Origin of the sequence: Parabacteroides sp. CAG:2 (assembly GCF_000436315.1) — a bacterium.
Lineage (GTDB): Bacteria > Bacteroidota > Bacteroidia > Bacteroidales > Tannerellaceae > Parabacteroides > Parabacteroides distasonis.
The window spans coordinates 22,214-79,884 of sequence record NZ_FR885328.1; the positions used below are offsets into that span (position 1 = coordinate 22,214).

Annotated in this window: 48 protein-coding genes and 2 pseudogenes (1 of these 50 cut by a window edge); 30 read left to right on the forward strand and 20 right to left on the reverse strand. The window is 43.5% G+C overall.

The window, feature by feature from the left end; all coding sequences use genetic code 11:
* Window positions 1–157: 157 nt before the first annotated feature.
* Genes QVP94_RS16225 through QVP94_RS16245 form a run of 5 tightly spaced genes read right to left on the reverse strand, consistent with a single transcriptional unit; the run spans window position 158 to window position 4,030 of the window.
* A complete protein-coding gene (locus QVP94_RS16225) occupies window positions 158–988 on the reverse strand; it encodes an MBL fold metallo-hydrolase (protein ID WP_022192995.1) in 831 nt (276 codons plus the stop codon).
* Between the two features lie 21 nt (window positions 989–1,009).
* Window positions 1,010–1,612 carry an LOG family protein gene (locus QVP94_RS16230; protein WP_008773231.1) on the reverse strand — a complete coding sequence of 201 codons (603 nt, stop codon included), beginning with the start codon at window positions 1,610–1,612 and terminating at the stop codon, window positions 1,010–1,012.
* A gap of 6 nt (window positions 1,613–1,618) precedes the next feature.
* The gene (locus QVP94_RS16235) at window positions 1,619–2,365 is read right to left on the reverse strand and encodes a TIGR02757 family protein (RefSeq protein WP_022192996.1); all 747 of its coding nucleotides are present in this window, start codon (window positions 2,363–2,365) and stop codon (window positions 1,619–1,621) included.
* A 1-nt stretch (window position 2,366) separates the two neighbouring features.
* On the reverse strand, window positions 2,367–3,074 hold the full coding sequence (locus QVP94_RS16240) for a DNA alkylation repair protein (protein ID WP_005860462.1): 708 nt from the start codon (window positions 3,072–3,074) through the stop codon (window positions 2,367–2,369).
* Entirely contained in the window at window positions 3,071–4,030 is a 960-nt protein-coding gene (locus tag QVP94_RS16245; RefSeq protein ID WP_022192997.1) for a 2-hydroxyacid dehydrogenase family protein, read from the reverse strand. Before QVP94_RS16245 ends, QVP94_RS16240 begins: the two co-directional genes overlap by 4 nt.
* Window positions 4,031–4,114: 84 nt before the next feature.
* Here QVP94_RS16245 and QVP94_RS16250 point away from each other — a divergent pair, with 84 nt between their 5' ends.
* From QVP94_RS16250 to QVP94_RS16265, 4 genes are all read left to right on the forward strand, one after another.
* Entirely contained in the window at window positions 4,115–5,344 is a 1,230-nt protein-coding gene (locus tag QVP94_RS16250) for a spore maturation protein (RefSeq protein WP_005860458.1), read from the forward strand.
* Window positions 5,345–5,434: 90 nt separating this feature from the next.
* On the forward strand, window positions 5,435–5,863 hold the full coding sequence (gene ybeY, locus QVP94_RS16255) for an rRNA maturation RNase YbeY (protein WP_005860456.1): 429 nt from the start codon (window positions 5,435–5,437) through the stop codon (window positions 5,861–5,863).
* 53 nt (window positions 5,864–5,916) lie between these two features.
* Complete coding sequence (locus tag QVP94_RS16260) at window positions 5,917–6,723, forward strand: KilA-N domain-containing protein (protein ID WP_005860454.1); 807 nt, start codon at window positions 5,917–5,919, stop codon at window positions 6,721–6,723.
* Window positions 6,724–6,743: 20 nt separating this feature from the next.
* Window positions 6,744–6,917: a hypothetical protein gene (locus tag QVP94_RS16265; RefSeq protein WP_009275490.1), complete on the forward strand. Its 174-nt coding sequence runs from the start codon at window positions 6,744–6,746 to the stop codon at window positions 6,915–6,917.
* On the opposite strand, the pseudogene QVP94_RS16270 reads toward QVP94_RS16265, so the two are convergent.
* Both QVP94_RS16270 and QVP94_RS16280 read right to left on the reverse strand, forming a co-directional pair.
* Window positions 6,890–7,529: pseudogene (locus QVP94_RS16270) on the reverse strand (porin family protein). The gene QVP94_RS16265 and the pseudogene QVP94_RS16270 sit on opposite strands and share 28 nt — an antisense overlap.
* A gap of 145 nt (window positions 7,530–7,674) precedes the next feature.
* A complete protein-coding gene (locus QVP94_RS16280; RefSeq protein WP_022193000.1) occupies window positions 7,675–8,823 on the reverse strand; it encodes a metallophosphoesterase in 1,149 nt (382 codons plus the stop codon).
* A gap of 118 nt (window positions 8,824–8,941) precedes the next feature.
* Between QVP94_RS16280 and mnmG the strand changes: the two genes are divergently transcribed.
* From mnmG to deoC, 6 genes are read left to right on the forward strand one after another with little or no spacing between them, the layout of a single operon-like run.
* Window positions 8,942–10,819 (forward strand): tRNA uridine-5-carboxymethylaminomethyl(34) synthesis enzyme MnmG, encoded by a 1,878-nt coding sequence (mnmG, locus tag QVP94_RS16285; RefSeq protein ID WP_005863809.1) that lies wholly within the window; start codon window positions 8,942–8,944, stop codon window positions 10,817–10,819.
* Between the two features lie 44 nt (window positions 10,820–10,863).
* Window positions 10,864–12,501: an adenine deaminase gene (gene ade / locus QVP94_RS16290; RefSeq protein WP_022193001.1), complete on the forward strand. Its 1,638-nt coding sequence runs from the start codon at window positions 10,864–10,866 to the stop codon at window positions 12,499–12,501.
* Entirely contained in the window at window positions 12,498–14,333 is a 1,836-nt protein-coding gene (gene uvrC / locus QVP94_RS16295; RefSeq protein ID WP_005860442.1) for an excinuclease ABC subunit UvrC, read from the forward strand. Before ade ends, uvrC begins: the two co-directional genes overlap by 4 nt.
* A 16-nt stretch (window positions 14,334–14,349) precedes the next feature.
* The gene (gene dtd / locus QVP94_RS16300) at window positions 14,350–14,802 is read left to right on the forward strand and encodes a D-aminoacyl-tRNA deacylase (RefSeq protein ID WP_005860440.1); all 453 of its coding nucleotides are present in this window, start codon (window positions 14,350–14,352) and stop codon (window positions 14,800–14,802) included.
* A 2-nt stretch (window positions 14,803–14,804) separates the two neighbouring features.
* The gene (locus QVP94_RS16305) at window positions 14,805–15,137 is read left to right on the forward strand and encodes a nucleotide pyrophosphohydrolase (protein ID WP_008778912.1); all 333 of its coding nucleotides are present in this window, start codon (window positions 14,805–14,807) and stop codon (window positions 15,135–15,137) included.
* A gap of 4 nt (window positions 15,138–15,141) precedes the next feature.
* Window positions 15,142–16,080: a deoxyribose-phosphate aldolase gene (deoC, locus tag QVP94_RS16310; RefSeq protein ID WP_022193002.1), complete on the forward strand. Its 939-nt coding sequence runs from the start codon at window positions 15,142–15,144 to the stop codon at window positions 16,078–16,080.
* 191 nt (window positions 16,081–16,271) lie between these two features.
* On the opposite strand, the gene QVP94_RS16315 is transcribed toward deoC, so the two are convergent.
* Window positions 16,272–17,246: a polyprenyl synthetase family protein gene (locus QVP94_RS16315; protein ID WP_008778914.1), complete on the reverse strand. Its 975-nt coding sequence runs from the start codon at window positions 17,244–17,246 to the stop codon at window positions 16,272–16,274.
* A 101-nt stretch (window positions 17,247–17,347) separates the two neighbouring features.
* Here QVP94_RS16315 and polA point away from each other — a divergent pair, with 101 nt between their 5' ends.
* The 4 genes from polA (at window position 17,348) to QVP94_RS16335 (ending at window position 23,791) form a co-directional block, all read left to right on the forward strand.
* Window positions 17,348–20,113 carry a DNA polymerase I gene (gene polA / locus QVP94_RS16320; RefSeq protein ID WP_022193004.1) on the forward strand — a complete coding sequence of 922 codons (2,766 nt, stop codon included), beginning with the start codon at window positions 17,348–17,350 and terminating at the stop codon, window positions 20,111–20,113.
* Between the two features lie 209 nt (window positions 20,114–20,322).
* Window positions 20,323–21,471 (forward strand): MFS transporter AraJ, encoded by a 1,149-nt coding sequence (araJ, locus tag QVP94_RS16325; RefSeq protein ID WP_005860430.1) that lies wholly within the window; start codon window positions 20,323–20,325, stop codon window positions 21,469–21,471.
* A gap of 206 nt (window positions 21,472–21,677) precedes the next feature.
* Window positions 21,678–22,781: a redox-regulated ATPase YchF gene (ychF, locus tag QVP94_RS16330; protein ID WP_005860429.1), complete on the forward strand. Its 1,104-nt coding sequence runs from the start codon at window positions 21,678–21,680 to the stop codon at window positions 22,779–22,781.
* A 95-nt stretch (window positions 22,782–22,876) separates the two neighbouring features.
* A complete protein-coding gene (locus QVP94_RS16335) occupies window positions 22,877–23,791 on the forward strand; it encodes a TolB family protein (protein WP_022193005.1) in 915 nt (304 codons plus the stop codon).
* On the opposite strand, the gene QVP94_RS16340 is transcribed toward QVP94_RS16335, so the two are convergent.
* Window positions 23,783–24,928, reverse strand: a complete 1,146-nt coding sequence (locus QVP94_RS16340; protein WP_005860425.1) for an AraC family transcriptional regulator — start codon at window positions 24,926–24,928, stop codon at window positions 23,783–23,785. The genes QVP94_RS16335 and QVP94_RS16340 overlap by 9 nt on opposite strands.
* Window positions 24,929–25,132: 204 nt before the next feature.
* Between QVP94_RS16340 and QVP94_RS16345 the strand changes: the two genes are divergently transcribed.
* The 7 genes from QVP94_RS16345 to QVP94_RS16375 all read left to right on the forward strand — a co-directional run bounded on the left by QVP94_RS16345 (window position 25,133) and on the right by QVP94_RS16375 (window position 30,838).
* Entirely contained in the window at window positions 25,133–26,101 is a 969-nt protein-coding gene (locus tag QVP94_RS16345) for a fimbrillin family protein (RefSeq protein WP_005860423.1), read from the forward strand.
* 502 nt (window positions 26,102–26,603) lie between these two features.
* Entirely contained in the window at window positions 26,604–27,551 is a 948-nt protein-coding gene (locus QVP94_RS16350) for a fimbrillin family protein (protein WP_011967097.1), read from the forward strand.
* A 211-nt stretch (window positions 27,552–27,762) separates the two neighbouring features.
* Window positions 27,763–28,218 (forward strand): DUF4252 domain-containing protein, encoded by a 456-nt coding sequence (locus QVP94_RS16355; protein ID WP_057317289.1) that lies wholly within the window; start codon window positions 27,763–27,765, stop codon window positions 28,216–28,218.
* A gap of 11 nt (window positions 28,219–28,229) precedes the next feature.
* Complete coding sequence (locus QVP94_RS16360; RefSeq protein WP_005860415.1) at window positions 28,230–28,742, forward strand: GFO_1088 family ECF-type sigma factor; 513 nt, start codon at window positions 28,230–28,232, stop codon at window positions 28,740–28,742.
* Window positions 28,735–29,127: a diguanylate cyclase family protein gene (locus tag QVP94_RS16365; protein ID WP_005860413.1), complete on the forward strand. Its 393-nt coding sequence runs from the start codon at window positions 28,735–28,737 to the stop codon at window positions 29,125–29,127. The genes QVP94_RS16360 and QVP94_RS16365 overlap by 8 nt, the downstream gene beginning before the upstream one ends.
* Window positions 29,128–29,131: 4 nt before the next feature.
* The gene (locus QVP94_RS16370) at window positions 29,132–29,596 is read left to right on the forward strand and encodes a DUF4252 domain-containing protein (RefSeq protein ID WP_005860412.1); all 465 of its coding nucleotides are present in this window, start codon (window positions 29,132–29,134) and stop codon (window positions 29,594–29,596) included.
* Window positions 29,597–29,671: 75 nt separating this feature from the next.
* Complete coding sequence (locus QVP94_RS16375; protein WP_008778922.1) at window positions 29,672–30,838, forward strand: DUF4934 domain-containing protein; 1,167 nt, start codon at window positions 29,672–29,674, stop codon at window positions 30,836–30,838.
* Window positions 30,839–30,873: 35 nt separating this feature from the next.
* Here the strand turns inward: QVP94_RS16375 and mutS are convergent, their stop codons facing one another.
* The 8 genes from mutS to QVP94_RS16415 form a co-directional block, all read right to left on the reverse strand.
* A complete protein-coding gene (gene mutS, locus QVP94_RS16380) occupies window positions 30,874–33,459 on the reverse strand; it encodes a DNA mismatch repair protein MutS (protein WP_154395244.1) in 2,586 nt (861 codons plus the stop codon).
* A gap of 85 nt (window positions 33,460–33,544) precedes the next feature.
* Window positions 33,545–34,201, reverse strand: coding sequence for a fructose-6-phosphate aldolase (fsa, locus tag QVP94_RS16385; RefSeq protein WP_005860406.1), 657 nt, complete (start codon window positions 34,199–34,201; stop codon window positions 33,545–33,547).
* Between the two features lie 203 nt (window positions 34,202–34,404).
* Entirely contained in the window at window positions 34,405–35,556 is a 1,152-nt protein-coding gene (locus tag QVP94_RS16390; protein ID WP_005860404.1) for a hypothetical protein, read from the reverse strand.
* 1 nt (window position 35,557) lies between these two features.
* Window positions 35,558–36,829 carry a DNA cytosine methyltransferase gene (locus tag QVP94_RS16395; protein ID WP_009275478.1) on the reverse strand — a complete coding sequence of 424 codons (1,272 nt, stop codon included), beginning with the start codon at window positions 36,827–36,829 and terminating at the stop codon, window positions 35,558–35,560.
* Between the two features lie 336 nt (window positions 36,830–37,165).
* Window positions 37,166–37,792 carry a hypothetical protein gene (locus tag QVP94_RS16400; protein ID WP_005860400.1) on the reverse strand — a complete coding sequence of 209 codons (627 nt, stop codon included), beginning with the start codon at window positions 37,790–37,792 and terminating at the stop codon, window positions 37,166–37,168.
* A gap of 6 nt (window positions 37,793–37,798) precedes the next feature.
* Window positions 37,799–38,872, reverse strand: a complete 1,074-nt coding sequence (locus QVP94_RS16405; RefSeq protein ID WP_005860398.1) for a DUF4848 domain-containing protein — start codon at window positions 38,870–38,872, stop codon at window positions 37,799–37,801.
* A gap of 20 nt (window positions 38,873–38,892) precedes the next feature.
* Window positions 38,893–39,255 (reverse strand): DUF3244 domain-containing protein, encoded by a 363-nt coding sequence (locus tag QVP94_RS16410; protein WP_005860396.1) that lies wholly within the window; start codon window positions 39,253–39,255, stop codon window positions 38,893–38,895.
* A gap of 182 nt (window positions 39,256–39,437) precedes the next feature.
* Window positions 39,438–41,147 carry a tetratricopeptide repeat protein gene (locus tag QVP94_RS16415; RefSeq protein ID WP_005860394.1) on the reverse strand — a complete coding sequence of 570 codons (1,710 nt, stop codon included), beginning with the start codon at window positions 41,145–41,147 and terminating at the stop codon, window positions 39,438–39,440.
* Window positions 41,148–41,553: 406 nt separating this feature from the next.
* Between QVP94_RS16415 and QVP94_RS16420 the strand changes: the two genes are divergently transcribed.
* The 6 genes from QVP94_RS16420 (at window position 41,554) to QVP94_RS16445 (ending at window position 49,995) form a co-directional block, all read left to right on the forward strand.
* Window positions 41,554–42,111: an ORF6N domain-containing protein gene (locus QVP94_RS16420; RefSeq protein WP_022193008.1), complete on the forward strand. Its 558-nt coding sequence runs from the start codon at window positions 41,554–41,556 to the stop codon at window positions 42,109–42,111.
* 89 nt (window positions 42,112–42,200) lie between these two features.
* A complete protein-coding gene (gene leuS / locus QVP94_RS16425) occupies window positions 42,201–45,041 on the forward strand; it encodes a leucine--tRNA ligase (protein WP_005860388.1) in 2,841 nt (946 codons plus the stop codon).
* Window positions 45,038–45,916, forward strand: a complete 879-nt coding sequence (locus QVP94_RS16430; RefSeq protein ID WP_005860386.1) for a YitT family protein — start codon at window positions 45,038–45,040, stop codon at window positions 45,914–45,916. The genes leuS and QVP94_RS16430 overlap by 4 nt, the downstream gene beginning before the upstream one ends.
* An 87-nt stretch (window positions 45,917–46,003) precedes the next feature.
* Window positions 46,004–46,585, forward strand: a complete 582-nt coding sequence (locus QVP94_RS16435) for a non-canonical purine NTP diphosphatase (protein WP_022193009.1) — start codon at window positions 46,004–46,006, stop codon at window positions 46,583–46,585.
* A 1-nt stretch (window position 46,586) separates the two neighbouring features.
* Complete coding sequence (gene porZ, locus QVP94_RS16440) at window positions 46,587–48,917, forward strand: type IX secretion system anionic LPS delivery protein PorZ (RefSeq protein ID WP_022193010.1); 2,331 nt, start codon at window positions 46,587–46,589, stop codon at window positions 48,915–48,917.
* A 4-nt stretch (window positions 48,918–48,921) separates the two neighbouring features.
* Entirely contained in the window at window positions 48,922–49,995 is a 1,074-nt protein-coding gene (locus QVP94_RS16445) for an acyltransferase family protein (protein WP_022193011.1), read from the forward strand.
* A 153-nt stretch (window positions 49,996–50,148) separates the two neighbouring features.
* Here QVP94_RS16445 and QVP94_RS16450 read toward each other — a convergent pair whose 3' ends face one another.
* Together QVP94_RS16450 and nadA are read right to left on the reverse strand one after the other, a co-directional pair.
* Window positions 50,149–52,569, reverse strand: a complete 2,421-nt coding sequence (locus QVP94_RS16450; protein WP_022193012.1) for a TonB-dependent receptor — start codon at window positions 52,567–52,569, stop codon at window positions 50,149–50,151.
* Window positions 52,570–53,150: 581 nt separating this feature from the next.
* Window positions 53,151–54,166, reverse strand: a pseudogene (gene nadA / locus QVP94_RS16455) (quinolinate synthase NadA).
* 696 nt (window positions 54,167–54,862) lie between these two features.
* On the opposite strand from nadA, the gene QVP94_RS16460 reads away from it, so the two are divergent.
* Entirely contained in the window at window positions 54,863–55,393 is a 531-nt protein-coding gene (locus QVP94_RS16460) for an RNA methyltransferase (RefSeq protein WP_005863736.1), read from the forward strand.
* On the opposite strand, the gene QVP94_RS16465 is transcribed toward QVP94_RS16460, so the two are convergent.
* A complete protein-coding gene (locus tag QVP94_RS16465; protein WP_008773191.1) occupies window positions 55,385–55,990 on the reverse strand; it encodes a DUF4294 domain-containing protein in 606 nt (201 codons plus the stop codon). The two genes, QVP94_RS16460 and QVP94_RS16465, sit on opposite strands and share 9 nt — an antisense overlap.
* A 119-nt stretch (window positions 55,991–56,109) precedes the next feature.
* On the opposite strand from QVP94_RS16465, the gene dinD reads away from it, so the two are divergent.
* Window positions 56,110–56,937 carry a DNA damage-inducible protein D gene (gene dinD, locus QVP94_RS16470; RefSeq protein WP_022193016.1) on the forward strand — a complete coding sequence of 276 codons (828 nt, stop codon included), beginning with the start codon at window positions 56,110–56,112 and terminating at the stop codon, window positions 56,935–56,937.
* Between the two features lie 21 nt (window positions 56,938–56,958).
* Window positions 56,959–57,671 carry the 5' portion of a PorV/PorQ family protein gene (locus tag QVP94_RS16475; RefSeq protein WP_022193017.1) on the forward strand. 97 nt of this gene lie beyond the right edge of the window, so the window shows 713 of its 810 coding nt (coding positions 1–713); it begins with the start codon at window positions 56,959–56,961; its stop codon lies off the right edge, out of view.

Genomic DNA, 57,671 nt, shown 5'->3' on the forward strand with positions numbered 1-57,671 from the left:
ATGATCAATAAGGGAAAGAATTCAATGTCAGCGGCTTCCGTGTATATAAGTTAGCACACGGAAAAACCGCTCACTCTCATATGGATAGATTAATATTGGAGAAATTGCTTGAATTGAAGATTATCAGTGAAATCGGGTTCAGAATCTAAAGGTCCCCTCATTTCATACTTTCTTCTTTATAATTTATACGGACACCATACTTCGTGTATATTCGGTCTAACCCCATCAGGCCGCTGGGGTTAGGCTCGCTTTGCGCTTTACCGGATAAGATCTCCTCGCTCATCGTGATTAGATCCTTTACCCGTTGAGGGGTTTCCTTGTTCATTCCGAAATAATGTCCGGGGTAGAGGTATTTGATATCATATTTCTCGATCACCGCACTCATCTTCTTACAAGTGGATATGAGCGTAGAGAGGTCAACTCCCAGCAATAGATTACCGGAGCCGAACGAATCGCCGCTAAAACCATAAGCGGCATCCTTATCCACAAAAGTGGTTGAGCCGGGAGTATGCCCGGGAGTAAAGACTATCTCTAGGATACGCCCACCTAAATCTAGGATTTCACCATCTTCAAGGAAACAAACTTTGCCTTTATAATTCGGCATAAATTCCGGTATACCTACCGTATCCGCCGGATTGATATAGATCTCGGGGAAATAATCGATAGCCGAGCCTGTATGGTCCGGATGCACATGCGTGGCGACCAGCGTAACCGGCTTATCCGTGATGGAAGCCACTAGCTTATCCAAGTCCTTGATCTTCGTCCCCGCATCAATCAGGATCGCTTTCGTATCGCCCTCGACCAGATACAGGCTCTCGTTCGCCATTAAATGACCTGTTCCAAACCATGTATGCTCATCAATCTGATGGAAAATCACATCTTCATTCCTAAGCACTTCCTTCTCCTCGATACCCGCCGTCTGTGCCTGGCAGAACAAAGCGATCCTTGACAGGAGCAACAACATCATTAATAAACCTAGTTTTTTCATTATCATATTCATTTTTAAGATTTAAATCGCCGCGATCTTCCGAAGGCTTGCGTCCCATTTCGGCTCGGCGTGGATGAGACGGATAGCTTCTTCCGGCGTGTCGGCTACCGCCCACATCTTGGCGTGCTGGGGACGCATGAAATTCTCGTTCATGGCGTTCCTCAAGAGTTCCAACAAGGGATCATAGTAATGATTAATATTGAGGATTACGATCGGATTGAGGTAGAGACCGAGTTGTTTCCAAGTGATGATCTCCAGAAGTTCCTCTAATGTACCGCATCCACCGGGAAGGGCGATCACCGCATCCGAGAGGTTTGCCATGAGCTGTTTACGCTCGTGCATCGTCTCGACCTCAATCAACTCGGTCAAGCCTTTATGATACCAATCCTGCTCCACCATAAAATGGGGGATAACGCCCGTTACCGTTCCACCAGCCGCTAACGCAGCGTCGGAGACAGCGCACATCAAACCGATATTCCCGGCACCATTGACTACCCGTAGTTTTCGCTCTCCCAAAAGACGCCCCAATTCCTTGGCGGCGTCAAAATAAACCGAGGGAATCTTCGTGCTGGACGCGCAATACACGCAAACAGACGAGATGTTATTTATCTTCTTTTCTTCCATATCTTTTTATTCTTGATTTATATCGTAGCCAAATAAGGCGAAATCCCCCAGACAAGGATCATCGGGGAAGACTTTCGCCAATGCGTCCGTTATCTCACGGGCCGTACGAAGGGTAGCGGTTTTTTGGCCTGTCAAGCCCAAGCGCAAGGAGATCTGGTGCACATGCGTATCCAACGGGATGATTAATTGGCGGGGATGCACGGCCGTTCTCCAGATACCGAGATCGACGATACCATCCGTACGCACCATCCAACGCAAGAACATCGCCAGACGCTTACAAGCGGAAGTCCCGTGCAAGACCGGAATGCCATTGAGATCAGCAAAAAGTTGTCGCAACCGCAAGATAGGATCTTCGCAAGGACCGGCGGCGGCCATAGCGTCTTCCATACAGTCGTAGGTATCGTATATATCCTTTAGGCGACAACAAAGGAGATGCAGATCATGATAGGTATAAAAACGGTAAAAGGTATCTCGCCCGCAAACCGGGCGATTCCGTAGGGGAGCGAAAGAAGTCTCTCCGGCACGGATAAACTCGTAAGGACTTTCGCCCATCAGCCGGTGTAGCTCTTCCGCTTTTTGGAGAATATGCGCCCTGCGACCGTAAGAGATCCACGCCGTCAGGAAAGCCGATATCTCAATATCCCGTTTCTCCGTAAACCGATGGGGGAATCGCACCGGATCATCCTTGATAAACGATTCCGTATTGTACGTTTTCGCCCATTCACGAAGTAAAGAGATGGTCTTTGTATCCATGTTATTTCTTCTTTAGAAAATATTGCCGCTCGGGTTCCGGATAATGCTCGATAGCGTAACGAAGCGCCGTACGAGGAAGACGAGTAGCGTTGCGTTCCAAGAAATCGGTAAGCGTCTGCCGCTCCTTTTTGCCGACCTCACGCAGCATCCACCCAACCGCCTTATGCATCAAATCGTGTTTATGACCGATCAACCGTTCGGATAACTCCAAGGTATCCCCAAAATCATTCCGACGGATAAATGCCCACGTAGAGACGATCGAGATCCGTTGTTCCCATAAATTCTCGCTTTCCGCCAAACGGTAGAGGAGGGAACGATCTTTGTCCACCAAATACTCGCCGACGATATCCCGACAGGTTAAGTCTACCAAATCCCAGTTATTGCAACGCCGCATATTCTTCAGATAGAATCGGAAGATGGCTTCCCGCTCTTCCGGCATCGCTTTCCGATCCTGGAAACGATAGACCAAAATCAGCAAGGCACATAGACGTGCCTCATGCCACGGACTATCCAGCAACAGCTGCAGCTCATCGAAAGGAGTCGCCTTATTAGCCTTCGCTATGCTGCGGGTTTGCGGGACAACCACTCCGAGAAACTGATCGCCCTCGCCATATTGACCGGGACCAGTCTTGAAAAAGCGGCTCAAATGAACCGCCTTCTCGGGTGTACCGACCGACTGTAGCTCGGATAGGATAAACGCCGCCGTCATGGCCGGAGTACCCGTGATACGGGACGATCGCCCTCCAAGAACCCGATCACGTTGTTGCATACCGTGCGTGCCATAATGATACGGGTTTCCATCGTCTGGGTGCCGATATGAGGGGTTAATACCACGTTGTCCATTTCCAATAACTCGGGGAGAGGATAGTCTCCAAACTCGAATACATCCAAACCGGCACCATGAATCGCACCTTCTCGCAAGGCTTTTACCAAGGCATGCTCGTCCACCAACGGGCCACGGGCCGTGTTGATCAGGATGGCGGAAGGCTTCATCTGCTTGAACTCTTCCTCGCCGAGGATATGATAGGTATCGGGGGTATAAGGGGCGTTCAAGGATACGAAATCGGCTTTCGCCAGAAGCTCTTCCTTGGAGACGTAGGTAACATTCAATTTGGTCTCGTCCTCGATGCAAAGCTGACGGCGATTGTGGTAGATCACATCCATGCCCAAAGCATTCGCCCGTTTCGCCAAGGCCTTGCCGATACGTCCCATACCGATAATGCCCAAGGTCTGTCCGGTAACCGGCATACCGAGGTTCTCCAGTACACCGACCTTCATGTCCTTACCAAGCGTACGCAGCTTACGATCACATTCCGTGATACGCCGGGCGGTATCCAGCATCAAGCCTAAAGCGATATTGGCGGTAGGGGCCGTGACAGGATCAGGCGTATTCGCTACCGTCAAGCCTTTCTCGAGGGCGTAGGCCACATCGATATTATTATAACCAACGGCGTAGTTAGCGATCAGCCGCAATTTCGACGCATGGTCGATCAACTCTTTGTTTACCGGGAAATCGAACATGGAGCAGAGCACATCGTACTCCGGTATCATCTCGAAAACCTCCTCATACGTAAAATCTCTTCCTTCGGGAAAGGTTACCTCGTACTTACTTTCCAACTCGGTAAATCCCTCGCGGAACATGTCGTATGTCACTAATATCTTCATCTTGGATCTATTTGTTATTCAAAAAGCAAAAATACAAATCAATTGGCAATTAATTCCTAAATTTGTGACCAATATATATTTATTATGGTACTAAACTATATTTGGATCGCTTTCTTCTTGATCGCTTTCGTCGTGGCCGTAGGTAAACTGGTCATTGGTGGGGATACCGCCGTTTTTACCGAGATTATCAACGCTTCTTTCGCTTCGGCCAAGACGGGTTTCGAGATTTCGTTAGGATTAACGGGGATCTTGTCGCTTTGGCTGGGCATCATGAAGATCGGTGAGAAGGGGGGGGTGATACAAGCGTTCGCACGATTGGCGGCTCCCGTATTCAGCAAGCTTTTTCCGGATATCCCAAGAGACCATCCCGTGACCGGTTCTATCTTCATGAACCTATCGGCAAATTTACTGGGACTGGATAATGCCGCCACGCCAATGGGATTGAAAGCCATGCAACAGTTACAGGAATTAAACCCGAATAAAGAATCCGCCAGCAACTCCATGGTGATGTTCTTATGCATCAATGCCTCGGGACTGACCTTGATCCCGATCACCATCATGATGTACCGGGCGCAGTTAGGAGCGGCGAATCCATCAGACGTATTCCTGCCGATCATGCTCGCTACATTCACATCAACCTTAGTCGCTATTTTAGCGGTTTGCGTACGGCAGAAGATCAATATCCTCCAACGGAACCTAGTCCTGTTTTTCGGGGGACTGGGATTATTTATCGGAGGCCTGGTATGGCTATTTAACTCGATGGAACAGGAGCAAGTTTCCTTGTATTCGACTTTATTCGCCAACACGCTTCTTTTTACCATTATCTGCGGATTTATCATCAGCGGCATGCGTAAAAAGATCAATGTATATGATGCTTTTATAGAAGGGGCGAAAGAAGGTTTCCAGACTGCTATAACGATTATTCCTTATCTGGTAGCTATCCTAGTAGGTATCGGTGTCTTCCGGGCTTCCGGAGCGATGGATTTCATCATACAAGGCGTTCGTTTCGGCATTGCTTCGATAGGGCTCAACACGGATTTCGTGGAAGCGCTACCTACCATGTTGATGAAACCGTTAAGCGGGAGCGGGGCTAGGGGCATGATGCTGGACGCCATGAACACGTATGGAGCGGACTCTTTCGTCGGTCGCCTGTCATCCATCGTTCAGGGCTCTTGCGATACGACATTCTATGTAGTTGCTCTTTACTACGGTAGCGTAGGTATCCGTAATACCCGCTATACGGTGCAATGCGCCTTGTTAGCGGATCTGGCCGGGGCGATAGCGGCGATAGCGATGGCTTACCTGTTCTTTTAACATTCTATACAATCAATAGATTTGAAATGAATCTATTTAAAATCTATTGATTACATTTGTAACGAAATTTCAATACGATAAATAGACCTTATGGCAATAGCATATTACGCCGAGGATATCCAGCTCCCGGCAATCAAGAAAAAAGCGGTCAGCGGATGGATCAAGGCGGTAGCCGAGACCTACGGGAAGAAGACAGGCGATATCAGTTACATCTTCTGCTCGGACGAGAAGATCTTGGAGGTAAACCGCCAATATCTCCAACACGATTATTACACGGATATCATCACCTTTGATTATACGGAAGGAAATAAGATCTCGGGTGACCTGTTCATCAGCCTCGATACGGTCAGGACAAACGCCGAGACATTCCACACGGATTATAACGAGGAACTCCACCGTACCATCATCCACGGCATCCTGCACCTTTGCGGTATCAACGACAAAGGCCCCGGCGAGCGGGAGATCATGGAGGAGAACGAGAACAGAGCGTTAGCGATCTTGCCGGAGGAATGTCGGTAAAGAGATGTTAACCAGAAACAAATTTATACTACAAATCTTATCTGAAGAAAATTATGGAGAAAATCACAGTCCAAAATACAAGTGTCATGATCATATCTATAAATAAGAATGACTATATCTCACTTACCGACATCGCAAAGTACAAAAGCGATGATCCGACAGCAGTAATTGGCAATTGGATGCGTAATCGTAATACCATTGAATATTTAGGTATATGGGAAAGTTTATATAATCCTAATTTTAAACCCCTCGAATTCGAGGGGTTTAAAAAGGAAGCAGGGTTAAATGCTTTTACCCTTTCTCCACAAAAATGGATAAATACAACAGCGGCAATTGGTATTATCTCCAAATCCGGAAGATATGGAGGCACCTTTGCTCATAAGGATATAGCTTTCAAATTCGCAAGTTGGATCTCTGTTGAATTTGAATTATATATCGTTAAAGAGTTTCAACGCCTAAAAGAAGAGGAACAGAAACAAATCGGCTGGACTGCCAAACGAGAACTCTCCAAAATAAACTATCACATCCATACCGACGCTATCAAGCATAATCTCATCCCCATAGAGTTAACCCCGCAACAGGTAAGCTTTATATACGCAAACGAAGCCGATATTCTTAATGTCGCTCTATTCGGCACAACCGCTAAACAATGGCGGGAAGCCAATCCCGAATTAAAAGGTAACATTCGTGACTATGCGACTATTAATGAACTTATCTGTTTATCGAATATGGAAAGCCTGAATGCTGTATTTATTGATGAAGGACTTACCCAGCGTGAACGACTAATAAAGCTTAATCAAATAGCGATCCAGCAAATGAAGATATTAGAGGCGGTTGAGAGCAGACTATTGTTGAAATAAATAAAAATAATACAGACAACATGAAAACAGAAGACATACCTTACGATTACACGTATTGCTACGCCACGGACGAGCAATGCCCGAAAGCAGTCCATTGCCTGTGTAGCCATGCCGCAAGGCTGAACGAGGAACAAGCGATCTCTCTTAATTCACGATTTACTGGAGATCAGAAACGCCATCCTAGATTGAATTGAATAACCCCATTATGATCTTTTCCCCTAAAATGATTGCTTCCACCGAATGAGTATTCCGGCTCCTTAAAGAAATGAGTACATCCTAAATTATAATTGGCGGAGATAACTAATCCCATGTCAAAGGTATAGCCAAGCCCCATCAAAACAGAGAAATCACAATTTCGGATCTCTTCTTTTTTATCACCGGAAAAATCGTACTCGCTCTGGTGCACCGGAGTAGGAGCCGAGACGAAAATATAATTCGAAGCTTTCGCCCTTACATTAAAGCCAACTTGTGGGCCCGCGAAAAGATGGAATCCCCGATACAAATAAAATTTAGCGTAAACAGGAATATTTAAATAATCCGCCTTTAGCCGGGCTGTCTCCGCCTTTAGCGTTTTCCTGTTGATAACCTTGCATAGAATAATAAACACCCGGTTCTAAAGCAAACAGTTTACTAAAACGTATTTCCTCCGCCACACCAATATTTAACCCCGGACGCATATCCGCAAAACTTTCCGGATAAGTATTTGCCAAATTCAAGCCAATCCTAGGAATAAAATGGAACTCTTGAGCATCGGCTTGCGACAAAGAGAAAACAAACAAGATAAACAGTAATACAACTTTTTTCATAACTCCTACATTTAAAACATATCTATATTTATAGATGATTTAAGATACATAAAAGTTGCACTCCCTATCTCATTAGTTCACATTAGGGGAGGCACTTCTTCCTCTACCATGATGGTAGCAGTCGTGACAGCTCAAGCACCAAATATTACTCGGTTAATAACGGCTCTTGTTTTCCGGAATCATATACGACAAACATAGAACCGTCTTTCTCGATCATGACACCACGGCCTCGTTCCTTCTCCTTGTTTTCTTGATTATCAACATTCACGGCAATCACTTTATAATGATAGAAAGTCGTGATATCATCGAAAATGGTATGACCTACAAAGATGCGGTTCACATTATATTTCTCTAATATTTTCCGCAAATCATCCCGGTCTAGCGGATGATACTTATCTGCGCTACGTACCATACCCCGATACCAGATCGGTCCATACGTAGCGAACATAAAAGAAAGATCGGAGCCTTTATCTGCATTACGTTCTTTTTTCGTTAAGAAGAGACCATCGCTCACGATCTCATTCACGGTAGGGATATCGTAATTCCGGTCTAAAAACTCCTTGCTCAACCCAGCATGGACAAACAGGTTATCTCCGACCACTTGTATAGAGTTACGAGTTTTCAACCAATGTCCCAACTCGCTTTTCTGCCAAAGCTCCGGATAGGTCATTCCTAAAGTATCCGCCAATTGAGTATATTTCTTCTTCGTATATCGCAAATCATTTCCCAGAACCATGGTCTCATGATTTCCGATTAAGAAAGTCACTTTTCCACCGGCATCTTCCGCTTCTTTCTCCAATTTGTAGATCAACCAATAGATAGGGAGTACATCCACGCCCCGGTCAAAGACGTCACCGATTATCACCAATTGGTTAGTCCCAAAAATCCAATTATAGTCCGCATCGATCACTTTTCCCGCCTTTAACAGGGAGGCGAAACAAGACCAGTTCGCATGTGGATCTGAAAGAACAAACGTCTTCTCAGGTTGCACATCTTTCCATTCCGGACGAGAGACGGAGTGTATGGTTACCGGAAACAATCTCTCCCCGTTATCGGAAAACACCTCGAATGAAAAGGTGGTAGGTATACTTTTATAATGCTTATCCAATAACCGGCCTTTCCCGTCTACAGATATCGCACGCATACTACCATCATCGGCTTTCAATAGATAGGGACCATCGATCGATAACTTCTCGATCGCTTGACGAGGTTTCTTATCTTTCCCACAAACCGGACTGAAGCAAGAGGTCAGTAAAACCAGAAAAACAAGGATACGGCATTGAATAGAATTCATAGCAGCTTAAATCTTTAGTTCGTTAAACCTGAAAACAATGTATGTATTTATTATACAAATATAAACGAATTCTTTCACGAACACTCACTATCTTCGCGTAAAATAAAAGGGAATAAAAATGACTTTCAATTACGACGTAATAGTAGTAGGCGCAGGACATGCCGGCTGTGAAGCCGCCGCCGCCGCGGCGAATCTAGGATCAAAGACGCTTTTGATCACGATGGACATGAACAAGATCGCCCAGATGAGTTGTAACCCGGCAGTCGGGGGAATCGCCAAAGGACAGATCGTACGAGAGATCGATGCGCTAGGCGGATATATGGGAATCGTGACCGACCAGACCGCTATCCAATTCCGTATGTTAAACCGTAGCAAAGGACCGGCCATGTGGAGCCCGCGTGCCCAAAGCGACCGTGCCCGTTTTATCGATTGCTGGCGGGGCATACTGGAGAATATGCCGAATCTATCCATCTGGCAGGATATGGTTCAAGAACTGATTATCGAGCATGGACAAGTCTGCGGCGTTCGTACGGGAATGAATGTCGTATTCCGTGCCGGAGCGGTGGTGCTTACGAACGGGACCTTCCTAAACGGCCTGCTTCATATCGGAAGAACCCAGATACGGGGCGGACGTATCGCCGAGCCTGCGGCGACCGGACTTACCGAGCAACTTATCTCTTTAGGTATCCAAACAGATCGCATGAAAACCGGAACACCGGTCCGTATCGATGGCCGGAGCGTTCACTTCGATGAAATGGAGGAACAACCGGGGGAGAACGATTTCCATAAGTTCTCCTACATGGATACCAGTCATCGTAAATTAAAACAATTGAGTTGCTGGACTACCTTTACGAACGAGACTTGCCACGATATATTACGGGAAGGTCTCCCCGACTCTCCTCTTTATAATGGACAGATCAAAAGTATCGGTCCCCGTTATTGTCCTAGTATCGAAACGAAAATCGTGACGTTCGCCGACAAGACGCAACATCAACTATTCCTAGAGCCGGAAGGCGAGACCACGCAGGAATACTACCTAAATGGCTTCTCCTCTTCCCTACCCTTGGATATCCAGCTTCGTGCGCTCCAAGCGATCCCCGCTTTCCGTGACGTGCAAATCTATCGTCCCGGATATGCGATTGAATACGATTTCTTCGACCCGACTCAGCTAAGACACAATTTGGAGACCAAACAAATCCGAAATCTTTTCTTCGCCGGACAGATCAACGGGACTACCGGATACGAGGAAGCCGGCGGACAAGGTTTGGTAGCGGGTATCAACGCCCACATCAATTGCCACGGCGGACAACCTTTTATCCTCGGAAGGGATGAGGCTTATATCGGTGTCCTTATCGATGATTTGGTAACAAAAGGCGTAGACGAGCCTTACCGTATGTTTACCTCTCGTGCGGAGTACCGCATCTTACTGCGCCAAGACGACGCAGATATGCGACTCACCGAGAAATCCTACCAAATGGGATTGGCCAAACAAGACCGCTACGATTTACTGCGAGAGAAAAAAGAGAGCCGTGACGCTATCATCCGTTTTGCGGAGACCTACTCCGTAAAGCCTCAATATATAAATAGCGGTTTGGAGAAACTGGGCACAGCCCCCCTATCCCATGGTTGCAAATTATTCGATGTCGTACTCCGTCCGCAGACTACCTTGGAGAACCTTGCGGATCTAGTTCCGGCCCTTCGTGCGGAGCTGGACAAAGTCCCGGCCTCTCGTAAGGAAGAGATCATCGAGGCCGCCGAGATATTGATTAAGTATAGCGGCTACATCAAACGAGAGCAAATCATAGCGGACAAGATAAACCGCTTAGAGAATATCCGGATCAAGGGTAAATTCGATTACAATTCTATCCAGTCTTTATCTACGGAAGCCCGCCAGAAATTGACCCGGATAGACCCCGACACGATCGCTCAAGCGAGCCGCATCCCGGGTATTTCCCCTAGCGACATCAACATCCTTTTGGTACTGCTCGGAAGATAAAACACGAAATGTTCCACGTGAAACATATTAAAGGAGATATTCAAATGAATGAAGCTAAAACACTGGTTATACGAGGAAATCTGGTAGATATAATCAACAGGCGCACCTTTGGGGCAGAGATTTCAATTCAAAACGGGCGCATCAAAAAGGTAATCCCTACCGGACAAGATGAGGGATCTTACCTCCTCCCCGGCTTTATTGACGCGCATGTCCATATAGAGAGTAGCATGGTAACCCCTGCGGCATTCATTCACGCAGCCGTACGCCATGGCAGTATCGGTGCCGTGGCGGACCCTCATGAGATAGCGAATGTAATGGGTACCGAAGGAGTCGAATATATGCTCGACAACGCGAAAGGGATTCCTTTCTACACATGGTTCGGTGTCCCATCTTGCGTACCGGCTACGATTATGGAAACCTCCGGTGCGATCATAGACGCAGACGAAACCGCTCGTTTGTTGGAACGAGAGGATCTACACTTCTTGGCAGAGATGATGAATTACCCCGGAGTCTTAAATAAAGATCCGGAAGTTATGCGCAAAATAGAAGCCGCGAAAAACGCAGGGAAACCCATCGACGGACATTATCCCCTAGCAACAGGCCCCAAGCTAAAGGCATATATCGAGTCTGGCATTTCCACCGATCATGAAACCATCTATCTAGAAAAAGGCCGTGAAAAATGTGAGCTTGGGATGCATGTCCTTATTCGGGAAGGAAGCGCGGCGAAAAACTTTGACGCACTTCATCCGCTATTGAAAGAGTATCCCGAACAAATCATGTTCTGTACGGATGACGCGCATCCTTCGTTTTTAAACAAAGGACACATAAATAGGATGGTAAAAAAATCGCTGGATTTAGGATATGATCTATATGATGTATTACGGGCCGCTTCCTATAATCCGGCCATGCACTATAAAATTCCCGCAGGTTTCTTACGAGAGGGAGACTCCGCCGATTTTATCCAAGTAGACAATTTAAAGGATCTAACCATACAGGCAACCTATATACAAGGAACCTGTGTATACGATGGGGAAAAATGCACGCTTCCACTCCAAAAGCCTATACATCGTAATAATTTCCACACGAAACCGATCACATTAGAAAAGCTAGCGGTAAAAGCGAAAGGGGAACAGATGCGTGTCATTGTTTGCGAAGACAGCGAATTAATCACGAAAGAAGAACTATATCCTGTACATACATTCGATGGATTTGTAGAATCGGATACAGAACGAGACATTTTAAAACTCGTCATTCTAAATCGCTATCAAACGGCTCCTCCGGCTATTGCCTTTATAAAAGGAACAGGGCTCAAGCTCGGTGCCATCGCTCAAAGTATTTCCCACGATAGCCATAACATCATCGCTATAGGCGTAACCGATTTCGAGCTTATGCAAGCGATCAATGCGGTAATAAAGGCTAAAGGTGGAATCGCAGTAAGCAGTATGGACGAAGTCACTCTCCTGCCCTTGCCGGTAGCGGGATTGATGAGCGACGAATCATTGGAAGAGACGAGCCGCCGTTACGAAGAGATCGAGGAAAAGATCAAGCGATTAAAATCCCCGATGGATTCATTACAAATGACGCTTTCTTTTATGGGATTGCTGGCGATCCCATCCTTAAAACTTAGCAACAAAGGTTTGTTCAATAGCGAGACATTCCAATTTACTTCCCTATTCGTATGATAGCCGATAAAGACGAACATATCAAGACGATCCTATCGGTCATTCCGGAAAAGCCGGGATGCTACCAGTATTTCGATGAAAACGGAACGATTATATACGTCGGCAAGGCGAAGAACCTAAAACGACGGGTATCCTCTTATTTCAACAAGGTACATGACAGCAATAAGACCCGTGTGTTAGTCAAGCAAATCCGGGATATCAAATATATAGTCGTCGATACGGAAGAAGACGCGTTACTACTGGAAAACAACCTCATCAAACAGTATCGTCCCCGCTATAACGTATTATTGAAGGACGACAAAACCTACCCTTCCATCGTGGTAAAGAACGAGTACTTTCCCCGGGTTTTCCAAACCCGGAACATCGTTCGGGACGGATCACAATATTACGGTCCTTATCCCTCTTTGTTCACGGCGAAAGTGATGCTACAAATGCTAAAGGAACTTTACCCTTTACGCACTTGTAAATATCCCCTCACTCCCGAATCCATCGCACAAGGACGCTATAAGGTTTGTCTGGAATACCATATCAAGCGTTGTAAAGGGCCTTGTGAAGGCTTGCAATCATTGGAAGAATACCAGCAAAATATTTCCGAGATCAAAGAGATTCTGCGAGGCAACATCTCGCAAATCAGCAAACACCTCTATGAGGAGATGCAATCGCTCGCTGCCGAGCTCAAGTTTGAGGAAGCGCAAAAGATCAAGGAAAAATACGAAGTCATCGAGAACTACCGTTCTAAATCTACGGTCGTAACCCCGATGCTACATAATATAGATGTATTCACGATCATAGAGAATGACCATTCCGCTTATGTGAACTTTATGCATATCGGAAACGGGGCGATCGTACAAGCCTATACATTCGAGTATAAAAAACGATTGGACGAGAGTAAGGAGGAATTGTTAAGCCTCGGTATTATCGAGATGCGGAATCGTTTTAAAAGCACCGCCCGGGAGATTATCGTGCCTTTCAAGCTGGATATGCAACTAGAGAATGTCACCTTCACCATTCCCCAAAGAGGGGATAAAAAGAAACTGCTCGATTTATCCGAGATGAACGTCAAGCAGTTTAAGGTTGACCGCTTGAAGCAAGCGGAAAAGTTGAATCCGGAACAACGGAATACCCGTATCTTGAAAGAGATCCAAGAGGCCTTGCATTTGGAGAAATTGCCTGCTCATATCGAATGTTTCGATAATTCAAACATACAGGGAAGCGATGCGGTAGCGGCTTGCGTGGTATTCAAGATGGGAAAACCGTCCAAGCAGGAGTATCGTAAATACAATATAAAGACCGTAGTCGGTCCGGATGATTACGCCTCTATGAAAGAAGTTGTCCGTAGGCGTTACGGGCGGGCAATCGAGGAGCGATCTCCCCTACCCGACTTAATTATAACAGACGGTGGAAAGGGGCAAATGGAAGTGGTTCGCTCGGTGGTAGAAGATGAATTAGGCTTGTCCATTCCAATCGCCGGACTAGCGAAAGATGGTAAGCACCGGACCTCGGAGTTATTATTCGGGTTCCCACCCGTAACCGTTGGCATGCGTTTGGACAGTCCGCTATTCCATCTGCTTACCCGGATACAAGACGAGGTACACCGTTTCGCCATCACTTTCCACAAGGATAAACGAAGTAAGACCCAGACAAAATCCGAATTAGACACCATTAAGGGTATCGGTGAAAAGACAAAAGTATTACTTTTACGTCACTTTAAAAGCGTAAAACGAATCAAGGAAGCAAGCTTCGAGGAACTGAAATCCGTGATTGGCGAGGCGAAAGCCAAGGCACTACAAGAGGGACTGGATGGAAAGCGAACAGAAAGCGAACAAAAATAGAACAAAAGCGAACAAGATGAGAACAGTTACACAACGTGTGCAGCACGCTTCCGTCACGATAGACGGACAGCTTAAGTCCAAAATTGGAAAGGGGCTATTGGTATTAGTCGGTATCGAGGACAAGGATACGCAAGAAGACATTGAATGGTTGGCAAAAAAGATCACCAACCTACGCATATTTGACGATGAAAACGGGGTCATGAACCGCTCGGTTATCGAAGCGGGAGGCGAGATCATGGTTGTCAGCCAATTTACCTTACACGCCTCTACGAAAAAAGGGAACCGCCCCTCCTACTTAAAAGCGTCTAAACCGGATATCGCCATTCCGATGTATAAAGCTTTTTGCGAAGAGGTAGGGCTTCAACTCGGAAAACCTGTACAAACCGGAACATTCGGAGCTGATATGAAAATTGAACTTTTAAACGACGGGCCGGTTACTATTATTATCGACTCTCAAAATAAAGAATAAGTATGGCAGATATAACTTTACAACAAGCCCAGCAAATGGTAGACGCTTGGATCAAGACCTATGGGGTCCGTTATTTCAATGAGCTTACCAATATGACCATCCTCACCGAGGAAGTGGGCGAGCTAGCCCGGATCATGGCACGTACCTACGGTGAGCAGTCTTTCAAGGAAAGTGACAAACACCGGGATTTAGGCGATGAAATGGCGGATGTGTTATGGGTATTGCTCTGTCTGGCCAACCAGACCGGAGTAGATCTTACCGCCGCTTTCGAGAAGAATCTCCAAAAGAAAACAGACCGAGATAAAGAACGACATATAAACAATCAAAAACTATAAGCATATGGCACATCATCACGATTGCGAATGTGGACATGATCATCATCATGAACATGAACACGAATCAAATTCCGTACAGATAGACCGTTATCATGAAGCTTTCAATAAGTTTGAGCCGGCCCTGCCGGATACCCAGACCAGTGAGGCTGTAAACGCTCTTTTAGAGAAACATTTCCAAGAGAACTTTACACCGGAAGTATTGAAAACGATTCATGGTTGCATCGACTTGACCTCATTAACCAGCCTGGATACCAAAGAAAGTATCTGGAAGATGGTAGACACGGTAAATGATTTCGAGGGAACTCGTCCGGATGTCCCGAACGTAGCCGCTATTTGCGTCTATCCCCTATTCGTGGAAACGGTTAAGCAGGCACTTACTGCGCAAGAGGTTAAGATTGCGTCGGTTGCCGGAGGTTTTCCTTCCTCACAGACATTTACGGAAGTCAAGATCGCCGAAACGGCCATGGCAGTCATGCAAGGAGCCGATGAAATCGACGTTGTCATGAACCTAGGCTATTTCATGGAAGACAATTTCGAGGAATTGACCGAGGAATTGCAAGAGATCAAGGAGAGCTGTCGCCACGCCCATTTAAAGGTAATCTTAGAGACCGGAGCTTTAGTCACAACGGAGAACATCCAAAAAGCATCCATCCTAGCCATGTATTCCGGCGCGGACTTCATCAAGACCTCTACCGGCAAAGGATACCCGGGAGCCACTTTCGAGGCCGCCTATACCATGTGCAAGGCCATCAAAACCTACCATTCCATCACCGGAAACAAGGTTGGCATCAAGATCTCCGGAGGCGTACGCACGGCGGAAGACGCAGTTCGATATTATACGATCGTAAAGGAGATACTAGGCGATGAATGGCTTAACAAAGATTTGTTCCGTATAGGAGCGAGCAGTCTGGTCGGTGATATAGAAAAACGACTCGGGAAATAGTCCATTCTAATAAACCGGGCGCAGATGGCTTAGAATCCTGTGTCCGGTAAGCACTCTCAAAGTCAGTTAACTTACCTTGGCATCGAAGTTAACTGACTTCGTCAAGTAAGTTAACTTCATTGGCTATTGAAGCATACTTACTTTTTTACGAACAAGAGCCATCTCTCTACAACTAATAGATAAAGGAATTTCTATTTGGAGCGAGTCATGATATAATCGGCCAGCTGGATCAAGGATGTCCGTGCCTCAGACTCTGGCAATCTCAAAAGAACATCGACCGCCTTATCATGATATTCCTTCATGCGGGCCTCGGCATATTCGATTCCACCATTCGCCTTGGCGAACTCGATCAAGGAATCGACATTCTCCGCCGCGAAATCTTTCCGTAAAATCATATCCAAATAACGGGCGGCCTCCTCTTCCCTACCCTGCCGCAAGGCATATAATAATGGAAGCGTAACCTTACCCTCACGAATGTCATTTCCCGTCGGCTTACCGATATTCGCCTCCTTGAAATAATCAAAGATATCATCCTTGATCTGGAAGCAATACCCCAGATACTCGCCAAACTCACGGCAAAGAGCGATCACCTCCGCAGAGGCGCCCGATGAAATGGCCCCAATCTCCGTGCAAGCGGAAAGCAAGGTAGCCGTCTTCTTCTTGATCACTTGCAGATAGCAATTCTCGTCTAGGATACTCTCCTCGGCGGTCTCCAATTGCTTGATCTCACCTTCGGACAAGTCTCTGCCTAAATTAGAGATAATCCCGACAATCCGCAAATCGCCGGTTTGTATGGAACGGATCAAAGCGGTAGAAAGCACATAATCACCTACCAACACGGAAATACGGTTATCGAAGATAGCGTTCAATGAGGGAACGCCACGACGTTGCTTCGTCTCATCGATCACGTCATCGTGAATCAACGTGGCGGTATGCAAAAGCTCCAGCAAGACAGCGGAATTGATCGTGTTATCCGTAACCTGTCCACAGACCTTGGCGGTAAGGAGCACCAATAACGGACGCACATGCTTCCCGGTAGAATTCAGTATAACGTCGATAGCCGATTGTAACCGGGTCGTCTCGCTGCGTAGAGATGCCTCGAAATCCTTATTGAAACGTTCAAATTCAGCGGAAACCGGTTCTTCTATTTTCCTTCTTTCATCCATAATTCCATGCAAAGATTCGCAAAAGTAACAAAAACTATCGAGTAAGCGAGTTTTTTCGTACATTTACCCAGATTTTGTCCCACTAAAACGTGTTAAAAGTAATGAAGTTATTCCTTATAGATGCGTATGCGTTAATTTATCGCTCCTATTACGCCTTCATCAAGAATCCGCGTATCAACTCCAAGGGTGTGAATACCTCCGCCATTTTCGGTTTTATCAACAGTCTGGAGGATGTATTAAAACGTGAGAACCCGACTCATATAGCGGTGGCCTTTGACCCGAAGGGACCGACCTTCCGCCATGAGGCCTTCGAGCAATACAAGGCACAACGGGAAGAGACGCCGGAAGTGATCCGTCAATCCGTCCCTATCATTAAAGAAATCATAGAGGCTTACAATATTCCGATTCTGGAAGTACCCCGCTACGAGGCGGACGATGTGATCGGCACCGTATCCAAACAGGCGGAGAAGGAAGGCTTCGAGGTGTACATGATGACGCCGGATAAAGATTACGGCCAATTGGTGTCCGAACATATATTTATGTATCGTCCGAAATTCGGAGGCGATTACGAGATCATGGGCGTGCCTGAGGTCTTAAACAAGTACGGCCTCACGAGTACGGAGCAAGTGATCGACTTGCTGGGACTGATGGGCGACGCTTCCGATAATATCCCCGGCTGTCCGGGTGTCGGCGAGAAGACCGCTCAAAAACTACTGACCGAATTCGGAAGCATCGAGAACCTGTTAGCGAACACTGATAAGTTGAAAGGCGCGCAAAAGAAGAAGGTGGAGGAGAACGCCGAGCAAATCCGTTTCTCCAAATTCTTGGCGACGATCAAAACGGATGTCCCTATCGAGTTTGATGCCGCCCGTTGCGTTCGTGAAAAGCCAAACGAAGAGCGGCTGACTGAGATTTACACAGAATTGGAATTTAGAACATTTATTAACAAACTAAGTTCTGAGCCGGTCAAAGCCGCTCCGAAAGGTCCCGTTCAAGGCGATTTGTTCGCGATTTTTACGCCCGAGAGTACGGAAGAGCCCAAAAAATCGATTCTCACGGACTTAAAGTCCACCCCCCATAACTATTATTTAACTGATACAGAGGAAAAACAAGCCGATTTAGCCCACTTTTTATTGGGTCAAGAATTTTTCGCTTTTGACACGGAAACCGACGGCATCGATCCCTTGAAAGCCGGACTGGTCGGAATGTCGTTCGCCGTGAAAGAAAACGAGGCTTGGTATGTTCCTGTTCCCGCCAACTCAGTAGAGGCGGCGAAAGTAGTGGAACGCTTCTCCCCTGCCCTGCAAAATCCGAAATCATTAAAGATCGGGCAAAACATCAAATTCGATATTTTGGTACTTCGTAAATACAACGTGAAGGTAGCCGGTCCTCTGTTCGATACGATGATCGCCCATTACCTGCTGAACCCGGAATTACGGCACGGAATGGATTACCTAGCGGAGACCTACCTCAAGTACCAGACCGTCCACATCGAGGAACTGATCGGCCCAAAAGGAAAGAACCAGTTATCGATGCGAAACGTACCCGTGGAGCAAATCGCCGAATACGCCGCCGAGGATGCGGACATCACGCTCAAGCTAAAGAATTATTTCGCACCCGAGTTGAAGAAAGAAGGACTGGAATCCCTCTTCACCACGATCGAGATGCCATTAATATATGTATTAGTGGAAATGGAGGCTACCGGCGTCACGCTGGATACAGTAGCGCTTAAGCAATCTTCGGGCGAACTTACCGCCTCCATGAACAAACTGGAGCAAGAGGTTTACGAGCTGGCCGGCACGGAATTCAACATCAACTCCACGAAACAGGTCGGCGAAATCCTTTTCGACCGCTTGAAGCTGGACGAGAAAGCGAAGAAGACCAAAACAGGCGGTTACAGTACCAGCGAGGATGTATTGGAGAAACTTCGCAGCAAACATCCCATCATCGGCAAGCTTCTTGAATACCGCGGACTTAAAAAATTATTAAGTACCTATATCGACGCTCTACCCGAGTTGATCAATCCGCAGACCGGAAAGATACATACCTCTTTCAACCAAGCGGTAACATCTACCGGACGCCTCAGCTCTACCAATCCGAACCTGCAAAACATTCCGGTACGGGACGATCTTGGCCGCAAGATCCGTAAGGCGTTTATCCCGGATAATGCGGATTGCCTCTTCTTCTCCGCCGACTACTCCCAAATCGAGCTTCGTATCATGGCCCACCTGAGTGGTGACCCGCATATGATCGAGGCTTTCCAAAGCGGAGCGGATATTCACGCCGCTACCGCCGCCAATATCTACGGAATCCCGGTAGAAAAAGTAACCAGCGATATGCGCCGGAAGGCGAAAACCGCCAACTTCGGTATCATTTACGGCATCTCCGTCTTCGGGCTCGCCGAGCGTCTGGGCATCCCTCGTTCTGAGTCCAAGGAACTGATAGACGGTTATTTCAGCACCTACCCCCGCATCAAGGAATACATGGAGGAGAGCATCAAAGTAGCCAAGGAAAAAGGATACGTAGAGACCATTTTCAAGCGCAAGCGTTTCCTTTCGGATATCAACTCACACAACGCCGTCGTACGCGGCTATGCCGAGCGAAACGCAATCAATGCCCCTATCCAAGGGAGCGCCGCCGATATCATCAAACTAGCGATGGTACGCATTTACGAACGCTTTGAGGAAGAGGGATTGAAAAGCAAGATGATCCTCCAAGTACACGATGAGTTAAACTTCAATGTCTACAAAGAGGAGGCCGAGGAGGTAAAGAAAATCGTGCTGGAGGAAATGGAAAACGTCATGAAACTACAAGTCCCCTTGATCGCCGATTGCGGCGAGGGAGAAAACTGGTTGGAGGCGCATTAAAATAATGCCGGAATTCCCCTTAAAAAACATGTACGTGTTTTCCTGAAAACACGTACGACTTTTTCTTGAAAGACGTACATGTTTTTTTAAGACCCTAACAGCCCATCACGAAACGCAAAACTTTCCCCTAAAAACATTCCGAAAAGCAAATAATAATGTATACTATACACTATATTTGCGCTCGAAAAGATTGTTGAGCATTTTAGGTTATGAAAAAAAGTTTGATCGCTTTAGCTTTCGGTACCCTTGGGCTGGGGATTGCCGAGTTCGTAATGATGGGTATCCTACCCGACATCGCGAAAGATTTACACATCAGCATTGCTACAGCCGGGCATCTGATCTCAGCTTATGCACTAGGGGTTTGCGTAGGCGCTCCCATGTTGATTATCGCCCGTAGATATCCATTAAAACACATTTTGCTTGTTTTAGTAGGGATTATGATGATCGGTAATTTATGCGCCGCATTAGCGTCTAATTACTGGGTATTGATGATAGCCCGCTTCATCTCTGGATTGCCTCACGGAGCTTACTTCGGTGTTGGCTCCATCGTAGCCGAAAAGCTTGCTGATAAAGGAAGAGGCTCCGAGGCTGTCTCTATCATGATAGCGGGGATGACGATCGCCAACCTATTCGGTGTCCCGTTGGGGACGGCCCTCAGCACCATGCTCTCGTGGCGTCTGACTTTCTTACTGGTTGGTTGCTGGGGCATAGCCATCTTATATTACATCTGGAGATGGGTACCTATGGTAGAGAACCTTCCGGATACTGGCTTTAAAGGACAATTTCGTTTTCTTAAGACTCAAGCGCCATGGTTAATCCTAGGGGCGACAATGCTAGGTAACGGAGGTGTATTTTGCTGGTATAGCTATATCAGCCCGCTATTGACACAAGTATCCGGCTTCTCGGCCGAAAGCCTTACTGTTCTAATGGTATTGGCAGGTTTCGGTATGGTAGCGGGCAACTTGATCAGTGGCCGCCTATCCGATAAATATATGCCCGGACGGGTAGCGGCCATAGCGCAAGGCATGATTTGCGTAGCCCTACTGCTCGTCTTCTTCTTGGCACAAATATCTTGGTTAAATGTCTTGCTGATGTGTCTGTGTACGGCGGGATTATTCGCCGTCTCAAGCCCTCAACAAGTATTATTGATCCGTTACTCCAAAGGTGGAGAGATGCTGGGAGCCGCCAGCGTACAAGTTGCGTTCAATTTAGGAAATGCTATCGGAGCTTATTGTGGTGGGTTACCATTGGAGGTCGGCCTTGGTTATAAATATCCGGCCTTGATAGGTTCCGGATTCGCTTTTATCGGATTCTTGTTATTGACTTTCTTTTACCGGAAATATGAGAGAACAACCTAAGTAAAAAATAACATTAGTAAAGAAGCCTATGAACAAACTCGTTAAAACATTATTAAACAAACAATCGATGAGGCAACCGGTTAAGCATGAAGAGAAAGCCTAAGAAAATAACCGTATCAGCCTAAAATTGATTATCTTTGCGAACTCAAAACAAGTCGCTTGAAGCGACTATATAACAGATTGATAATAAAAAATACGATAATAATATGGCATTACAATGTGGCATTGTGGGACTTCCGAACGTAGGAAAGTCTACCCTTTTCAATTGCCTATCCAACGCGAAGGCACAATCAGCGAACTTTCCGTTCTGTACGATCGAACCGAATGTAGGCGTGATCACCGTACCCGACGAGCGACTGAATAAACTAGCGGAAATCGAACATCCGCAGCGAGTGATCCCCACCACCGTAGAGATCGTGGATATCGCCGGATTGGTGAAAGGAGCGAGTAAAGGCGAGGGATTAGGCAATAAGTTCTTGGCTAATATCCGTGAGACAGACGCTATCTTGCACGTATTGCGTTGCTTCGACGACGATAATATCGTGCACGTGGACGGACGTGTAGACCCGGTCCGTGATAAGGAGATCATTGACTATGAGCTTCAGATCAAGGATTTGGAAACGATAGACAGCCGTATCGCCAAGGTGCAAAAACAAGCGCAAACTGGAGGTGATAAGCAAGCCAAGATCGCTTACGAGGTACTTTGTAAATACAAAGAGGCTTTAGAACAAGGAAAAAGCGCACGTACCGTTTCTTTTGATACGAAAGACGAGGAACGCATTGCCCACGATTTATTCTTGCTGACGGATAAACCTGTCATGTATGTTTGTAACGTGGATGAGGCTAGCGCCGTAAACGGCAATAAATATGTAGATGCCGTACGCGAGGCGGTTAAAGACGAGGATGCCCAGATTCTAGTAGTCGCCGCTAAGATCGAGAGCGAGATCGCTGAGTTCGATACCTATGAGGAACGCCAGATGTTCTTACAAGAAATCGGATTGGAAGAGTCTGGCGTAAGCCGTTTGATTAAATCGGCTTACAAATTATTGAATCTGCAAACCTTCTTGACCGCCGGATCGGACGAATGTCGTGCGTGGACGTTCCATAAAGGCTGGAAAGCTCCTCAATGCGCCGGTGTTATCCATACGGACTTCGAAAAAGGATTTATCCGTGCCGAGGTGATCAAGTACGAGGATTATATCGCTTATGGCTCCGAGGCTGCTGTTAAAGAGGCCGGAAAGATGAGCGTTGAAGGTAAGGAATATGTTGTGCAAGATGGAGATATCATGCATTTCCGTTTCAATGTATAAGGAGTAATCGAAATAAATTATATCTTTGAAACCGGGTAAAATAGCGTAAAGCTAATTTTACCCGGTTTTCTTATATCCTTTAAATCTATATGTATATGAAACGTTTTCTCAATTCTGTACTTTGTATGTGTATCGCCGTTTTTTGTACGCATGCCCAAAAAAAGAATGTGACTAGTGTGCTGGAAGTGATGGACATTACGACCGGGCAACGTTCCGTTGTCAAGGAATTCCCTTTTTTGATCGAGGCACCTAACTGGACTCCGGATGGTAATTGGCTTGTATATAATAGTGGAGGAAAATTATATAAGCTCTCTCCGAAATCTCCGGGAGAGCCGCAATTAATCAATAGCGACTACGCGACCCGTTGCAACAACGACCATGTGATCTCCGCGGATGGGAAGCAAATAGCGATCAGTAACGGAACAAAAGAAGATGGTAAATCGCGTGTTTATACCCTGCCTTTCGAAGGAGGTGTTCCCCGGTTGATTACCCCACTCGGTCCTAGCTACCTACACGGATGGAGCCCCGACGGAAAACAACTCGCTTATTGCGCCGAGAGAAACGGTAATTTTGATGTTTACGTCATTCCTGCCCTAGGCGGAGAAGAAAAACGTCTTACGACAGCCGAAGGTTTGGACGATGGCCCCGAATACTCCCCTTGCGGACAATATATCTGGTTCAACTCCGTACGTACCGGGCTTATGCAAGTCTGGCGCATGAAGGCGGATGGTTCCGAACAAACCCAGATGACATTCGATGAGACCCGAAATTCTTGGTTTCCCCACATCTCTCCGGATGGAAAACAAATCATTTTCATCACCTATACAAAAGGTGATCTGGAACCCGGACAACACCTCGCCAATAAAAACGTAGAGTTACGCCTTATGCCAGCCGAGGGCGGAGAACCTAAGACTTTAGTCAAACTATTCGGCGGGCAAGGTACGATAAACGTAAACTCTTGGGCACCCGATAGCAAGCGATTCGCTTTCGTCAGTTACCGGTTAAATTGACTCGTTCCCGTCTCTCCTGTATTCGGAAGGAATAACCCCTGTCTGCTTAATAAACGCACGACGGAACGTACTGATAGAATGGAAGCCCGAACGTTCGGCTATCTCTTGTATACTGGCCAGAGGTTCGGCTTCCAATAAACGTTTGCTTTCCTCTACCCTGAAATGGTTTACGTAATCCGAGAAGGAACAACCTAATTCTTTATTAAACAATTGGGATAGATAAGAGCGGCTCATCGGGAAGATCCGCTGTAAATCCGTTAAGCGTAAATCTTCCCGTAGATAGGGCTTTTCACGTTCAAACCACGCCTGTACTTCCTCAACATACCTTTGGCGTATGATGCCTTTCTGTTCCTCACTACCTTGATCATCATCCGTATCCTCCTCCAAATCGGGTAATCCCCATCCGCTCTCGAATGTGTGATCCAAATGGATAACCTTTAGGAACAAGGCCTTATAAAAGAAATAGTACCATAAAACCAATAAAAACGTTTTGTCGATTACATATAGGCTAACCCGATCCGTAAACAACAATACCAAATAAAAAATATACATAGAAGAAAGGATCAGCATGGTCTTTTTCAACCAGTCCAGATCATAATCTTCCGGGTCCGATACATTTTCCCTTAAATACACCTTAAATCCCTCACTATAGCGCAAGATCAGATAAATAGGAACGATCATATACAGAAGCGTGAAAAATAAAATCAAAAGCCTTATAACCACATCCAGATTCAAGGTATCGAATACCTCGCCAAAAGAGTTATAACGATGAATATTTCCACCGGATAGCCGGTAAATCAAAAAAGAAATACCCAATACCCATATCGGACTGGTAAAAATAAAGAAACGGCGAACGGTCATATAGCAAGGTCGTAACACTTCTATCACGTAACAAGCTAATGTAGCTACCACAATACATCCCATAATCAGCACATCCGGATGAAATATCTCTTTTGAATCCTCTAAATACAGGTTAACCGATACTCGTACCGCCGCTAAAAACGCCCATAATAACATACTCCACCCCAAAATCTGTTTTGCCCTATTCTCACGGGCCCGTAGTAGCAGGGTAATACCACCAAAAACACAAAAGCCTAATATCTGTAAGCTTAGTAGAAACTGAATTTTATCCAACATAATAACACTACCTCCTATCTATTAAACAATACGCCCCCCCGAATGTTCTTTTTGACCCCTCAGTTAACAATATGAACGCCTTAGACAATTTGAACGATCTAATTTTATACGATTTCACCGACGTTTTAGACCGTATGCACCTCCCTTTCCCCTTAACCACCCGATATTTGCATCCAGAAGTTTCACACAAAAATAAGTAAAATAATGAGAAATTTAGTACTCTTTACCAGTATGATTTTAAGCTTTTGGGGTTGCTCCAACGACAAAGACTTCGGAGGTCTTGAGAATATCGGCTGGAATGAAAAACCACTCCAAATAACGACTCGTATCCTAACTACAAAATCCACCAATTTTATACAAGAATTTAAAGAAGGCTCTATGCTCGGACTACAAATCACGTCCGGTACAGTCGACGATTTATACAATGGCATATCCACTTATAAAAACGTAAGCGTAAAAGCTTATAGAGTGAATGGAAAAATCCGGTGGCAACAGAGTCCGGAAGTGATCCTTGACTCTAATGAAGCTACGATATACGCATATTATCCATATCAAGAAGATATAAATTTTAACGCCCGGCAGATACCTGTTAAACTGGCCCCGAACGCATTGGAGACCGATGATTATATGTATGGAACCCATGCGATCGGACAAAAAGCGGTCAACAGTACCTCGCCACTTGTATTACTCAGCATGAATCATGCCCTATCGCTTATATCTTTCCAGCTGAACCTAAGCAAAGGCAAGACAGGTGCCTTTATTATAAGTTCCGTTCAAGTAGGAAATAAGCCCGGTGGAACAACTTTAGTCAGCGAAGGAACCCTCGATATCACGACGGGCGATATCATCGGTTCTACCGCCCGTAGCACGTCCGCATCCACGGTATTATCCTTGACGAATCCGGTTACCCTCATCAACGAGAAATATTGTGATCCTATGCGGCTCATGGTAATTCCACCTTCCGGCACGATCGGAACCGGAGACGTGGAGACCTTATTCACGATCAACGGAGAAACCTACAAATTTGACATACCCGCTAACACCCAATGGGAAAAAGGGAAAAAATATTTATATAAGCTAAGCTTTAACGGAAGGTCGTTACAATTGCGAGACGTCTCTATCACAGACTGGTTACCGGGTAACGACGAAGGATTGATTGGCAATATCATGTAAGTTTTTTATGTTGTGGTTATTAAGGTGTAATGCCGTGGCAAGCTTTGATCCGTTTGCCACCGGCAACTACACTGAAAATAACAATTGGCTCTATCATTCCGGCGAATTAGACCATCGGGGTCACTACCCGTACGATGTGTTTTTCATTCAGCCGACTCTATATATTCTCTCAATAAGAGAAACAACGGGTCTCGTCCAAATACCCTTTTACATTCAAGGGTTATCATTCCCTCTCAACTTATCGCCAAAAACACTCTTCTATTTGACTATTACAAGGACGAGACCCGTTTAATAATAACTTTATATCTCTTGGATATATTGATTATTATAGTATACAATAAAGCAGGTTACTTTGCGTATTAAGAGGATAAAACAATCGTTACTATATAATATATAAAAATATCATTTTATAACAGGAATAATAATTAATAGTAATAGAATAATAAACTATATTGGCTCAAATGTTTATTGTTTGAAAGGTTCCATTAAAACATTAGACAAAATGAACAAATTATTATTAATTACGATCTTGTTAATCATCTTTACCGGATGTCATGAAAATCAGCAGTGGATGTCCAAAGAGAAATCAACCGCACGAAAGTCAGTTCTTGAAATGACCACCCGGTCCTATACGGCAGGTTCTTCAGTATTCACCGAAATTCTGCCCGAAGGGTCCGAAATAGGATTATTTATAACCTATGGTAATCAAGACAGTTTATATAAAGGCGCATCTCTTTATAAAAACGTAAAATCAAAGGCTGTAGGCTCATCAAAAGGTTCTTTAAAATGGAAACAAACACCGCAGGTATTCCTTAGATCTAATCGACCAGTCATGATCTACGCTTACTCACCTTATAAAGTACAAATACCGTTAGATCCTACCTCCATACCGATCAAAATATCCCCAATCGCGGCGGAAACCCCCTCTTATGAATATGGGAGGCTCTCGCAAGGCCAAAAAGAGGTCAACCGTAAATCTCCGCTCGCGAAACTCTCCATGAATTATGCATTATCACTTCTCTCATTCGAAATATATCAAGATTCGGACATCAACGGGCTATTCAAGCTAACCTCCATACAGATCGGTAACCGTGCGGGAGGTAATACCTTGCAATATACCGGGACAATGGATATCGTAACCGGAAATATCAAAGGAACTCCCGGGGCATATAAAGCCACTTTACTTACAATAGATCCATCCGTAACTTTACGACACGCGAAAGCGGAGGAGCAAAATATCCGTATAGTCCCTACCTACTCTCCTATCCGGGAAAAAGAAGTTGAGGCGATCTTTACTATCAATGGAAGAACTTACAAATACATCATTCCGGAAGGCACCTGCTGGAATAAAGGATATAAATATTCCTATAAGTTATATTTCGATGGTAAAGATATCAGGTTACACGATTCCGTCGCCTATATATGGACACCTAAACTGAAGAAAAAATAATCAGTATATAAAATAAGAGTACTAATCTATGGAACTTTTCATTCTTACCGTAAAGCCTATCGAGAATAAATACGCCCGGACTCTAATCTTTTTTGCCTATTTTTGTAACAAACAAATCCCTTATCCCGTCTTCTTTGTGAAAGCCCCCACTCTAAGGCGCACGGACGAAGGGCGATCCAAAAACATAGTATTAACGAAAAAGTCAATTACAATGAAAAGATTACTAGCGTTACTGGCCATCCTCCTTATCAGCCAAGTAGGATACGGGCAGCAGAAGATGGATCAATTATTCAATGCTTTCCGGGGTGAAAGCGATGTTACTTCCGTAAATATCGGAAACATAACGATGAAGCTAGCCAGCCTGTTCACCGAGACAATGGGAGTAAACGGTATAGATATCCTTGAATTTGATAATTGTGCCCAAGAGGTGAAAGACCGACTGTCTACCGCCATACGGAACCTGAGAGATTCTGATTACGAGACGATGGTCACGGCAAATGAAAGGGACAGTCGCACGAAAGTTCTTGTCAAAATAAAAGAGGATATGATCCGTGAACTGGTCATATTCACGACAGGAAGCGACAATGCGTTAATCCGTATCAAAGGAAAGATCAGCCCGTCCGATCTAGACCGGGTAATCAATGAGCACAAAACTGGAAATCATTAAGGGCGATACTGATGGACGTTGATGTTTTTAAACAACGGTTCCTACCCTTTCATCCTAAACTCTATCGGATCGCTTATGCCTTATTAGACAATAAAGCGGATGCGGAAGACATACTTCAAGATGCCTATTGCAAATTATGGAATAAAAGGGATGAGCTGGGAGATATCCAGAATCCGGAAGCATTTTCCATAACATTGGTCAAAAATCTTTGTCTGGATTTCCTGCGCTCGCCCAAAGCAAGCCGAAGAGACAACGAAGAGGCATTGGAGACCGTTCTATTAACGACCGACTCCTCGCCGGAAAAGGAATTGGAAGAAAAAGAGGATATCCGGCGTATACAAGAACTGATAGAACAGCTCCCCGAGAACCAGAGGCAGGTAATCCGCCTGCGTGGTATTGAGGATTGTTCCTATGAGGACATTGAACAGATTACAGGGCTTAGCTCCTCTAATATAAGAACATTACTTTCCCGGGCACGCAAATTGATCCGGGAGAAACTAGAAAAAGCAAGTTGTCATGGATGATAAAAAGATAGATGAACTAATAAACAAGGCACTCCAAGAGGATTTAGCCTTACCGGAGGGACTTTCCGAAAGGCTGGAACGACAAATCGACTTCCTAGCCCAAGAAGAGATATCTCCCCGAGTCTCACGAAGACGTTCCTTCTATTGGATAAGCGGAATCGCCGCCGCTATTCTTGGCGCCCTATTCCTCATCTTCACGGAGACAAATCGTCCGGCTCCCGTTATGGCCGATACCTTTACCGATCCTGAAGAGGCAGCTGTCGTAGCCCAAAATGCCTTGGCGTTCATGTCTAGGAATTTAAACAAAGGTCTCGGGCAGGTCAATGAAGCCAGTCAAGAGATCACAAAAATAAACAAGATCGTAAATAAACATTTAAATGATTAATACAATGAGACTCAAACAACTATATACAATACTGCTTCTCTGCTGCGTGAATATCTGTTTTGCCCAGAACAAGCTTTTCGACAAATATGCGGATATGGACGATGTTACTTCCGTATATATCTCCAAAAAGATGTTTCAGATGATGCCGGTCATGGAAACCGCCGGACTCAACCTTGCCAACCTGAAAGGGAAAATAGAATCCCTGCAAATACTCACCACCCAAAAAGCGGATTTAAGGGAACGAATGCGAGGTGAGTTCAAAGCCTTGATCGGAAAGGATCATGAAGAACTCATGCGAGTAAAAGATGGAAAGACCAAAGCCAATTTCTACGTCAAGCAACAAGGAGAACTGATACAGGAGTTGATCATGATAGCCGACATGGACGACGGGAGCTTCAGCGTCATGCAATTGTTAGGGCGTTTTACGCTCCAAGATGTGCAGGAAATTACCAGTGAGATCAACAAATAATAGGATAATTTCGTGAAAACCATCGGCTTTTTATAGTATCTTCACCACCATAAGTTAAACAAAAATCATACGCGTATGAAAAGATTCATTTTTACAGGGATAATCATCCTGTTTGTAATGGCTGGATGTGGAGGCGACCATTCATCGACCGATGGTCTTATAACCGTGGATGTAAACGATAGTTATTCAACCAAAAAAGAGTTGGTCCTTCAAGACTTCATGGATATGGAGTATATTCCGCTGGAAACAAACGATGAGTTTATCAATCGGGCATGCGTGCAGGCGGTTGGCGAGAAATACATAATCGTGACAAACTTTTACGATGATGGCAATATTTTCGTATATGGCCGGAACGGAAAAGCTATTCGCAAAATAAATCGCAAGGGACAAGGTGGAGAAGAATACGTGTCTATGAGATCGGTTTCGTTAGATGAAGAAAACGAAGAGATTTTCGTAAATGATTTTCATGCGAAAAAGATAAGGGTCTATGATTTGGAAGGAAATTTCAAACGAAGTCTGAATCAAAGAAGCGAGAAAAGTTCGTTTTACGTGGAAATGCTTGATTATGACAAGGACAACTTGATTTGCTATGATAAGTTTAATTTTGAGGTACCGTTCTTGCTTGTGTCGAAGCAAGATGGAAGTATAACGAAAGAAATCACGGTTCCATATAAAGAGAAGCAATTATTCCATATCGTTGAAAGACTTTATGATAAAGGAGAAACAAGAGCAGCTGGACCAGGTCCGTATAACAGTATAATTCCTTTTAAGGGTAATTGGATTCTATTTGAGGCCTCTTCAGATACGGTATACACCTTAATGCCTGATTACAGTTTGCGCCCGCTTATCGCACGAACACCCCCTATCCACACCATGGATCCGGGCGTTTTCGTCGTCTTAAGATTGATTTCCGATCGTTATTATTTCATGGAAAGCGTAACGAATATATATGATTTTAACACAGGAGAAGGTTTCCCGAGAAAGTACTTCGCATACGATACGCAAGAAAAGAAATTTTTCAACTATATCACATACAACGATGATTATTCTTATAAGAAAGAAATCTATATGGTGACATTTCCTCCCATCAATTCAAAAGGCGAATTGTGTTCTACCATCAATGCTTCCGATCTTTGCCAGGACTATAAAAGGGGAAAGCTGAAAGGCAAACTAAAAGAGGTGGCCGCGACATTGGAAGAGGATGACAACCGGGTGGTAGTGTTGGTGAGACCTAAAAAGTAAATGATTACCAATCATCGGTAATACGATCAAGCGGATTATTTCCCCGTAATAATCCGCTTAATTTCACTCAGTTTGTTCAAGGCTTCCAAGGGGGTAAGATTATTCACGTCCAAGTTCTTGATCTCATCCCGTACTTGGCTCAACACCGGATCATCCAACTGGAAGAAACTCAGCTGATACCCCTCGGCGGCAGACGCGATCGCTTTTACAGGCTTACCCCCGATGCCTTCCTGACGATTCTCGGACTCCAACTGCTTCAAGATCTCATTCGAACGCTTCACGATACTTTTAGGCATACCGGCCATTTTCGCCACGTGGATACCAAAGCTATGCTCGCTTCCTCCCGGTATCAACTTACGCAAGAATATCACCTTATTCCCTACTTCCTTGACCGATACGTTATAATTCTTGATCCGCTTAAAGGCACGCTCCATCTCGTTCAGCTCGTGGTAATGGGTAGCGAACAGCGTCTTCGCCTTCGCATTCGGGTGCTCATGAATATATTCCACGATCGCCCAAGCGATCGATATGCCATCGTAGGTACTGGTACCCCGGCCTAACTCATCGAAAAGCACCAAGCTCCGGGAAGTCATATTATTTAATATATCGGAGGCCTCATTCATCTCTACCATAAAAGTAGACTCACCCACCGAGATATTATCCGAGGCGCCTACACGGGTAAATATCTTATCCACGATACCGATATGGGCGCTCTCGGCCGGAACAAAGCAACCGATTTGCGCCATGAGCGTAATCAAGGCTGTCTGACGCAATAAGGCAGACTTACCGGCCATATTCGGACCCGTGATAATGATGATCTGTTGTTTCTCGTCATCCAGATAGACATCATTGGCGATATAAGGTTCTCCCAAGGGCAGTTGTTTCTCGATTACCGGGTGGCGACCTCCCTTTATGTCGATCTTGTCGGAATCACTCACGATCGGACGGATATACTTATTTGCCTCCGCGGCCTTGGCGAAAGATAAAAGGCAATCGATACGCCCGATCAAGTTCGCGTTCATCTGGATAGGCGGAATATACTCCGTCAAGGCCAATACCAGCTCATTGAAAAGGCGGGTCTCCAGAGCAAGGATCTTTTCTTCCGCCCCTAATATCTTCTCCTCGTATTCCTTCAACTCCTCGGTAATATAGCGCTCGGCGTTCACCAAGGTCTGTTTACGGATCCAATTCGCCGGGACTTTATCCTTATGGGTATTACGTACCTCTATATAATAGCCGAAGACGTTGTTGAAAGCGATCTTCAAGCTTGGGATACCCGTCAATTCGATCTCGCGCTGCTGTACCTTCAACAAATAATCCTTGCCGGAATAAGCGATGGCACGCAAGTCATCCAATTCCTCGTTGACACCCTTCGCTATAATTCCTCCCTTATTGACCAAAGAAGGGGGATCGTTATTAATCTCTTTCTCAATCCGGTCGCGGATCAAGGCGCAAGCGTTTAATTGCTCCCCGATCCGGCATAAGCTGGGTTCCCCGCTCGCCATACATGCCTCCTTGATCGGCTCGATCGCACGAAGCGCGACCTTTAGCTGAACCACCTCACGAGGAGATACACGGCCGACAGCCACCTTGGAGATAATACGTTCCAAATCGCCGATCTGCTCCAACTGCGTATCCAGCAACTCCTTTGTCTCCGGTTCACGGAAGAAATAATCCACGACCTCTTGGCGTTCTTGGATCGGTTTTACATCCTTTAGCGGGAATAGTATCCACCGGCGAAGCATACGAGAGCCCATCGGCGAGATCGTCTTATCGATCACGTCCAACAAGCTTGTTCCCTCATCGTTCATCGTACCCACCAGTTCCAAGCTGCGTACCGTAAACTTATCCAAGCGGACGTATCGATCCTCCTCGATACGGGATAAAGCGGTGATATGGGAAATATGCGTGTGCTGGGTCTGGTCCAGATAATACAGAATCGCCCCGGAAGCGATAATACCTAATTTCAGATGTTGTACGCCAAAACCCTTCAGGTTCTTCGTCTCGAAATGCTTCAACAGGCGATCCTCGGCGGCCGAGGTCGTAAAGATCCAGTCATCCAGCTCAAAGATAAAGAAACGAGGACCGAAAGCCTCCTCGAAACGCTTCTTGTTTCCCCGTTCGATCAACACTTCCTTCGGGGAAAAATTATTGAGTAATTTGTCGATATAATCGATGGAACCCTCCGCTGTCATGAACTCGCCGGTAGAGATATCCAAGAAAGAAATACCACATACCTCCTTGGCGAAATGGATAGAGGCCAAGAAATTATTCTCTTTATGATTCAGTATATTATCATTGATGGAAACACCGGGAGTCACCAATTCCGTAATACCCCGCTTCACCAGTTTCTTCGTCAACTTAGGGTCTTCCAGCTGGTCGCAAATAGCCACACGCTTTCCGGCCCGCACCAACTTCGGCAGATAAGAATCCAAGGCATGATGTGGAAATCCCGCCATCTCAACATGCTGCCCTACGCCATTCGCACGTTTGGTCTGTACGATACCCAGTATTTCCGCGCCAATCACGGCGTCCTCGCCATACATCTCGTAAAAGTCTCCAACCCGGAATAAAAGGATAGCGTCCGGATGTTTCGCTTTTATATCGAAATACTGCTTCATCAAAGGGGTTTCCACAACTTTTGCCACGATAGTAATCTTTTAAATGCGTTTACGAATTAATCCGCACAAAGGTACTATTTTTTTTCTATCCGTTTACTTTCTTATAATCCGCTAGAAAAGTAGCTAGCCCACTATCCGTTAACGGGTGTTTCAATAAGCCTTTAATGGCGGACAAAGGACAAGTAGCCACATCCGCCCCGGCCTCCACGCATTGGATGATATGCTGGGTGCTACGGATAGAAGCCGCTAAAACTTGGGTATCATAATCATAATAATCATACATTTCCACGATCTTACGTACCAGCTCTATCCCGTCGCTGGCAATATCATCCAAACGCCCGACAAAGGGCGATACATACGTAGCCCCGGCCTTAGCCGCCAATAACGCCTGACCGACAGAGAAAACCAGCGTACAATTCGTACGGATGCCTTTTCTGGTGAAATATTTTATCGCTTTAATCCCCGCTTCGATACAAGGTACTTTAACGACTATATTAGGATGTAAAGCTGCCAACTCCTCCCCTTCTTTTATCATGCCCTCTAAGTCGGTAGCGATTACCTCGGCGCTTACATCCCCGCCCACGATCTCGCAAATTTCCAAATAGTGTTTCCGTTGATTTTCCACCCCCCGGATTCCCTCTTTCGCCATTAAGGACGGATTAGTCGTCACGCCATCCAATACTCCCAATTCATTCGCTTCCCGGATCTGGTCCAGATTCGCCGTGTCAATAAAAAACTTCATAGCTTTAAACTTTAATGTTACGTATTTGTATAACCCTTCTGATTCGCTATTAGTTCTAAATCAACCGTCTCAATCCCCTACTAATTCCATATACAAGTCGTTAAGCCGTTTGTGGAGATATAAAACAGCGTATTTTTCCGGGATAGGTATGCTTCTTGATACGATCTATGATCTTAGGGAGACGATCGAGAAGAAGATATATTTTATTTTACAGACAAAGTATATTTCCTATCGATCCATTCGGCCAATGAAATACCGCCCAATTCTTCGATAGTCTCTTTCCTTTTATAAGGTTTTAGTTGATGAATACGTTTCCAAATATCATTAAGCCAGACCTCATATCGGTTAGGCAACATAAGTTCTGGACGGAATTCCGATATATCTAAGTCTAAATCATCACTATTAAGAAGATAGTTCTTTATTAAAGTCGCAGATTCTAACAACTCACCAACCACATGCGGTAAAGGAAAAGGCAGAAGTTCATCATTCAGTTTCAATTGTTGGCCCCCTGCGGAAAAAGTGTCCCGCATATGAAAATTAACAACAGACCGGCGCATACATAACCATAAGGCAGCATTCTCATAATTCCCACTCACTACTTCCGGGAATAAAATAAATATCTCCGCTTTTAGTCTCTTATTCCTTTCCGGATCCGCATATTCTCCATTATCCACCCACAGGCTTATATTCATATCCGTATGCTCCTCCAAACTTTCCTCAGCGGAAGTGCCCAACCACCAAGGCATAGCTTTCTTTTTGGCTTTAATGGCTTTTTCCCTATAATATTTTCGAACGATCTCTATAGAATCCGGAGCATTCCTTAATTGATCATAAGCAACTCCCATCTTACTAAAAATAGTCTGCTCTTTCGTTAATTCCATATTAATCAAATAACGGGGAGAATGGGTAACAGCTATATCGGAGAGACAATCCTCATAAGGACGGCACTTAAACTCCGCCGTCTTACCTCCCAGTTTGCCGAAGAGCATATAGATATTTTCTACATTCTTATCACGTGTAGACTCCACGATGCTACTTCCCGTAGATGTCCAATGGTTCTCTTTTGTAGATTTTACCTCAACCCCATAATATTTCTCCGCGATAATATCTGGAAAATATTGGGCGGAAACCAAGCGTATCTCCTCCACACGGAAAGGAGTTCTACCGCAAAGTTCTTTCATCACGTTCACTACTACATTTTCCAGTTCCTTACTCTTACAATCGCAATACGTACCCGGAATAGCAGCTGCTTTTTCATTCAAGTATGATTCCAGCATAAACATAAAATCCGCAAAAGCCTCATCCGCTTTTTGAAGATTTCTATTACGCACAGTAATAATATTCTCCTCTTCCATATTATCTCTTTTTAAAATACAACGGCCATAAAGTCTGTATGCGATTCGCTATATGATACGCTAATACTGGAGGAACCGCGTTACCGATCACCTTATAAGCGCCTGAGGCACTTAACTCAAAACGTGTACTGTTCTTTTTATGGGAGACAAACGTATAATCCGGCGGAAACGTCTGTATCAAAGCACATTCTCGAGGAGTTAAGCGACGTTCTTGTAAACCGGCGTCTAATTCTTCCGTAATAACGCCCCCATGCTCCCGGGATAAACGACGGTATTCTATATTTCCATGATGCTCGGAACGAATCGTCGGGCCAATATTATCCAGCGCGATCTCCTTTTGACCTTGACAATGAGCTCCCATATATTTCGCCTGTGAATAATACCGCTGGGATGGATCTTCTGTCCTATCCGGTTCCTCCAATCCTACAAATACATCCCGACAAACCACCGGTGGCAATAGTTTCTTATCTTCCACGGTGCAAGCATGTGTCGGACTCGGATAAGGATCGTAAGCTTTGGGTATCTTCTCCTCTTGAAGCGCTCTTAAAGCCTTAACCTTTAACGCGGACTTACGTATCCCGATAAAAATCACACGCTCTCTAGACTCCGGAACCCCATAATTGCCCGCATGTAAAACTTGAGGATCTAAAACAATATATCCATCCCCAGCCGCATGGGCGAAGTCTCTCTGAATAATACTTTTCACGTCTCCCAGATTCACCAGTCCCTTCACGTTCTCCGCGATAAATATCTTGGGTCTCGTAATATCGATCACCTGCTTCATCCAATAGTAAAGTTTACCCCTCGTCTCTTCCGAGGCCTCATCGTCCTCACGCAATTTCCCGGTATGATCCTTATTCGACTCAAATCCCAGACGTTTACCAGAGACACTGAAATCCTGGCAAGGAAAACCTCCCGTGACGACATCTATATTTTTAGGGAAAACTTTTTTCCCCGCTCGATGCTCTTTCACCAAGTCTACGATACTCTTTGTATTATAAACGTTTTTATCATATCCGAATCGATCCATATATTGAAGCCAAGCGGTTTGTGCCTCTTTCAATATATCATTCGCAAAGACCGTTCGAAAACGATTCTTCTGTAAACGAACCCAGTGTTCATCGATAACCTCTTGAACCCAGGTACTTTGAGGAGATATAGACTTACGATGACATATAAAATCCCCCTCGAATCCTAAATCCATGCCCCCACATCCAGAGAACAGGGACAAGACCCGTAGTTCATTTGATGTATCAACCTCCTTTTCACTCATTTTCATATTCGATCCTTACTATAAGATATGCTTAAAGAACCACAAATTTACGAAGAATTTCAATTTTTTTGTTTTCATAGTCAATTGATTTTGATTCGGCATCCACTATTGGATAGTTTGTCAAAGATAGTTCTTAATCACGAGAGAGACAATATCGCAAACAAAAAATGCCTCAATAATTCTTGAGAATCTATATACATTATACAAGCAAAAGCCATGCATAGAATTATCTCTCTACACATGGCTCTTTTCACGTACTCTTTTCTTATAGGCAGTTATTCATCTTTGTTTTGGTTCCAAATAAAACATTATGTGTTTCTATACTTTATTATTCTATCATTTCAAAACAAAAGGAACATATACAGAGAGCATCAAATCCGAAAGATGTCCACGACGGCCATTAGCCGGTCCGTTATTGAAATGCTTCAAGGTATTGAAACAGCCATACTGATAAGAAAGGCCGAACTCACAATGCTTGCTTAAACGATATCCCACCTTCGCCATCACGGACAGGTCAAACACGGCTTGTGGCTGTACATAAAGCGTAGGAGCGATACCGACACCTAAATGGAATTTCTTGGTAAAACGCCAATTCCAACTAGCGGCTACGGAGATAGGCATCACAAACTCATCGAAAACATCAGCTTTCTTAGAAACATATATACCATCCTCTATACTTTCATAATAAGGAAAATACTTCGTCGTTTCCATCTTCTGAAATCCCATCGTAATATCCAAATCATAAAAGAATTTCTGTTCCGGAAGGAATCGAAAGCGATAACCGATCATACTATTTAACTTATAATCGTGCCGATAAGACCAATTTGATTCATCACCCCAAGTAGTTCGTTTCCAACTATCTTGTAAAGGAAATCCAACACCGGCACCTACTAATAAGCCATGCTCAATTTGGGCGAAAGTAGAAGTAGAAACCAATAACAGTAAAAATAAAATTTTTTTCATAAATTATCACCAGTCTTCTTTTAAACTTATTTTTGCAGTCCCTTTATTACTTTCAGGCATTTCATCTGACCAAATTTCCATTCGTCCAGAAAACTCAAATCGAGGAGGAGTTACGATTGTAACTGAGTTTCTTGGATTTTCACCAACATGCCCTAACATACCTCCTTGATCCTTAGCTAAAAGTTTATTATATACATCTGTATGTAAAAGAATTGTTACCCCATTTTTATTCTGATAATTTTTAATTGAAACATTATATACTTCAAAACCACTTCCTGACCCTGAAGCTGTAAGACGTAGTATAATCATTGTACGGTGTTTTTTCCATAAAACTTTCTTTTTTTGACTAAGATAATCAAAGCCCAATGACAAATAATTTTTATTTTCAATAGTTTGTAACTCTATAAATCTTGGAATAGCTCGAACCTTTACATAATCACCACCTGGTATTTGATATTTACTTTCAGCTAGGTTTATATCATTCTTTTCATTTGTAGCTTCATTATTACCATACAATGATATCCCTGATCCGAAATATTCCTCTAAAGCCTTATATACAGGAGCATATGCTACACTATCTCCTATCAAAAACACCCCCCTTCTATTCACAAAAGAACTATATGTAGAACCTTTTAATTTATAATGCGCAATAAAATCTGTAGAATCATAAGGTTCAAACATGAAAACATCATCATATTTTTGTTTGAATTCTTTGATTTGATGAGCAGGCCAAGGTTGGCTAAGATCTTTCTCATAATTGTCTACAATAAGCTCCTGTTCTTGATCTGCTTCTTGCATAAGTTGCCATTGACTTACGAAACCTGCCCCCGAGAAAATATTATTTCTCTCTTCTTCTGACATATCATTCATCTCCCAAAGCATCGCATTAAAGACGGAATCATTCTTGAACTGAATACATTTATCTCCCGCATAATCTACAATTTGGAAATCTGCTTCACCAACAAAAGCCTTTGTTTGTAATCCTGTCGTTTCAGCAACATTAATCAATTCCGCATCATTACTACATGATATCATCAATAAAGTACATGCAGATGCTAAAAGCACTGTCTTTTTGTCCATACTTCTAAAATTTGAATTATTTATAAATTAAAAAAACCTTCTGCGTAGTTTTCTGAATCTGATATATAAAGTCCATAAGATCCAGAAGTACATTCATCTAATGAGATAATACTAGAAGAAACATCTTGTGTATCCACTATCTCCTCATAAACGATATTTCCATTCGCATCCACAACAGATACTCGTACCTCTCCTATATATTCTAAAAACTCCAAAGACAAAACTTTTGAAGTTTCATCTATGTCTGCTTTTATAGGTACATCCAAATTTACAGATCGCTGTTTTTTCTTAAGATGACCATGTAAAGGCACATGACCTGCAAAAGATGGAATACAAATTGAAAAAATAAACAACACTGTTAGTAGCCATTTTACATTTTTCATAATCTCTCTTTTTTTGTTATGTTTCGGTTGCAAATCTAGAGATTATATATGATCTAAAGGGGTTAAATTATGTAATCCACATAGACAAAGAAAAAAACGTAAACACTTGACAATCAAATACTATAAAAACAAATACATAGACAAACAATCGTAGAGCCCCTTAAATGAAGGTTTATTACATACTAAATATTAACAAGAGATTCATACAATCCTTGTTTACCTTCCCAATTTAATTTCTTTCGTACTCGCAAACGTGTACGATCGACGGAAGTAGGAATAATATTTAAAAGGATAGATATAGCTGTTGAATCAAGTTTAAATAATGTAAGGAAACAAAGATGCATCTCCGATGGTGACAAGCCTGCATCCTTCAGTACCTTTATAACACTAGGGTAAACTTCCATCATCAAAACTTCAATATCAATCCACATTTTTTCGGAAACGGGTGCTTCAGAATGATTAGGCTGCACAGTTTGAGATATTTTCTTTATTTTTTTAGCTAAATTACTATTGAGAATTTTAGATTCTCTTAATTCGAATAATCGAGATCTCAAGCTATCTACCTCTTTCTGTACATTTTCATATTCCACTTGCATTTTCACCGAAGAATACTGAGTATTTTGCAATTGGATTAGTTCATCACTCTTTCTCCGAAGTTCTGCATATAATTGATATATGCTTTGATTCAAAGTATTAATTTTTTCTTGTTGTTTTAAAAGTGAACGATTCTTTCTTCTTATCGTAGCTAAATAGACAATAATGAGTAAAGCACATAAAAATAACAATATCAATATAAAAGTATAATTCCTTTGCCCCTTTAATAGTAATCTTATATTTTCATTATGCAATTTCAAATGTTCATATTTTTGTTCTGTATCATATATATCGACAGATTTACTTATATTCATAAGGGAATCCTCTGCTGCTACATATTCTTCATAAAAAGACAAAGCTCTTTTATAATCATCTCTTTCTTTATTTATTTTATAATAATGATAAGCAATAGTAGCCGGTACAAAATCATTATCTATGGATACACTATTAGCCTTTTGAAGATAATTTTCCGCTTGTTCTAAATTTCCACGCTTTTGCTCAAGATCTGATAAGGTCAAATAATCCGAAGCAGTATCACTCGAATCCTCTTTTATGCTCTTCAATAAATATTTTTCAGCTAAATCATATTTTTCCAAAACATTAAATATATTACCTAGACCATTGTATACATAATTTCTAACCTCATCTACTCTCAAGGAATCTATTATCACTTCTGCTCGCTTCAATATAGTTAAAGCTAAATAATTAGAATCAACATCCATATAACTCCTTCCCTCATTCACAAACGAACGCACATAGCTTTTCATATTACCGGCCAATCGAAAATACCGTCCGCTCTCCTTATATTTTTTTGCAGCTAACACATAACGATCATCCAGTTCATACAAATCCCCCATATAACTACAAATATACCCGGCACGATTATAGTTCTTAATCGCCAACGCTACCTCCAGCGCATCGGAGTAAGCCCTCATTGCCTTCTCGTACTCCTTATCCTCCACATACGAACGCCCCAGATAAAGGCCGATCTCAGCCTCCTCTTCCCGCATCTTTTTCTTTTGATAGTATTTCAAGGCGATCTCAAGCTGGTTCGTATAAGGCATTTCGTCCTCTATTTTATCGGCGGCACGTGCGTACAACATACACCAACGGGCTATCAGACGGGGACTCATCTCTTCCGGGAGCGGAATGGAATCCAATGTAGTGATTACGCTATCCGGATAGGCATCAAACAGGCGTTCCGCCTGATTGATCAAACGGATTTCCTCAGATTCATTTTGGCATCCTACCACAAGGAAAGTCAAGGAAGTTAATAGTATATATATAAATGACTTCATCCTTTATTATAGATAAGCAAAATTAAATATTTTTAATTCATAAACAAACGATAGAACAACAAAATAACAAATACAAGAAGAAAAAACACACAATAAGTCCATGCAAAGGTATCAAGTTATATATACATGAATATCAGTGATATAAAAACATCATCATGTTTTCCGGAAAACACGTACATGTTTTTCCGAAAAGTCGTACGTGTTTTTCATAAATCACGTACGTGTTTTTCCCGGAAATCTTATAAGGAAAATAAGAACACATAAAAAATAGACAATAAGCCGGATCAGCAATAACTCATTGTACAACTTACAAATGCAACCAATCATTAATATCCAACTAGCTTATTGCTTATCTCAATTATTTTACAAACCTTTGCGAACATAATATTAAACTAAAATCTTTACTATGGAATTACAAACGATACAAAACAAGATTCACGAGATCAGAGGGCAAAAAGTCATGCTGGATTTTGATCTGGCGGAAATGTATGGAACAGAAACCGCCCAACTGAAACGTGCGGTCAGACGAAACATAGAACGCTTTCCTGATGATTTTATGTTCACATTAACAATTCAAGAATTTAACAACTTGAAAAACAATATGGTATGCCAAATTGGCATCTCAAAGAAAGGAGGTAACCAATATGCTCCATTCGCTTTCACGGAGCAAGGTATAGCAATGCTTTCTTCTGTACTCAGATCCGATACAGCCATTAAAGTCAATATCTCTATCATGCGTGCTTTCGTCGGCATACGACAAATAATAAGTTCTTCCTCCCCTTTGCTTGAACTCCAACAAGAAGTAAAGGAACTCAAAGCGTATATCGAAGAAGCATTTGCCGATTACAACGACATCAACGAAGATACCCGTACGCAACTTGAGCTAATCAATCTGTCACTCGCTGAGTTACAAGCGAAAAGAACCGAGAATCAATCTCGCCCCCGGATTGGTTACGTGAAATAAACAGTTCATGTAAATAACTCATATAAAATAAATAAATTCACTAACTTTGTGGCCTTAAATAGAAAACGATACAAAAACGATAAACGATCATGGAGTACAATTTCAGAGAGATTGAGAAGAAGTGGCACGACTACTGGATTGCCGAAAAGGTTTATAAAGTCGAAAAAGACACGAATAAGCCTAAATACTATGTATTGGACATGTTCCCCTATCCTTCCGGTGCGGGATTACACGTTGGCCACCCGCTCGGTTATATAGCTTCTGATATTTATTCGCGTTTCAAACGTTTGCAAGGTTTCAACGTATTGCACCCGATGGGTTACGACGCTTACGGACTACCCGCCGAGCAATACGCCATCCAAACCGGACAACATCCGGAGATCACGACAAAGAATAATATAGCCCGTTATCGGGAGCAATTGGAAAAGATCGGTTTCTGCTACGATTGGAGCCGTGAGATCCGTACCTGTGATCCCGAATATTACAAATGGACGCAATGGGCCTTCATCCGGATGTTCAACAGCTACTACTGCAACGACGAGAAGCAAGCCCGCCCGATCAGCGAGTTGATACAAGCCTTCGAGACAAGTGGTACGGAAGGTCTGAACGTAGCTTGCGGAGAGGAACTTAGTTTCACCGCCGAGGAATGGAAAGCCAAGAGCGATAAAGAAAAACAAGAGATATTACTCAACTACCGGATCGCTTATCGTGGCGAGACCATGGTAAACTGGTGTGCCGCCTTGGGTACCGTATTAGCGAATGATGAGGTCGTGAACGGTGTTTCCGAGCGTGGAGGCTATCCGGTAGAACAAAAGATCATGCGCCAATGGTGCTTACGTGTATCCGCTTACGCGCAACGCCTGTTGGACGGATTGGATACGATCGACTGGACGGATTCCTTGAAAGAGACCCAAAAGAACTGGATCGGACGCAGCGAAGGTGCCGAGGTTCGCTTCAAGGTAAAAGACAGCGACAGGGAATTCACGATCTTTACGACCCGTGCCGATACGATGTTTGGTGTTACCTTCATGGTATTAGCTCCGGAAAGCGAATTGGTTCAACAATTAACTACGGCAGACCAAAAAGCAGAAGTAGACGCTTACCTAGATCGTACCAAGAAACGTACCGAGCGCGAGCGCATCGCCGACCGTCAGGTAACCGGTGTATTCAGTGGTTCCTATGCTATTAACCCGTTTACGGGCGAGGCAGTTCCCATCTGGATCAGCGACTATGTATTGGCCGGCTACGGTACGGGAGCGATCATGGCGGTTCCGGCGCACGATAGTCGCGACTACGCTTTCGCGAAGCATTTCGGACTGGAAATCCGCCCCTTGGTGGAAGGTTGCGACGTAAGCGAGGAAAGTTTCGATGCCAAGGAAGGTATCGTATGCAATTCTCCGAGAGCCGGCGTTACTCCTTATTGCGATCTTTCCTTGAACGGACTGACGATCAAGGAAGCGATAGCCGCTACCAAGAAATACGTAAAAGATCACGATCTGGGACGTGTGAAGATAAACTACCGCTTGCGCGACGCTATTTTCAGCCGCCAGCGTTATTGGGGCGAACCGTTCCCGGTATATTACGACGCCGATGGCATGCCTCAGATGTTGCCGGAAGAATGTCTGCCCCTGTTGCTGCCGGAAGTAGATAAATTCTTGCCTACCGAGACGGGCGAGCCTCCATTAGGACACGCCGTTAAATGGGCTTGGGACACGGTAAACCAAAAAGTCACCGAGGTATCGAAGATCGATAACCAGACGATCTTCCCGCTAGAGCTTTGTACGATGCCGGGCTTCGCCGGTTCTTCCGCTTATTATTTGCGCTATATGGACCCGCGTAATGATAAAGCCTTGGTAGCTAAAGACGTGGATGAATATTGGAGAAACGTGGATTTATATATCGGTGGTACGGAACACGCTACCGGCCACTTGATTTACAGCCGTTTCTGGAATAAGTTCTTGTTCGACTTGGGTATCGTTTGCGAGGAAGAGCCGTTCAAGAAATTGATCAACCAAGGTATGATCCAAGGACGCTCGAACTTCGTGTACCGCATCAACGGAACCAATAAATTCGTTTCCTTGAACTTGAAAGACCAATACGAGGTCACCCCTATCCATGTAGACGTAAATATCGTATCTAACGATCTGTTGGATATAGAGGCTTTCAAGAACTGGCGTCCGGAATACAACGACGCGGAGTTCGTATTGGAAGATGGTAAATATATCTGCGGATGGGCGGTCGAGAAGATGTCCAAATCCATGTTCAACGTAGTGAACCCGGATATGATCGTTGAGAAATATGGTGCCGATACCCTACGTTTGTACGAGATGTTCCTAGGCCCGTTGGAGCAATCCAAGCCTTGGGATACGAACGGTATCGATGGCGTACACCGTTTCTTAAAGAAGCTTTGGGGCTTGTTCTTCGGCAATACGGATACCCTGCAAGTTACCGATGCCGAGCCTACGGCCGACGAATTGAAATCCTTGCATAAGCTGATCAAGAAAGTAACGTTCGACATCGAGCATTTCTCATACAACACGTCCATTAGCGCCTTCATGATTTGCGTGAACGAGTTAACGAGCTTAAAATGCAGCAAGCGCGCCATCTTGGAGCCGCTGATCACCTTATTGGCTCCGTTCGCTCCCCACATCACGGAAGAGCTATGGCATCAATTAGGACATGATACGACCATCTGCGATGCCCAGTGGCCGGAACATAACGAAGAGTATCTGGTAGAAAAATCAGTTACCTACGTCATCTCATTCAATGGTAAAGCCCGTTTCAACCTCGAACTTCCGGCAGATATCTCCCGTGAAGACGCTGAGAAGGCGGCCTTGAGCCATGAGAACTCAGCGAAGTGGATGGAAGGCAAGGCCGTTAAGAAAGTTATTGTCGTTCCCGGCAAAATCGTTAATATCGTAGTGGGATGAACTTAAAACTCACAAAAATCTATTTTTCCGTACAGGATTATCTAATGATCCTGTTCGGAACTTTATTATACGGATTCGGATTCAACGCCTTTATCCTTTCCAACGAGATCGTGACAGGTGGGGTAAGTGGTATCTGTGCGTTGATCTTCTTTGCCTCCAATGGATTGATCCCGGTATCCGTATCTTATTTTGTCATCAACGTAGCCTTGTTGGTGGTAGCCTTAAAGATCCTTGGTCTAAAATTCTTGATAAAAACTATTTTCGGAGTTTTCTCACTCTCGGCTTCTCTCTCTCTCTTCGAGTGGCTGCTGAAAGGACAACCTATACTGCACGACCAGCCGTTTATGGCTATCATAATCGGAGCGTTTATGTGTGGTGCCGGACTAGGATTGGTATTCTCGGCGAACGGTAGTACCGGAGGTACGGATATTATCGGTGCGGTAATCAATAAATATAAGAATATATCGATCGGACGTATCCTTCTGTTTTGCGATTTCTTCATCATCAGTTCCTCTTTCTTCCTGTTCCATAACGTGGACAAGATCGTTTTCGGTTTCGTGGAGATGGTCATAAGCAATTACGTTCTCGACATGGTATTGAACGGTAACCGCCAATCCGTACAATTCCTCATCTTCTCCCAGAAGTACGACGAGATAGCGGATCGCATCATCCATGACTTAGGCCGTGGCTGTACGATACTGGACGGCGAGGGCGGTTATTCCCGCAAACCCGTCAAGGTAGTCGTACTACTCGCCAAGAAATCCGAATCCGTCTCCATCTTCCGGATCGTGAAACGGATAGACCACCAAGCGTTCATCTCCCAAAGCATTGTCCGAGGGGTATATGGTGAGGGGTTCGATCAGATAAAGACTTAAAAAAGAATATACAAACAATTTAAAGCATTTCCATACGTTATATATCTACCGTATAGAAATGCTTTCTTATTTAATAGATTACGAAATATGAAACTTGTATTCGCGACAAATAATCAACACAAACTGGACGAGGTCCGCAAGATAACCGCCGGATACGCGGAAATCATAAGTTTATCCGATATAGATTGCCATGACGATATCCCCGAGACGGCAGATACCTTAGAGGGAAATGCTTTGCTAAAAGCCCGCTATATCAAGGAGAAATTCGGATATGATTGTTTCGCTGACGACACGGGATTAGAAGTCGAGGTATTGAATAATGCTCCGGGAGTCTATTCGGCTCGTTACGCAGGAACAGGGCACGACTCGGAAGCTAATATGAACAAGCTGTTGTCCGAAATGAATCATAAAGAAAACAGAAAAGCACGTTTCCGCACGGTCATAGCTCTAATCCTTGACGGAAAAGAATATACCTTCGATGGTATCGTGAATGGCTCTATCACTACCGAAAAATGCGGAGATAGCGGATTTGGATACGATCCTATATTCATGCCTGATACCTATACACAAACTTTCGCCGAGATGGGTAACGATACAAAAAACCAGATCAGCCATCGTGCGAAAGCCGTCATGAAGTTAACATCATTTTTATCTGATTACAATTGTTAATATGAGACATATACTTACTATCATTCTATTTTCATTCTTTTCATTCACTGTATTAGCCGCGAATTTTAATACAACCGGATGGAAAACGTATCTTTCTTACAATAACACAAACAGCGTAGAGGAATCGAACGACCAAGTATTTGTGGTAGCGGAAGGATCTCTTTATACGTATGGAAAAGATGATAATAGTATTAAGCAATATTATAAAGGAAACGGATTAAATGATAATACGATTTCTTTGATCCGCTATAATAAACAAACAAAATCACTCCTTATTATCTATGATAATTCAAATATAGATATACTTGAGGGAGGAGTGGCGACAAATCTACCTTATCTGTCGACCAGTACGTCCATAAGAGACAAACAAATCAATTCAGTATTGGTACATGATGAATATGCCTATTTATCGACAGCATTTGGTATCGTCGTGGTCAATATGGCCAAAAAGGAAATAAAGGATACCTACAAGCTTTCCTTAAATATAACATCGTGTGCCATACAGAATGGCAATATATATGCCTCTACAACCAATAAGGCAGAAGTATCTTCGGGGATTATATACGCCTCATTAAAAGAGAACCTACTGGATAAGGCAAACTGGAAGCCCTATGGATTATCAAACCTTTCCGATAGTCATACGATCTCAGCTATCGCTTCATTCAAGAATACCTTGTTCTACTTGGTCAGTCAGCAAGGTATCTTCTATGAAAACAATGGAGAGCTTTCCCGAATAATAAATAGCTCAACCCTAAAATACATGAAAGTAATAGGCGAAAAATTAGCATGTATAGATAACTCAAGGGTTTTCATCGTATCCGATACGCAAAAGTTTGACCAAATAAACTTAAGTATCAATGATATCAGTACCTATCAAACAGACAAATATTGGATAGCGGAAGGAAGCAAAGGGCTACGTTCCATCCAACGGAAAGGCTCAAATAGTTTTGAGGCTCTTAATGAACCTATCATTTTAGACGGACCTTACAGCAATAGCGCATTCGATATTGTTTGTAAAAATGATAAAGTATATATGATCATAGGAGGTAAAGACCTCCTAAATGGTAAGCGCTTCGACAAAGGAGGTTATATTCTTACATACGATTATGACAAATGGTCTTTTATCGATCCTAAAGAAGCCCAAAAGAAACTCAATTTACCAAGAAATCCACGAGACTATACAAGTATAGCCGTAACGACCGACGATTCTAATGACGAGATCGTATACGCCTCTTCCATGGGTGATGGCGTTATCCAATATAAGAATGGAACTCCCGTCCAGTCATACAATGAAAAGAATGCCTTTAAAGAAACCGCGGGAGGCTATGGGTCCGGTTATTGTTATATAGATGGACTGGCCTTTGATAAAAATGGAAATTTGTGGATGACAAGCTCAGAGGTTAACCATGCGGTACTTGTTCTTGACAAAGCAGGAGCATGGCATCGTTTGGATATCGAGCAACTTAGAGGAGTTTATACAATAAACGATATACTCATAACCTCCACGAACGACAAATGGATTTATGTGCCTCGTAACACCCCTAAACTTGTAATGATACCGAATAGCGAGTCTTTAGACGAAGTTTCCTCGTATGAGTTTACTACACTTATTGATACCGACGGAAAAGAATTGACTCCTAGTAATTATACATGCGTAGCCGAGGATAAGGATGGATATATCTGGGTTGGTACGAATCGGGGGGCCGTATATTTCACTAAACCTAGGATCTCTTCCGCTGAGGATAAAGCCGCTACACGTTGTACAAGGGTAAAATATACCAATGAGGAAACTGGCAATCTCGCTTATTTCTTAGATAACGTTGTCGTCACGACCCTAAAAGTAGACGCAGGTAATCGAAAATGGATTGGAACCAAAGGAAATGGCGTCTATGTTCTAGATAATGATAATGAGACAATCGTTTATCAATTTAATACGACCAATAGCCCGCTCCTTTCCGATAACATATACGATATAGAGATAAACGATAAGACCGGTGAGGTTTTTATCGGTACCGATAAAGGACTAAATTCCTATCAAGGAGAAGCTTCGGAGGGTAAATCTGATTACTCGGAGATCTATGCATATCCTAATCCGGTACGTCCCGAACATACGGATAAAGTAACGATTGTAGGATTAATGGATAATTCGAATGTAAAAATCACGGATTTAAACGGAAATATTATTTATCAAACTAAATCCTTGGGGGGGCAAGCTATCTGGAATTGCCGGAGCGCAAACGGATCACGTGTAGCAACAGGCGTATATCTTGTACTAGCTTCCACAGAGGAAGCCTCAGAGAGCGTTGTAACAAAAATCATTGTAGTCAAATAGAACAATGAATCAATCAGAGAAAGTTTTACTCAACTCCAGATTAATAAATCAAGTAAAAGAAGCGAATAATTTTGATTTTATTCGCTTCTTTCTTGCGTATTCTGTCATGTTCAACCATTTCAGCACACTGACAGAGACAGATCCTTTTTGGTTTGTTAGCGGAGGATTTCGAGTGAAAGGTTTCTTTATTATTAGTGGATTTCTTGTTATGTTTAGCTTCTTACGTACGCCTAATACCCGGATTTTTTTCCGTAAACGTATTCAACGTATTATGCCCGCCTACAGCTTGACTATTTTATTATGTGCCTTAATCGGATTATTCCTTACCTCTTTATCCTGCAGGGAATACCTCACCTCTTCTAGCTTATATACCTATCTTATCTGTAATTTACTTACATTTAACTTTTTATCGCCGGATTTACCCGGCGTATTCGATACCAATCCTTTACAAGCGATGAATGGGTCTTTATGGACTATCAAGGTTGAATTCATGCTATATATCACCATACCCATTATCTATTGGTTACTGAAAAGATACAATAAATTGGTATGCCTACTTCTTATTTATATCTTATCTTTCATCTACTCGACAACGTGTAATTATTTAGATGATATGACACACAACCCTATTTATGAATTCATGAAAAGACAATTCCCCGGACAAATGATGTACTTTTGTTCCGGTATTATCATACTTGCCTATTTCCCTGTTTTTCGAAAATATATGAGATATTTGTTCCCTGTCAGCCTATTTCTTTTATTGGGTAGAGAGTATCTGCTGCTGAGTATTTTCGAGCCTATCGCTCTAGCCTCTATCATTATCACGGTAGCTTACGGATTCAAGTGGTTACATGTATTCAATCGGATGGGAAATTTCTCGTATGGTATCTTCTTGATTCATTTCCCGATCATCCAGATATTCATTCATTACGGACTTGATCAATATAGCTTTATATTGACATTGGCTCTTACCACTATCCTTAGCACCGGATTAGGTATGTTATCCTGGAAATACATAGAGAAACCTTGTTTATATCATCCTAAAAAGAAAAACCAGATGAACGCAATGCTCGGATGATCGGATCTGTTATCTTCTCCGCTCCTTTCGCAGCGATTAATGCCAAGAACCAAATTCCACCATCCGTAAAAGAGGGAAACAACTACGACTGCAGAATTTATTTGCAATCGTAGTTGTTTCCCGAAGACAAACCAATATAGTAAAGATACAATATCAATGCTTTATACCCTCAAACATCTCCGAGCGATCTTCTTTCGCTTGGGTGGATTTAGCCTTGAAACTATTAAATGTCCAACTCAACGTCAACGTGATTTGTGGATATTTGGGTTTGATACGTGTCAGGGAGCGTAAATCTGCCGTTTGGATATCGCTGATATATTTGGCAGAACGGAACATATCCCGGAAAGCTAAGGTAGCGGTTAGTTTCCGGTTACATAGTTGCTGGCGAACGGCTACGTTCGCGTACCAATAAGCGTCCGTACGGCCCTGCGTCGTTACGGAAGGGCCTACAAAACTACCATCCAATTGGATACGGGTGTATTTCCCCAGATTAAACAGGTTATTCCATAGGATATCATAATTGGTGCTTGAGGTCGTATTTCCACCGGCGGCCTGTTCGTTCTTCACCTTATAGTGATAAACGTTTCCGTTGACCGTGGTATTCCACCAACGTACCGGATGCAGGCTGACGCTTAGCTCGATACCTGTTGAATAATCATGTCCTACGTTTGACATCGAGTCTAAGGTTACACCAGCTGAATAGGGAACACGCAACCGCTCGATCTTATCCTTCCGATACCGATGAAAGGCGGTGGCGGATACCGTATTTTCCCCGAAACTCTTCCGGTAGTTCAATTCAAAGGAGTTGATGTACTCCGGACGTATATCCGGATTACCGATCTCGGCCGTATAAAAGTCGCGATACGTAATATAAGGCTCCATATAGAAAAGCTGCGGACGTGTGGTACGACGGGAATAGGAAGCCAACAAGCGATGCTCATTCGGGAACGTATAGCCCAAATGCACCGATGGGAAAAACTCAAAACGATTCTTCGTACGATCCGCTCCCTCCACGGAACTTCGCAAGACCGTATGCGTATGCTCTCCCCGAACGCCGGCTTGCGCCTCTAAATTCTTCCACGTATGGGAAAGAATCGTATAGATAGAATTCACCCCTTCTTGAAAATAAAACGTGTTGTAGATATCGTCACGCCAAAAGAACGTTTGTCCCTTGGGGTCCCACCATTCCATATTGTAATCGCCGTCTTCCAGATAAGAATAATATTGGTAACCCGCCTCTAGCTTACCTCCTTTCCCGAAAGGCAAGGCGTAATCCAGATTGATACGCATCGTTTCCCGATGCTCGGCCTCATAAGCACGGTGCCCCTGTTGGCGTTGTCCTTCCAAGGACATCAAGTCGTTAAAGAAATATTCCAAGGCATGACCGCCATATTTGTAATAGGCGCTACCGGAAAGCTCGTGTCCCTTATCGTTGAACTTATGCTGTACCGCCAGACTTCCCAAACCTATATTCTCATCATTATCATAATCATCTATGCTTCGATAATCTTCCGTCACCAGAGAGCCGCCCGCTACCGAACGGGTTTCCTTATAGTTCATTTCTCCCTTACGCTTATTTCCGCCATAGCCGCCCTCCAGATCCAATGCGATGGTTGTCTTGGGAAGATTCAGGCTCCAACCGCCTTTCAGCGTATAATGGTAACTGTCTCCCGTACGAGGCCCGACGGAATGCGAGGTTGTTGTTTGATCGCCAACCACCGTCTTCTTCTCTTGGTCGAAATCACTCTTACGCATACGATCCGTCCACTGTCCGCCGATGTACCAACGGGAACGCTGATGTTGCTGTGCCAACAAGAAATCAACATGGCGGGAAAGCCACGTACTTCCCGAGAGATTCACCATCCCGCTCAATCCTCGCTGGGAATGCTTCTTCGTGATAATATTAATGATACCCACGTCGCCTTCCGTATCATGCTTGGCGGAAGGTGTCGTGATAATCTCTATATTCTCTATATGCCCGGCCGGGACTTGCTCCAAAGCCTGTGTACCCGAGAAGACACTCGGCTTACCATCTATGTAAACCAAAAAGCCGCTGCTTCCACGAAAAGTAACATCGCCTTCCGCGTCTACCCGTATGGAAGGCGTATTCTCTAATATATCCACGGCGGAACCGCCTCCTCCCATCATATTGGAAGAGGCCTCGACCACTTTCTTATCCAACTTATAAACCAATTGGCGTTTCTCGGCCACTACCTCCACTTCGGCGATACCTACCTCCAAAGGACTCATCATCAACTTACCTAAATCCACCGGAGACGAGGCATCCAAGATGATATCATTCTTTGTAAACACATCATATCCCATCAGACGGACCATGACCACATAATTACCCGGAGCCACCTTAGTAAACGAGAAACGTCCTTGATCGTCCGGAAAAGTCTGTTGCAAAGGTTTTTCACTTCCCATCGTAAACAGAAAGATATCCGCATAATTAATCACTTGATTCGTAGAGGCATCTATTAACTGCCCCTTAATACGGGCATCCGGAGAAGAAGCCCACGAGAGCGCGCAAATCACCCATAATAAGGCCAACATTAGTCCTATCTTTTTCATGATATTGAGAATTACAATTAGATTTCTACGCAAAAGTAACTAAATTCAGAATGTTACGGTAATTAATAGCGATCATTCTCGATATATTCTTTCCCGGGATCGTCCGAGTTCGAGTAGCGAAGCAAATGGTTTCTTCCTAGGGAAACAAAAGTTTCTATATGGGAAAACAGAAGTTTCTTCAGTACAAAACTTTAGTTTTCTTCTATGAAAACAAATGTTTTCTATGTGTAAAACTTTTGTTTTATACCATAAAAAACCATAAATACTTATATATTAATATTTTATCTATATAAAGAAAGGAAGAAAAACGGACTGATTATATACGTAGAGTGTAGAAAATTCCTTTGACGGCATGGCAAAGACACTTACTAAAAGCGGGAAATGATGGTAGATAAAGACTTACTATTGTAGATGTTTTCCTATCTACAACAATAGGATAAATATTTTAAATTCAAATGATTATAAGGATAGTTGTAGATATTGTAGATAATTTTGATTATTTACATATAATAGACCGGGCTTAGCTTTTATATCACTCAAGTCCGGCCTATCGGTTGAGACCTATCCCGCATTTGTTTGGATCAGAGTCCCAGCTTCTCAGAGATCTCCAACATCTTCTTGATCGGTTTGATCGCCTTCTTCTGTACCTCCTCGTCCACGAATATCTCCGGCATCTCGAACTTCAAGCAATTATATAGCTTCTCCATCGTGTTCAAGCGCATGAAATTACATTCGTTGCAAGCGCAAGTACTGTCGTTCGGAGGAGCCGGGATGAATTCCTTATCCGGACTCTGCTTGCGCATCTCGTGAATAACGCCACTTTCCGTCGCTACAATGAATTGTTTCGCGTCGGACTTAATGGTATGCTTCAGCAAAGCCGCGGTCGATCCTACGAAGTCTGAGACCTGTATAACCGGCTGCTTGCATTCCGGATGGGTGATCACTTCCGCGTTCGGGTACTGTTTCTTCAAAGATAAGATCTTCTCCAATGAGAATTGCTCATGCACGTGGCAAGCGCCATCCCAAAGCAACATATTACGTCCCGTGATGCTATTGATATAATTACCTAAGTTACGATCCGGACCGAAAATCATCGGTGTACCTTCCGGGAAGCTCTCCACGATCTGGCGGGCGTTCGTGGAAGTAACCACCACATCCGTGACCGCTTTCACGGCGGCGGGCGTATTTACGTAAGAGATTTCCCTATGGTCGTATTCACGTAAGAGATTACCGTATGACCGGGATGTTGCTTGACGAACTCGGCAAACTCCGGAGCCGGACAACTATCCGCCAAGGAGCAACCGGCATTCAAGTCCGGTACCAGCACTTTCTTATCCGGACAGAGGATCTTCGCCGTCTCTCCCATAAAGTGAACCCCACAAAGCACGATGATATCCGCCTTCGTCTTAGCCGCCCATTGTGCCAAGGCCAGACTGTCTCCCACATAGTCCGCTATATCTTGTATATCGCCTGTTTGATAGTAATGCGCCAAAATAATCGCATTCTTCTCTTTACGTAACTTGTCGATCGCTTCCTTAAGGTCTAAATCCTTAGGAACGGGCGCATCCATGTACCCGATTGATTGGTTTGTCAACATAGCCTTATATATTAATGATTCCTGTTTCTACTGCTCCCAATAGGCTTTTCACTATATATAAACAATATTATCCACAGAAAGTATTACTGATAATCTTCATCTTATCTAGTTTATCAACCTATTGTTCACAAAGCACAAAGGTATAAACTTTCTTCATTTATAGAAATAACAAGAAAGATTCTTATCTTTGCTGTCGATGGATGAGCTGTCGTGAACCATCAAGAGTTATCCACAATCATTATATTATATTCTTATTAATCTTTAATTTTAAAAATAAATATGATGAATATGATAGGCTGTTGAAATGGTTAATACATTTTTGTTACAATCTTTGGTTATTGACTTATTAAAGTCTGTGAACGGTTTATCAAAAGGATACCAACAGCATGGATGTCTATCTATAGATTGTAATTCTTATAGTTATAGACTTTATGAATATTTAGCTGTTTATTGTTGATAACCTTGATTGTGAAAAAATAGATCCTCCAGCAAGGCTGTCAATAGGTGTATAAGGGCTGTTGATAGTGCGTAGTAAATAAGTGGCTTATTCATTTGCTAATTTGAGAAAGGGGGGTGTATGGACAAGTATTTGAATAAAGCAAGAAATATTTTTCATTTTATGTCCACTACTTATTAATAGCTTTTCAACGGCATATCCACGGATATTCGCTACTTTCGCGGTCAAAGATATTTGTTATGCGAAAATTAAAAGTAACCGAATTGAACCGCCTGACTCCCGAGGCTTTTAAGGAAAGTAAGAAGATACCTTTAATCGTTGTTTTAGACCATGTTAGAAGTCTAAACAACGTGGGTTCCGTGTTTCGTACCTCCGATGCTTTCCGGGTAGAGGCTATTTATCTTTGTGGTATTACGGCTTGCCCTCCGAATGCGGAGATCCATAAGACCGCTTTAGGAGCGGAAGAAACCGTAGATTGGGAATATTTCAAGGATACCCCGGAGGCTGTTGATAAACTGCGCCAAGAGGGGTATACGGTATGTGCCGTGGAGCAAGCGGAAGGTAGTGTCATGTTAGATAACTTGCAGTTAGACAAGACAAAGAAATACGCTATCGTCATGGGTAACGAGGTAAAAGGCGTTCAACAAAATGTGGTTGATAACTGTGATATATGTATTGAAATACCTCAATACGGTACAAAGCATTCCTTGAACGTATCGGTTACTACCGGTATCGTGATCTGGGATTTCTTCAAGCAACTATCAGATTAAACCATTCTCAACCAATACGACGACCCGTTCGGTCATGGCATCTTTACCTTTCGGGTCGTATTCCGATTTCAGACTGGCTCCGAACATTCCGGCGAAGAAATTCCAAAAGCCCGCACGGAAACTTCCCAGATAGGCTTTCAATAAATTGTAACTGGATTGATTACATTCCCTATCGATCAGTTTGATAAGTAGCTTGCCTTGCGAGAAGGATAATTTTTTTAGTTCCGGTTTATATTGGGCGAACAACTCTTTCTCCATCCGTTTCAAGTGGGCTTGGCGGGCCTTGTCATTCGGTAAGGTTTCCATGTATTCGTAGGTCTCTATCAACGTATCATACACCATCTTGGCATAGGGCAAAGTACGCTTTACGTCTCGTACCAACTTATTGTACTTCGCTTGTTCACGCTTATTCTTAAACTTAACTTGAGGATATATGAAAACTTCCCGAAGGTTGACGACAGCCATTGTATCACCTTCATACAGTTGAGCTTTCTGATAACCTTCCGGAACAATATTTGTCTTTACCGCCTGCGCCATCCCTTTAAAGCTACAGAGAACAAGTAGAGCCAAAACACAATATATCCCTTTTCGTATCATATACCGCGAAAATATAAATACTGCGTGACTCTCAGCATCATTTATCTGTTAATAACTTGCTAAATGAATATAAAACATTACATTTGCGCAATTGACAACAACTTAAGAATATATTAACTATGAAGAAAGAAGAAATTACCGCCCTATTCGGAAAATTCGAATCCATTTCATGTGAGGTAGAAGGCATAGAATGCTGGAGTGCCAGAGAGTTACAACCCCTATTAGGATATGCCAAATGGGATAACTTTATCAATAATGTAGTGGTGAAAGCCAAAGAAGCGTGCCGGAATGCGGGAGAAAATATAGAGGATCACTTTCCCGATGTCGGGAAAGTGATTATTGTGGGGCATGGTGCTGAGCAACAAATAAATGACATCTTATTAACACGCTACGCATGCTATTTAATCGCACAAAATGGTGATAGCCGTAAACCACAAGTCGCTTTCGCACAGACTTATTTTGCGGTACAAACCCGTAAGGCCGAGGTGATTGAACAACGCCTATTGGATTGTGAACGCTTAAAGGCCAGAGAAAAATTAAGTCAGACTGAAAAACAATTATCCGGAATCTTATACGAAAGAGGCATTGATAATAAAGGATTCGCGATTATTCGTTCTAAGGGAGATCAAGCTTTATTCAATTTAAGTACACAGATGTTGAAAAAGAGAATGAACGTCCCCACGAATAGACCTATCGCTGATTTTTTACCGACTATAAGTATAAAAGCTAAAGACCTAGCGGCTGAAATGACAAACGTAAATGTGCAAACGAAGGATCTATATGGACAATCTCCTATTGAAAAAGAACATATTGATAACAATACTGCTGTACGTGATATGTTATTGCAAAGGGGGATTAAGCCTGAACAACTTTCTCCTAATGAGGATATTAAAAAGGTACAGCGTAGGATAAATAAGGATAATAAGAAAAACTTGAAGAATAAGTAGAAACCATACAAAATCTTAACTATGAAATATCTATTGCTATCCCTGTTTACGGGGATATTTTCATTGTATGTACATGGTGTTGATAACTTACGTTTACCGGATGTTCGTAGCGTGGGAATGGGAGGGAATATGGCGACGCAATCTATTTTATTCAATCCGGCCCTTATTGTCGATAAAGAGAAAAAATCTATTCACTTAGAATACTTTAATCGGTACATGTTGAAAGAACTGGGTACGATGTCCGGTAGTTTTTATTATCCGAATCAACTATTATCCGCAGGTGTTGATATCTCTGTTTTCGGGTTTGATAAGTACAGGGAGATGATGGTTCGTGTGCTAGGAGGAAAACGCTTGGGGGATCAATGGGCGTTAGGGCTTGGAGTTCACTATAGTTTCTTGCAAACTGATCTATTGGAAAATATAAGATCCAGACTGTCAACAGATCTTGGAATCACTTTCTCTCCTATTGATAAGTTGTTAATAGGAATGTTAATAATGAATTTTCCTTCTGTTTCTATAGGAGATAAAGATATTGAAATAGAAGATTTTAATTATTATTTAATTCAAATAAGTTTTCAATGGGAGATTATAAACAGTCTGTTAATTACAGGAAGTGTAGGAACGGAAAATGAAAACCTAGTTGTTGGAAACTTTGGTCTTGAATACACTGCTTTCGATTCTTTTTTTATTCGTGCCGGAATACAGACCGCTCCTCTCCTGCCCTCTTTAGGAAT

What these genes read in the sequence shown, in the direction of transcription:
- QVP94_RS16395 (WP_009275478.1), bottom strand. Translation starts at nt 36,829, where the DNA reads ATGAGTGAAAAGGAGGTTGATACATCAAATGAACTACGGGTCTTGTCC.
- QVP94_RS16400 (WP_005860400.1), bottom strand. Translation starts at nt 37,792, where the DNA reads ATGAAAAAAATTTTATTTTTACTGTTATTGGTTTCTACTTCTACTTTC.
- mutS (WP_154395244.1), bottom strand. Translation starts at nt 33,459, where the DNA reads ATGAAGCAGTATTTCGATATAAAAGCGAAACATCCGGACGCTATCCTT.
- QVP94_RS16405 (WP_005860398.1), bottom strand. Translation starts at nt 38,872, where the DNA reads ATGGACAAAAAGACAGTGCTTTTAGCATCTGCATGTACTTTATTGATG.
- fsa (WP_005860406.1), bottom strand. Translation starts at nt 34,201, where the DNA reads ATGAAGTTTTTTATTGACACGGCGAATCTGGACCAGATCCGGGAAGCG.
- QVP94_RS16265 (WP_009275490.1), top strand. Translation starts at nt 6,744, where the DNA reads ATGAAAACAGAAGACATACCTTACGATTACACGTATTGCTACGCCACG.
- deoC (WP_022193002.1), top strand. Translation starts at nt 15,142, where the DNA reads ATGGCACATCATCACGATTGCGAATGTGGACATGATCATCATCATGAA.
- ade (WP_022193001.1), top strand. Translation starts at nt 10,864, where the DNA reads ATGAATGAAGCTAAAACACTGGTTATACGAGGAAATCTGGTAGATATA.
- QVP94_RS16225 (WP_022192995.1), bottom strand. Translation starts at nt 988, where the DNA reads ATGAAAAAACTAGGTTTATTAATGATGTTGTTGCTCCTGTCAAGGATC.
- QVP94_RS16465 (WP_008773191.1), bottom strand. Translation starts at nt 55,990, where the DNA reads ATGATACGAAAAGGGATATATTGTGTTTTGGCTCTACTTGTTCTCTGT.
- QVP94_RS16375 (WP_008778922.1), top strand. Translation starts at nt 29,672, where the DNA reads ATGAAAAGATTCATTTTTACAGGGATAATCATCCTGTTTGTAATGGCT.
- QVP94_RS16335 (WP_022193005.1), top strand. Translation starts at nt 22,877, where the DNA reads ATGAAACGTTTTCTCAATTCTGTACTTTGTATGTGTATCGCCGTTTTT.
- QVP94_RS16315 (WP_008778914.1), bottom strand. Translation starts at nt 17,246, where the DNA reads ATGGATGAAAGAAGGAAAATAGAAGAACCGGTTTCCGCTGAATTTGAA.
- dtd (WP_005860440.1), top strand. Translation starts at nt 14,350, where the DNA reads ATGAGAACAGTTACACAACGTGTGCAGCACGCTTCCGTCACGATAGAC.
- QVP94_RS16245 (WP_022192997.1), bottom strand. Translation starts at nt 4,030, where the DNA reads ATGAAGATATTAGTGACATACGACATGTTCCGCGAGGGATTTACCGAG.
- uvrC (WP_005860442.1), top strand. Translation starts at nt 12,498, where the DNA reads ATGATAGCCGATAAAGACGAACATATCAAGACGATCCTATCGGTCATT.
- QVP94_RS16250 (WP_005860458.1), top strand. Translation starts at nt 4,115, where the DNA reads ATGGTACTAAACTATATTTGGATCGCTTTCTTCTTGATCGCTTTCGTC.
- QVP94_RS16360 (WP_005860415.1), top strand. Translation starts at nt 28,230, where the DNA reads ATGGACGTTGATGTTTTTAAACAACGGTTCCTACCCTTTCATCCTAAA.
- QVP94_RS16280 (WP_022193000.1), bottom strand. Translation starts at nt 8,823, where the DNA reads ATGAATTCTATTCAATGCCGTATCCTTGTTTTTCTGGTTTTACTGACC.
- QVP94_RS16305 (WP_008778912.1), top strand. Translation starts at nt 14,805, where the DNA reads ATGGCAGATATAACTTTACAACAAGCCCAGCAAATGGTAGACGCTTGG.
- QVP94_RS16415 (WP_005860394.1), bottom strand. Translation starts at nt 41,147, where the DNA reads ATGAAGTCATTTATATATATACTATTAACTTCCTTGACTTTCCTTGTG.
- araJ (WP_005860430.1), top strand. Translation starts at nt 20,323, where the DNA reads ATGAAAAAAAGTTTGATCGCTTTAGCTTTCGGTACCCTTGGGCTGGGG.
- QVP94_RS16420 (WP_022193008.1), top strand. Translation starts at nt 41,554, where the DNA reads ATGGAATTACAAACGATACAAAACAAGATTCACGAGATCAGAGGGCAA.
- QVP94_RS16445 (WP_022193011.1), top strand. Translation starts at nt 48,922, where the DNA reads ATGAATCAATCAGAGAAAGTTTTACTCAACTCCAGATTAATAAATCAA.
- polA (WP_022193004.1), top strand. Translation starts at nt 17,348, where the DNA reads ATGAAGTTATTCCTTATAGATGCGTATGCGTTAATTTATCGCTCCTAT.
- QVP94_RS16345 (WP_005860423.1), top strand. Translation starts at nt 25,133, where the DNA reads ATGAGAAATTTAGTACTCTTTACCAGTATGATTTTAAGCTTTTGGGGT.
- QVP94_RS16235 (WP_022192996.1), bottom strand. Translation starts at nt 2,365, where the DNA reads ATGGATACAAAGACCATCTCTTTACTTCGTGAATGGGCGAAAACGTAC.
- QVP94_RS16390 (WP_005860404.1), bottom strand. Translation starts at nt 35,556, where the DNA reads ATGGAAGAGGAGAATATTATTACTGTGCGTAATAGAAATCTTCAAAAA.
- QVP94_RS16435 (WP_022193009.1), top strand. Translation starts at nt 46,004, where the DNA reads ATGAAACTTGTATTCGCGACAAATAATCAACACAAACTGGACGAGGTC.
- QVP94_RS16365 (WP_005860413.1), top strand. Translation starts at nt 28,735, where the DNA reads ATGGATGATAAAAAGATAGATGAACTAATAAACAAGGCACTCCAAGAG.
- dinD (WP_022193016.1), top strand. Translation starts at nt 56,110, where the DNA reads ATGAAGAAAGAAGAAATTACCGCCCTATTCGGAAAATTCGAATCCATT.
- QVP94_RS16240 (WP_005860462.1), bottom strand. Translation starts at nt 3,074, where the DNA reads ATGACGGCGGCGTTTATCCTATCCGAGCTACAGTCGGTCGGTACACCC.
- QVP94_RS16370 (WP_005860412.1), top strand. Translation starts at nt 29,132, where the DNA reads ATGAGACTCAAACAACTATATACAATACTGCTTCTCTGCTGCGTGAAT.
- mnmG (WP_005863809.1), top strand. Translation starts at nt 8,942, where the DNA reads ATGACTTTCAATTACGACGTAATAGTAGTAGGCGCAGGACATGCCGGC.
- leuS (WP_005860388.1), top strand. Translation starts at nt 42,201, where the DNA reads ATGGAGTACAATTTCAGAGAGATTGAGAAGAAGTGGCACGACTACTGG.
- QVP94_RS16230 (WP_008773231.1), bottom strand. Translation starts at nt 1,612, where the DNA reads ATGGAAGAAAAGAAGATAAATAACATCTCGTCTGTTTGCGTGTATTGC.
- ychF (WP_005860429.1), top strand. Translation starts at nt 21,678, where the DNA reads ATGGCATTACAATGTGGCATTGTGGGACTTCCGAACGTAGGAAAGTCT.
- porZ (WP_022193010.1), top strand. Translation starts at nt 46,587, where the DNA reads ATGAGACATATACTTACTATCATTCTATTTTCATTCTTTTCATTCACT.
- QVP94_RS16340 (WP_005860425.1), bottom strand. Translation starts at nt 24,928, where the DNA reads ATGTTGGATAAAATTCAGTTTCTACTAAGCTTACAGATATTAGGCTTT.
- ybeY (WP_005860456.1), top strand. Translation starts at nt 5,435, where the DNA reads ATGGCAATAGCATATTACGCCGAGGATATCCAGCTCCCGGCAATCAAG.
- QVP94_RS16430 (WP_005860386.1), top strand. Translation starts at nt 45,038, where the DNA reads ATGAACTTAAAACTCACAAAAATCTATTTTTCCGTACAGGATTATCTA.
- QVP94_RS16410 (WP_005860396.1), bottom strand. Translation starts at nt 39,255, where the DNA reads ATGAAAAATGTAAAATGGCTACTAACAGTGTTGTTTATTTTTTCAATT.
- QVP94_RS16450 (WP_022193012.1), bottom strand. Translation starts at nt 52,569, where the DNA reads ATGAAAAAGATAGGACTAATGTTGGCCTTATTATGGGTGATTTGCGCG.
- QVP94_RS16460 (WP_005863736.1), top strand. Translation starts at nt 54,863, where the DNA reads ATGCGAAAATTAAAAGTAACCGAATTGAACCGCCTGACTCCCGAGGCT.
- QVP94_RS16355 (WP_057317289.1), top strand. Translation starts at nt 27,763, where the DNA reads ATGAAAAGATTACTAGCGTTACTGGCCATCCTCCTTATCAGCCAAGTA.
- QVP94_RS16260 (WP_005860454.1), top strand. Translation starts at nt 5,917, where the DNA reads ATGGAGAAAATCACAGTCCAAAATACAAGTGTCATGATCATATCTATA.
- QVP94_RS16350 (WP_011967097.1), top strand. Translation starts at nt 26,604, where the DNA reads ATGAACAAATTATTATTAATTACGATCTTGTTAATCATCTTTACCGGA.